This window comes from Flavobacterium sp. FlaQc-52 (assembly GCF_044007495.1).
In the GTDB taxonomy this organism is placed as follows: domain Bacteria; phylum Bacteroidota; class Bacteroidia; order Flavobacteriales; family Flavobacteriaceae; genus Flavobacterium; species Flavobacterium cupriresistens.
The window spans coordinates 1-41936 of sequence record NZ_JBIPCV010000019.1; the positions used below are offsets into that span (position 1 = coordinate 1).

Here is a 41936-nt window from a genome sequence, read left to right on the forward strand (position 1 = left end):
AGTTGTGACTAATTTTTTAACACATAGAGACATAGCTTTAAAAGCTTAAAAAGAGGGGTTTCACTTATTGATAAATCATATAGAAATCTATGTGAAGAAATGTATTTCTTTTTTGTATTCTTCATTAATGTTAAAGAAAATCTATGTCTCTATGTGTTAAATAAAAACTAACCGGTTACTATTACCTTATAACTAATGCTAAAGAAAACTTTTTTTTGTGTAGATGCACATACCTGCGGGAATCCTGTAAGAGTGGTTGCCGGTGGAGGACCAAATTTAGTGGGACAATCCATGAGCGAAAAACGCCAACATTTCTTAAAAGAATTTGACTGGATTCGCAAAGGACTTATGTTTGAACCCCGAGGCCATGACATGATGAGCGGTAGTATTTTATACCCGCCAAGTGATCCCGCCAATGATTTCGGAATCCTGTTTATAGAAACATCAGGTTGTTTGCCTATGTGCGGTCATGGAACTATCGGAACCATCACCATTGCAATCGAAGAAGGTTTGGTGATCCCAAAAGTGCCCGGTAAAATCAGAATGGAAGCACCGGCCGGTTTAGTACAAATCGAATACCAGCAAACAGGAGCTAAAGTAGACTGGGTACGTCTAACCAACGTCAAATCGTATCTTGCTGCTGAGGGATTAACCATTAATTGTCCTGAACTAGGTGAACTTGTTTTTGATGTGGCTTATGGTGGAAATTATTATGCAATTGTAGACCCACAGGAGAATTTTTCGGGTGTTCAGGATTTCACCGCAAGTAAAATTATTCAGTACAGTCAGGAATTGCGCAATAGGATAAACGAAGAATACCCGCATTATTTTATTCATCCCGAAAACAATACTATTAGAGACGTAACCCATATGTTATGGACGGGACAGCCAATTGATTCCAGTTCGTCAGGAAGGAATGCTGTTTTTTATGGAGATAAAGCCATAGATCGCTCTCCTTGTGGTACCGGAACTTCAGCGAGAATGGCGCAATTGCATGCAAAAGGAAAACTAAAAGTTGGCGAAGAGTTCATTCACGAAAGTTATATCGGAAGCAAATTTATTGGAAAAGTAGTTGAAGAAACAGCTATTGGAGACATTCTTGCGATTGTTCCAAGTATTCAGGGCTGGGCAAAAGTATACGGTTATAACAATATCATTATTGATGAAAGCGACGATCCTTACGCATTCGGATTTCAAGTGATTTAAGAATAAGATAAAATAAAGTAGCATTGGTAAAAGAATGAATTTGGTCAATGCACTTTTAATTAATTATAAAATGTATGAAAAAAGTAGGTATTGTTGGTGGTGGAATTATCGGTCTGTGTTCCGCTTATTATCTTGCTAAAGAAGGTTACGAAGTAGCTGTTTTTGATGAATCAGCGATGGAAGACGGTTGCTCGTACGGAAACGCGGGAATGATTGTGCCTTCTCATATCATCCCTCTGGCGCAACCCGGTATGATCGCACAGGGTATGAAATGGATGTTTGACAGTCAGAGTCCATTTTATGTAAAACCACGTTTAAATACCGATTTATTGAAATGGGGTTTACAGTTTTATAAACACGCGAATAAAAGTCATGTAGAAAGAGCCATGCCGGCTTTACGAGATCTGTCTCTGTTAAGTAAAGAGTTGTATCAGGATTTCGCAAAAGAAAACAATTCTTTTTTTTACGAAGAAAAAGGACTTTTGATGCTTTATAGAACTGATAAAGTAGAAGAAGAAATGTATCACGAAGGCAAAGAAGCAGAGCGTTTGGGGTTGGAGGTGAATTACCTTTCGAGAAGAGAGGTAGAAGCTTTAGAAACCGGAACCAAAACAGATGTAATTGGTGGCGTTCATTACAAAAGTGATGCACATTTGTATCCGCAGAAATTCATGAAGTTTATTAAAGAGGAATTAGTTCGTTTAAAAGTAGAAGTACACCAACATACGACCGTTAAAGATTTTGTTTTTGAAGGAAATAAGATCGCTAAAATAGGAACAAGCAAAGGTACTTTCGCAGTAGATGAAGTGGTATTGGCGGCAGGATCGTGGAGTCCTTCGTTGGCTAAAAAACTAAATATCGGGATCTCAATTTTACCCGGAAAAGGATATAGTTTTACATTGAAAGACAAAAGTCAAAAACCAAGTATTCCGTCGATTTTATGTGAAGGAAAAGTGGCTGTGACCCCTATGAATAACGATATTCGTTTTGGTGGAACTATGGAAATTACACATACAGGAGATACTAAAATAAATGAAAACCGATTACGTGGAATTGTAACTAGTATCAACGATTTTTATCCCGACATGCAGATCGAAATGCCAAAAGCAGAAGAGACCTGGTTTGGATTTCGTCCTTGCACACCATCCGGAATGCCGATCATTACAAAAGATAAAAAAATTGTAAATTTGACACTAGCTACCGGACATGCCATGATGGGATTAAGTCTGGCACCGGCAACCGGAAAAATTGTAACCGAAATTATAGCCGGTAAAACGACTTCGGTAGATACTAAGATGTTTCAAATTTAAAATATGAGATACGACTCAATTCCAGTTTCCTTATTCGAAAAGAATCGAAAAAGGTTTGCTGATAAAATGCAAAAGAATAGTTTGGCTATTCTGACTTCAAATGACGTGATGCCCAACAATGCAGACGATGTAATGGGTTTTGCACAAAACAATGATTTGTTTTACTTGTCCGGAATAGAACAGGATGAAACAGTATTAGTACTTTTTTCCGATGCTTTCAAAGAAGAGAATCGGGCTGTTTTGTTTGTGAAAGAAAGCAACGAAAACACCGTGCTTTGGGATGGTAATTTTTTAACAAAAGCAGAGGCCACCACTATTTCAGGCATCAAAAATGTAAAATGGATTGCAGAATTTGAAAAAACCTTGCAACTTTTTGCTTTTGAAGCTGATACCTTTTATTTAGGACACAACGAGCATATCAAAAGAATTACTGCAGGGATGCAAACCAGACAAGATCGAATGATTCAATGGTGCAAAGAAAAATATCCATTGCATCATTACGAACGTGCTGCAAAAATCACCCGTGATTTGCGACCAATAAAATCCGATGAAGAAATTGATTTGATTAAAAAAGCAATTGCCATAAGTGTCAAAGGATTTCATGGAATTTTAAATGCCATTCAACCTAATATAAAAGAATACGAATTAGAAGCGGAATTGGCCTACGCCTCTGTAAAAAACGGAGGAACACGACCGGCATTTAAACCTATTGTTGCTTCCGGTAAAAATGCCTGTTCGCTTCATTACAATACAAACGATGAGGTTTGTGGTGAAGGCGAAATGGTTTTGATTGATTTTGGAGTTTGTTATGCCAATTACAATTCAGATACCACACGCTGTGTTCCCGTAAATGGGGTTTTTAGTCCAAGGCAAAAAGCAGTTTATGAAGCGGTTTTACATTGTTTGAAAGAAGGATCTAAACTTTTGAAACCCGGAATATTGTCTAAGTATTATGAGCTCGAAATGGCAAAATTAATCGAGGCAGAATTGCTTAAACTGGGTTTGATAACACAGGATGAAATTGCAAATCAGAATCCGGACAACCCCGCTTATAAAAAATATTTCATGCACGGTACTGCACACCACCTTGGTTTAGATGTGCATGATGTAGGCTTGTACTCCAGACCTTTTGAAAAAGGAATGGTACTGACTTGTGAACCCGGAATTTACATACCGGAAGAAGGAATTGGCTGTCGTTTAGAGAATGACTATCTGTTAACTGAAAACGGAAATATTAATTTGAGTGAAGCATTGCCAATTGAAATCGCAGACATCGAAGGTTTAATAAAAAATAATAAACAATAATATGAAAAAGTACTTGATTCTTGTATTCTTTATCTGCACATCTGCTTTTGCTCAGAGCGATATTGATATAAATGATCTGAATTGGTTGCCCGATTCCCATTCGTTTTGGGTAAACGAAAACAATAATCTGAAAATTTATGATGTTGATCAATTAGACAAACACACGACTATCTTAACTCAGAAACAGTTGTCTGAATCGGGTTTTAGCGGAGAAATTGAAGGTATAGTGTGGAATGCTGCAAAAACGAAAGTATTGCTGTATACCAATTCAAAAAAGGTATGGAGAGCCAATACAAGAGGTGATTATTGGTTTTTTGATCTGGCCACAGGAAAAGGAAGAAAGCTAGGTAAAAATCTGGAGGAGTCGTCTTTGATGTTTGCTAAATTTTCACCTGATAATGAAAATGTAGCCTACGTTTCAAAACACAATATTTATCTTGAAAATCTACAAACCGAAAAAGTAACGTCACTAACAACCGACGGAACAGATAAAATTATCAACGGAACATTTGATTGGGTGTATGAAGAAGAATTATCGGCAAGAGACGGATTCAGATGGAGCCCTGATGGCAAAAGTATTGCTTTTTGGCGCGTGGATGCATCGGCGACCAAATTTCATTTGATGATTAATAATACCGATTCGTTGTATCCGGTGGTAGTTCCTGTAGAATACCCAAAAGCAGGAGAGCGACCTTCTTCTGTTAAAATCGGAACTATTGATATTACCTCCTTACAAACCAATTGGTTAAATATTCCCGGTGAACCGGATAATAATTATTTGGCTCGTATGCAATGGCTTACCAACCAATCGGTAATGGTAGTGCAATTAAACCGCAATCAAAATCAGGCTACTATTTACAACTGTGATACAAAATCAGGTACAGCAAAGGTGGTTTACCAAGAAGAAGCAGCAGGATGGATTGATGTTTTTGATGTTTCTTCGGGTGTATACGATGGTTTTCCTTGTCATTTTGTTGATAATGGGAAAGCCTTTTTATGGAGTTCTGACGCAGACGGCTGGATGCATATCTATAAAATTAGTATGGATGGCAAGAAAAAAGAGCTTATCACAACAGCTAATTTTGATGCCTATTTTATGGCATATAATGATAAAACAAAAACGATCTATTATGAGTCAAGTCCGAAAGATGCCACGCAGCGTTATTTGTATGAAACGAATCTAAATTCAAAAAAGACAAAAAGAGTTACTCCGGATGCGTTTGACGGAACAAATAAGTACCGTTTCTCTACAGATGCGATGTATGCAAGACATCTCAATTCAAGCATAAACCGAGACTATAATATACGATTAGTAGCCTTGTCGGGACATAAAAAAATACTGCCAAAAGAAGCCGACACTTTTCAAGCTCCAAGAAGGAACTATTCGTTAGAAAAATTCAAAGTAACCACCGTTGATGGAATAGAAATGGATGGTATAATGGCAAAACCTCTGGATTTTGATCCTTCAAAAAAATACCCTGTGTTTTTCTATGTTTATGGAGAGCCAATGGGAGCGGTTGCCAACGACACGCCGTATTTTTATTCGCTTATAGCACCATTAATTCCAAAAGGATATATCGGTATAGCAATGGACAATAGAGGAACACCTGTAATGAAAGGAACCCAATGGAGGAAATCTATTTATAAAAACATCGGAATCATCAATACCCACGATCAGGCAATGGCAGCAAAAGAAGTTATAAAGTGGAATTTTATTGATGCCGACAGAGTAGCGATTCACGGTTGGAGTGGTGGTGGTGCTGTAACCTTAAATCTGATGTTTCAATATCCGGAAATTTACAAAACGGGTATTGCAATTTCGGCAGTTGTAGATCAGCGCTTTTATGATAATATTTACACAGAGCGCTACATGGGACTTCCTGAGGGTAATGAAGCAACCTATAAAAAAGCATCTCCTGTAACGTACGCTAAGAACCTAAAAGGAAATTTATTGTACATTCACGGAACAGGTGATGACAATGTGCATTACAAAAATGCTGAGGTTCTAATAAACGAATTGATCAAATACGATAAAATGTTTGATTTAATGATTTACCCAAACCGTTCGCATGACATCGATGAAGGAGAAGGAACTACTAAACACTTAATGGATACTTTTGTGAGGTATATAGAAAAAAACTGCCCTCCCGGAGCAAAGTAAGCTAAGATAGAATTAAAAAAGGCCCTCTTATAATTGGTAAGAGGGTCTTTTTTTTTTACCTGAACGTGTTAAGGTTTCATGTTTCAGGTTTCATGTTTCAGGTTTCTGATCTGGATGTGAGGGGGCAATGAGTAGGATCAAGTCCAGAAGTTGTGTAGCGGTAAATTTTGCCACGAATTGCACTAATTTCCACTAATTGTTTTTTTGCCAATTGCGTGAATTAATTTGTGGAAATTTGTGTAATTCGTGTTTGTTTTTTTTGCCTGAACGTGTTAAATGTTTCAAGTTTCATGTTTCAAGTTTCAGGTTTTCTTTGGGGGTAATTACGAGAAGTGCAATGATGACCAATTGATGGTCTCGCAAAGACGCCAAGCCGCTAAGTTTTTTCTACTTTATCATTAAGACTTTGCGATTTTGCGTCTTTGCGAGATTTTAAAACATTGAAACCAAAAAAGTCTCAGTCATAGTTTAAACCTGAAACCTGAAACCTGAAACATGAAACATGAAACATGAAACATGAAACATGAAACATGAAACCTGAAACAAAAGACCCCCCAAAAACACTCCCCCAAATAAAAAACCGCAACTCTTTATCGGAATTGCGGTTTCTAGGTATAAAAAATGGTTGGTTAATAGCGATATTTTTTTTTTACAATGATATATCTTTAATTTGAAACTAAAAAACACCCCTGTAACAAAATCAGGTTTTGATGTTAACTATTTAACATTACAGGCATTACCAACATGGTAACAGTTTCTCCTTCTTCTAAACCATCAACAGGAGTTAGAATACCGGCTCTGTTTGGTAATGACATCTCCAACATAATCATATCAGATTGTAAGTTGGTTAACATTTCTGTTAAGAAACGAGAGTTAAAACCAATTTGTAAGTCATCACCTTGATAATCACAAGTTAATCTCTCTTCTGCTTTGTTTGAGTAATCAATATCCTCGGCAGAAACATTCAATTCAGCTCCTGCGATTTTTAAACGAATTTGGTGTGTAGTTTTGTTAGAGAAAATAGCCACACGACGAACAGAACTTAAAAATAAAGAACGATCGATCATCAATTTGTTTGGATTTTCTTTTGGAATTACCGCTTCGTAATTAGGGTATTTTCCATCAATTAAACGACACATTAAGATATAGTTGTCAAATGAGAAAGTCGCATTTGAATCGTTGTATTCAATTTTTACTTCTGCATCAGAAGAACCTAAGATACTCTTTAAGATGTTTAAAGGTTTCTTTGGCATAATAAAATCAGCCACCTGAGACGCTTTTACATCTGTACGGGCATATTTTACTAATTTGTGCGCATCAGTAGCGACAAAGATTAAACCTTCCGGTGAGAATTGAAAGAAAACCCCCGACATTACCGGACGTAAATCATCATTACCGGCTGCAAAAATAGTTTTACTTACCGCAGTTGCCAAAACTTCTGCAGGTACTAAAGTTACGGATGGTTCTTCCAGACTTACCGCTTTTGGAAATTCGTCTCCCGAAGCGTATGCTAAAGCATACTTTCCTGAATTTGAACTAATTTCTACTGTATTGTTATCTTCAACAGTAAAAGTTAAAGGTTGTTCCGGAAACGTTTTTAAAATTTCAAGCAAAAGCTTAGCAGGCACAGCCACACTACCTTTACTTGTAGAATCGATAGATAAAGTAGCCGACATTGTAGTTTCAAGATCCGAAGCTGAAACGGTCAATTCGTTATTGTCTAGTTCAAATAAAAAGTTGTCTAAAATAGGCAACGTATTGTTACTGTTGATTACACTACCTAAAACTTGTAATTGTTTTAATAAGTACGAACTCGATACTATAAATTTCATCTGTTATATTTTATTTTTTGAGGTGTATTTTAGCTAATAAAGGCTAAATATACGGATTACAAATATATCGTAAACTATCTAAAGTAGTACAATTTTTTTATTAACATCTATTTGCTGTATTTTCTTTTACGGATGTAAGTAAATGCAAGTCCGAAAATCAATAAAATAAGAATTGGAAGCCCGATAGTTATGAATTGTGCACGACTGTAATTGTCGCTAACTTTATCTTTATCGAGTAAAGGCAGATCAAGATCTTTACTTCTAATGTTAATAAGTCCGGTGTCATCCAACAAATAATTGATGCAATTCATCATAAAATCTTTGTTGTCGTAAAGTTTTCCCGTGCGCTGATCGTATCCCAATTCTACAGGCATCCTGTTTTTATCTAATTGATTTTTGGCTAAATCTCCATCAGAAATCACAATCATTTTAGTTGGTTTTCCTTTGGCTAAAAAAGAACCTTCTTTAAAGGGTAAAACACGGTTTTCAAATGCCGAATGGAACGAGCCTTCCAATAAAACAGAAAGTGGTAAATCACCTTTATCAACATATTCCTGAGGAGTCGTTTTTTCGTTTACAATATCCAAATTAATCTCAGCCGGAGTCCCAATTATTTTTGAATATTGAGAAGATTGTAATAAAACCGTTTTTTTGATTCCGTTTTTCAAAGTATCAATCGGACTGGCAAAATCAAATTTAATACCGCCTAAGTTTTTTACGATCGGATGGGAACTTGTCGGATAAACTTCTGGCGCATATTTCCATTTAAATTCCTGATATTGGGTCGCACTTCCTTGTTCACCCGTAGCTAATTTTATCGGAGTCCCGTATTCGTCCTTTACTAAATCAGGGTTGATTCTAAATCCGTATTTGAAGAACATATCGTTTAGATTTAAATCTCTCGGATACGCCAGAGTAGCACCCGACTGATTGTACAGACTGTCCATGTCTGCTGCAACCTGATCGATCAACCAAAGTGTTTTTCCACCATTCATAATAAATTGATCCAAAACCTGCTTCTCTTCATCAGAAAAAGTTTCGGTTGGCTTCGATATAATGGCTAAATCGTATTTTTTTAAGGCTTCTAAAGTCCCTGTTGGACTTTTAGACACAGAATCTAATGTAAAAGGACCGATATAATAACTCTCACGGATCTGCATGAGCATTTTCGCAATATGAATTTCATTGATCTCGCCATTTCCTTTAATAATAGCGACTTTCTTTTGTTTGTCTTTGGTAATTTTATTGATAGCATCCGCAATCGAATATTCTAAATGTTGAATAGATCCCATCACTTTTTGCTCCGTTGAAGCACCCATTCTGTTTTTCAACAAAGGAATATTGACTTCTTTATTGTTGTAAACCGCAACTGCCCACGGAAAAACCATTGCTTGAGATTGTTTTCCTTTGTCGTCAACGGTGATGTTTATTGGCGTAAGACCTTTTTGATAAAGAGATTTTATCAGATCCATGCTTTCGTCTTTGTTTTCCAACGGATCCACAAATTCAAAAACAATATGGTTGTTATAAGCTTGAAATTCTTCTAATAATTGTTTGGTTTCTTGCTGTAAGCGTCTGAAATCTGCAGGAAGATCACCCTGCATATAAATTTTAATCGATAGCGGATTCTGAACCTGTTTTACAATGTTTAAGGAAGTTTCAGATAGCGTATATCGTTTGTCTTTGGTTAAATCAAATCGGTGGAAATATAAGTTACCAAGTACATTTAAAACAATTAAAATGAAAACAGTAATCCCTAATGTTTTGATATTTTGTTGAGTGAATGCTTTCATTAGGCTTTCAATGATTTTAATTTATAAACGGTAAAAGACAGAAATAGAACCGTAACGCTCAGAAAATAAATAACGTCACGTGTATCGATTACGCCACGGCTCATACTTTTAAAATGATCCTGCATACCCAATGCTGAAATAATAGGAAAAGAACCCGGAATCAATGTTGCTAAACCTTGAAAACCAAAGTAAAAGATAAAACACAGAAAAACCGAAATAATAAAAGCGACAATCTGATTTTCGGACAAGGTAGAGGTGAAGATTCCGATTGCGGAATAAGAAGCGATTAAAAACAACAATCCGAAGTAAGAACCAATCGTGCTTCCCATATCGATATTTCCTTCTGGAGCACCCAAAGATGAAATGACTTCAACGTAAATAAAGGTGGGAATTATAGCCAAAATGATTAGGAGTAGGGAACCTAAAAACTTTCCGTTTACAATTTCCCAAATCGATAAAGGTTTGGTTAAAAGCAATTCTAAAGTGCCTTGTTTTTTCTCATCCGAAAAACTTCGCATGGTAACCGCCGGAATCAGGAAAATCAAAATCCACGGTGCTAAAGTAAAAAACGGAGTCAGATCGGCATAACCGGTATTGAGAATATTGTAATCTCCTTCAAAAACCCATAAAAAGAGCCCATTGCTAATTAAGAAAATAGCAATGACCAAATAGCCAATAGGAGAACCAAAAAAGGATTTTATTTCTCGTAAAATGATTGATTTCATATATAACGTTGTATTCGTGTTTTTTTTAAATTTTGTTTGAAGTTTGAAGTTTCAGGTTTCAGGTTTCACGTTCTGTGCGTCAACTTGAAACCTGAAACCTGAAACTTGAAACTTGAAACTTCAAACCTGAAACTTGAAACTTCAAACTAGTCCAGACTCACCAGCTTATCCACACTCCAGGCTTCGGGTTTTGCGTTGAATAGTTTTTTTGTGAAACTCCAAACGGAGTCAAAAAGCGCTGATTGTCGGTAATTTTCTAAGTCTTCTTCGGTTTCCCAATAACTGTAGGTGAAAAAGATGCATTTATCGTTTTTATCCTGATACAATTCTAAAAAACGATTTCCGGGCGCATTTCGTATTTTGTCTTTTATGCTTTCAAAATTTTCCAGAAAATCAGGGATCTTGTCTTCATGAAAACTCATTTTTACTATTCGAACAAACATCTTTTTTTATTATTTTAGATTTTAGAGTGCTGATTTTAGATTTTAAACCGGCAACGCGCGCGCAAAAATACCAAAATTGATTGTTCTTTTTTAGTAAAAAATTAATTATTCTAAAAGTATCATTTTGAATAGCCTCCTGCTTTAGCTCAATGTCATTAAGTTAAGGAAATTTTTCACGCAGATTCTGCAGATTGTGCAGATTTTTTTTCTGCTAAAGTCAACAATCTAAAATCTACAATCTAAAGTCTAAAATCTAAAGTCTAAAATCTTAAATAAACTTTATCGTGATCACATCTCTGTAGTTCAATCCTAAAAGACTATTTGCAGAGCCTACTTTGGAAGGATTGCTTCTGAAAATTGCGATTTCCAGATAACCGGCTTCATTAAAAATGGCCAGTTTTTCGCCCTCATACGTTTTAATGGGGTATTTGTCTGAGCTTGCTATGGCTGAATAGTTTGGCAGAATGGTTTTGATGCTTTTAGGTTTCATCACGATCTCATACGAGCGACCTTTTGCCACCTCTTTAAATTGCTGTTTAGAGATATTGGTTACCACGTTACCGAAATGATCAATATAAATGACATATCCTTTTATAGAATTACCGTCGTTTGCTACTACAGCCTGAAGTTCTGTAACTTCTTTAACGGCTGCTATTTCTTTACCAATTACATTCAGTAAACCTCCTTTTGCAATATGGCAGGCAACTTTTATGAAGATATCCATATCGGTAGACTCAGGCGGAAATCGGTCATGAATGTTGATAGCGACAATTTTTTGTGGCACAATTTTCTGCGTCAGCATGCTTAAGATCCCGTTATCAGCGCAAATGAAGTAATGATCGTTCCATTGCATGGCGATATGCACGTTCTCTTTATTGCGTTCAATATCGACACCAATTAAGTGTACCGTTCCTTTTGGAAAACTTAAATAAGAAGCACCAACAACGTAACTGGCTTCGGCGGTGTTGAAGGGATCAATGTCATGTGAAATATCAATAATTGTAGTCTCCGGAGCCTCAGATAATATTTTACCCTTTATCGAACCAACAAAGTGGTCTTTTAAGCCGTAATCGGTAGTGAGGGTAATTATTGACATCATTTTGTTTATAACTATTGGTAGTTTTTGAATCTAATTTTCATTAAATTTGAGAAATGCAAAGCTAAGAATACTTAGATACAAATTGAAAGAAAGAAAAGACAATTTACAATTTTTAAAGTAAGTAAGCGTTACGATCGTCTCAGTCAATTAGTTTCAGTTTTGAGTCTGTAGAAAAAAAGTACATTAGGAGTAAACAGTAAATGATTCTTTGGAAGTATTTTTTTACACATTAAAAAGCGTAACTGTCATTGAAAGCCTGACTCGTAAAAAAAAAGAAACACCCGACAGCAACTGATATAAAAACAAATTTTATTTTAATTTAAAACTATCTCATTTGAACGAAAGAATAATCGAGCTAATAGACATTGCACCAAAAGAGTTTTGGGGCGCTCAGGACAGCCATCTGGAAATCATTAAAAAGTACTATCCAAAGCTTAAAATAGTAGCTAGAGGAACGACTTTGAAAGCATTTGGCGAAAAAGAAGTTTTAGATGAATTCGAAAAAAGATTTCAAAGATTAATGTTGCATTTTACCCGATACAACAACATTGATGACAACGTAATTGAACGTGTAATTATGAGTGATGGTCAGGATGAAAAAAGAGCCTACGATCATGATAAAATACTGGTTCATGGTGTGGGAGGTAAGATTATAAAAGCAATGACGCCTAACCAGCAATTACTGGTAGATACCATTAAAAAGAATGATATGGTATTTGCAGTAGGACCAGCCGGAACAGGAAAAACGTACACAGGTGTAGCTATGGCTGTAAAAGCACTTAAAGACAAGGAAGTAAAAAGGATCATTCTAACGCGACCGGCAGTAGAAGCAGGAGAAAATCTTGGTTTTTTACCCGGCGATATGAAAGAAAAACTGGATCCTTACATGCAACCGCTTTACGATGCATTACGTGATATGCTTCCGAACGAAAAGCTCGAGGATTATATTTTAAAAGGAATTATTCAGATTGCACCACTGGCATTTATGCGTGGGCGAACACTGGATAACGCCTTCGTAATTCTGGATGAAGCACAAAACACCACACACTCACAAATGAAAATGTTTCTGACCCGTATGGGAAAAAACGCTAAATTTATGATTACGGGTGATCCGGGACAAGTCGATTTGCCACGCCGAACTATTTCTGGTCTTAAAGAAGCCATTTTGGTTCTGAAAGACGTAGACGGAATCGGAATCATTTATCTTGACGATAAAGATATCGTACGCCACAGATTAGTCAAAAAGGTAATTGATGCTTATAAACAAATAGAAAATCACGATTAATTTTGTGAAATGTTTTTTGTGAAAGGTGAATTGTTTTCACGTTTTACAATTTTAGGGAATATTCGTTTTATACTGCTTCTTTTTTGAAATGTATAAAACGAATATTTTTTTTGATTAATTTTAAAAAAATGTATTGAAAGGTGTTTTTAGATTTGTCTTTGCGTCCTTTGCGAAACCCTTGCGTTCATTGCGGTTAAATTCACAGTATAGATAAGTAATTATTCGAACAGAAAAATAAATAAGCAATGAAAGAAGTTGATAATTTTTACGAAAGACAAGAAGAACCCCTGAGAGAAGTTTTATTAGCGTTAAAAGAAATTATCTTAAAGCAGGACGAAGACATTACAAATGTCCTTAAGTATGGCATGCCTTTTTTTTGTTATAAAGGAAAAATGTTCTGTTACCTGTGGATACACAAGAAAAACAAACAACCTTATATCGGAATTGTGGAAGGCAAACACTTCGATGAATCGTTTCTAATTCAGGAAAGCCGCTCCCGAATGAAAATAATGATGTTAAGTTCCAATGAAGATCTGCCCATTGATAGAATTGAAAAAATCGTGCAAAAAGCAATAAACTTATATAAGACAGGAATTGTAAAGATTAAAAACAAATGAAGTGATTTGTTTAATGAAATAGTTAAATAAATAATAAACTTGTTTGTTTTTAGGCTGTAGAGCCGTTTTAACTTTGTACTTCTGCGCTTAAAGCTGTAAATTTGCCTATCAAAATTATACGCGATTTTTACTATGAACTCAGAACTTAAGAATATAAAAGTTATCGTTACCGACTTAGACGGAACTTTACTCAACCCTCAGCATAAAATTTCAGATTACACTAAAAGCATTTTTCAGGAACTTCACAATCAAAACTATCTTATTGTGGTTGCCACAGGACGTCATCATCTCGATGCAATGGCCATTATCAGCACACTCGATGTTCCGGTTTATCTGGTAAGTTCAAATGGAGCCAGAATACATTCACCGGAAAAAGAAGAGCTTTTTGCCTTCGATTTAAATAGTGAAGTGGTAAAAGCGGCTTTAAATGTAGAAATTGATCCGGAAATCACAGTGGTGTTATTCAAAGAAAATGTTTGGCAGACCAACAAATTGAACGAGAAGTTAAACAGCTTTCAAACCGAATTGAAATACCTTCCAGAATTGGTAGATTTTAAAACACTTGAAGATTTTGGTGCGATAAAAATATTCTTTGCACATGACAATCACGAAAAATTAGTAGCCTTAAAAGAAGCCATTCTAGCAAACGGTTCAAGTGCGTTGCATCACGCCTTTAGTCTTCCAACCTGTCTGGAATTTATGGATAAATCGGTAGACAAAGCGGTTGCAATAGCCAGAGTTTTAGAAAAAGAAGGATTTACAATGCAAGAAGCGGTTTCGTTTGGAGATGGTTTTAACGATGTTCAAATGTTGTCTGCAACCGGAAAAGGGTTGATTATGGGCAATGCTCCGGTATTGTTAAAAGAAACGTTACCCAACTTAGAAATAATCAAAACCAACGCAGAAGACGGAGTAGCACACTATATTGCTTCAAGAATTTTAGATGAAAAACTTGCTGAATGTTAATCAGCTTTGAATAATTTTATCGATTGATTAACAGTGATGTAGAATTGTGTTTTGCAATGAAACGTTAATAAAGTTTGAGATTTTTACTATATTTAGTACATCTAAAATTGTATTAATTATGAAAAAATTTTTACGTCAGGTGGAAAGAAACTGTGTTTCCGGTGCTGTAGTTTTATTGCCACTGCTGGTATTTGGGGTTGTACTTCAGAAAGTATGGGGCTTTTTTCAGAAATATGGGGAGAAGTTTGCAAAACTTTTACATCTCGATGAAGTTTTCGGAACGATTGCAACCGATATTCTGGGTGGAGTAATTTTATTGGTATTACTTTATTTTAGCGGTTACATGATGCGATTGACTTATTTGAAAAAATTCACAGAATGGATTGATGATAAGTTAATGATCTTCCTTCCAGGCTATGAAAAAAATAAAAAAGAAGCGGAAGAAAAATTGAGTACAAAAGTAAAAAAGCCAAGTACTGATATTCCCGTTTTGCTTAAAAATGGAGATTATTGGCAGCCCGCCCGCCTTATAGAAGAAGACTCGTCCGGCAGTGCCGTTGTTTTTGTTCCGACCGCACCATTTAAAGATCAGGGACAAATTTTTGTAGTGGACAGTATTCACATAAAAAAAATGAACGAAACTACGCTGGGTAATTTAAATGCTTCCGTAAAATCATTAGGAAAAGGAATCCTGGATTTTAAATAAACTTTTTAGACTTAAAAACAATCCCTGATGCGCTTTCATCAGGGATTGTTTTTTTATAGAACTATTTAGGATCAAATCTCAAAGTAGCCGAGTAATAAAGTAATTCAGTTAATAACCTGAGTTCAACTATTAAGTTGCTAATTTTTAAGCATTGTGTTTTTCCTGCAAGGTCTTTTTTTGAACTTGTAGGTATTTTTACTAGGCAGAAAAAAGATGTCTCTTGATGTTTAGTTCCCTATTCTTGACTTTTTAAACCATATAAGTCATCTCAGTTCATATTAAATAGGTGTCTTTTCGTCTCTTGTGAAATCTTTGAAGACTTAAACGTTAGAATAAACTATACAAGTTTTAGACGTAATTCCATATTAGAAATTGGATTTTAGAAGCAAAGAGGAAAAAGTTTTTTTAATAGCCCACAAAGTGTATTTTTGCTCTACTAAAAAACAACTATCATGACCAAAAACATCTTTATCCTTGCCTTTTTAATTTTTTCAATAACGGGTACCAGCCAGAATTTAAAGTTAGAAGAAATTATGAAAGGAGACTCTTTCATTGGCAATCAGCCAACAAACGGAAGATGGTCGCTGGATGGAAAAAAAGTTTATTTTGAATGGAATCCGAAAAACGAATTAGGCACAAGCACGTACTCTTGGCAAAAGGGAGCTTCTAATCCGGTACTTGTAGAGCCGAAGGAAGCCGTTTTTTCTAAATTCGATTTTAAAAGAAAACCGACATCAGATATTGTTTTTTATACGAATAAAGGAGGTTTGTACTCGTACACTATTAGTACAAAAGCAACAAAAAAATTGTACCAGCAAAATACTCCGATTTCTAATCTTGCATTAGGAAGTCAGCTTGGAGTTGTGTTCTTTGAGCAAAACGAAAACATTTTTAAATACAATAGTAAAGAGGGCACGCTACTGCAAATCACTAATTTCAGTAAAGGCAATAAGAAAGAGAAAACACCCGAAAAAGATACTTTCTTGAAAGAACAACAGAAAGAATTATTTCAATTTATCAATGATAAAGAGGCAAAAAAACAATGGAACATGGCTAAAAGCAAAGCCGTAAAGTCAGATTTTGTCAAAGAGTATTTTTATGGAAAAGATAATTTGACAGACCTCAAAGCAAATCCAAATGGAAACTACGCTACTTTTAGTTTAGTAGAAAATGTTGAAATTAAAATGGAAAAAATGGAAGTTTTTATAACAGATGACGGTTATAATCAATCTCCTGATACCAAAGAAAAAGTATCGACGGCCAATTTGGTAAAAACACGTTTTGGTATTTACTCCGTTGCAAAAGATTCTGTTTATTTTGTTAATTTCTCAAAATTGAGCCATATTCAGGACGTTCCGAAATACTATGAGGCTTACGATAATTTAAAAAACAAAGAGAAAGAAGACAAACTAATTGTCGCGTTGGCACCTGTATATAACGAAGACGGTTCGTTTGCGATTACAGAAATTAGAAGTCAGGACAATAAAGACAGATGGATTGTAAGTCTGAATCTTGAAAACGGAACTTTTACCGAAATAGAACACCAGCACGATGAAGCGTGGATTGGCGGACCCGGAATTCCATCTTATGCTTTTGAAACCGGAAATCTAGGTTTTCTGGCAGACAATGAAACGGTTTATTTTCAATCGGAAGCTACCGGATACTCACACTTATACACGTACAACTTAAAATCGAATGTAAAAAAACAACTGACCAAAGGAAACTGGGAAGTTCGCGACTTGATTCTATCTAAAGACAAAAAGGCATTTTATTTAACAACGAATACAACACATCCGGGAAATAGAGATTTTTACAAGTTAAATGTTGCAGATGGAATTATGCAACCTATTTTAACAAAAGACGGAGCACACGAAGTAGTGGTATCTCCTGATGAATCGACACTTTTGGTACGTTACTCATTTAAAAATAAACCTTGGGATTTTTATATTGCCGAGAACAAAAAGAATACTGCTTTACAGCAAATTTCATCTTCAACTTCAGAAGAATTTAAAAAATACCAATGGAGAGAACCAGAGGTGATTACTTTCAAAGCACAAGACGGAACTCCGGTATATGCAAGATTGTATACGCCAAAAGCAGAGAACACCAATAAAGCAGCCGTAATTTTTGTACACGGTGCAGGGTATTTGCAAAACGCACACAACCATTGGAGTGCGTATTACAGAGAATATATGTTTCATAACTTGTTAACCGATTTGGGTTATACAGTTTTGGATATTGACTACAGAGGAAGTGACGGTTACGGAAGGGATTTTAGAACCGGAATCTATCGTTTTATGGGAGGTAAAGATTTAACCGATCATCTTGATGGCAAAAAATACTTAGTTGATAATTTGGGTATTGATGCTAACAGAGTTGGTATCTACGGAGGTTCTTACGGTGGATTCATAACTTTAATGGGAATGCTGACAACTCCGGGAGAATTTGTTTCGGGCGCTGCTTTGCGTTCGGTTACAGATTGGGCACACTACAATCACGGATATACGGGGAATATTTTAAACTTTCCTGAAACAGATCCTGAGGCATTCAAAAAAAGCTCTCCTATTTATTATGCTGGTAACCTGAAAGGAAATTTACTAATGTTACACGGTATGGTGGACGATAATGTAGAATACAAAGACATTGTACGTTTATCACAGCGTTTTATAGAATTAGAGAAAAAGAACTGGACACTTGCTTCTTTCCCGATAGAAGCGCATACTTTTAAAGAAACGTATTCCTTAATTGATGAATACAGCAGAATTTTGAATTTGTTTAATACGACTCTTTTGAAGAAATAGTTTTCAGTCTCGGTCTTTGTCTCAGTTTTCAGTCTTTAATATTACGTTAAGACTAAGGTTGAGAAAAGATTTAGACAAAAGCAAAGACTGCGACTGCAACTGAAAACTGCGACTGAGAGTGAAGACTGCGACTGAAAGCTGAAAACTGAATACTTTTTTTGCTTCCTCTTTTAATTAGTTTTAAATTTGCATCCATAAAACAAAACACAACTAAAGGATAATGAGCAATACAATCACAACTACAGATTTTAATTTCCCGAATCAGAAATCAGTTTATCGCGGAAAAGTTAGAGAAGTTTACAATATCAATGAGGAACTTTTGGTAATGGTGGCGACCGACAGACTTTCGGCTTTTGATGTAGTTTTACCAAAGGGAATTCCATACAAAGGGCAAATTTTAAATCAGATTGCTACAAAGTTCATGGAATTAACGCAAGATATTGTGCCTAATTGGTTGATTGCAACTCCGGATCCAAACGTGGCTGTGGGGCATTTGTGTGATCCTTTTAAAGTTGAAATGGTTATTCGTGGTTATGTTTCAGGACATGCTGCACGTGAGTATGCTGCAGGAAGAAGACAAATTTGCGGTGTAACAATGGCGGAAGGTTTAAAGGAGAATGATAAATTTCCGGAACCAATTATCACACCAACTACAAAAGCAGATAACGGTTCTCACGATGAAGACATTTCGCGTGAAGCTATTTTATCAAAAGGAATAGTTTCAGAAGAAGATTATATTGTTTTAGAAAAATATACCCGTGCTTTATTTCAAAGAGGGACTGAAATTGCCGCAAGTCGTGGTTTAATTTTAGTAGATACAAAATACGAATTCGGAAAAACAAAAGACGGTGTAATCGTTTTGATTGACGAAATTCATACTCCGGATTCTTCCCGTTATTTTTATGCTGACGGATATGAGGAAAGACAGGAAAAAGGAGAAGAGCAAAAACAATTATCAAAAGAATTTGTACGTCGTTGGTTGATCGAAAATGGTTTTCAAGGTCAGGACGGACAACAGATTCCTGAAATGACAGAAGCTTACATCGAATCTGTTTCAGAAAGATATATTGAGTTATACGAGAATATTTTAGGAGAGAAATTTGTAAAAGCTGATATTGCCAATATTGATGCACGTATTGATAAAAACGTAAAGGAATATCTTGCTGATAAAGCTTAATTTTAAGTTTTAAGAGTTTATTTTAATAGAAAAAGCGCAATCCAATTTGTTTGGATTGCGCTTTTTTATTGAGGTTCTTTACTTGTTTTTTGATTTTTTTGATTTTTTTTTTGATTTAAATGTAACGTTTTAGGTTTTTTAAGCGTCTATATAGATAGTAACTGTTATTTAGAAGACAACATTTTTGATGCAACCCTGCTAAATTACAGTTTACAATTAAATCAATCAATCAATCAATCAATCAATCAATCAATCAATCAATCAATCAATCAATCAATCAATCAATCATGAAAAAATCAGTAATCATTCTAGGGACAGCTTTTGTTTTATTTGCAAATGTATCAGTAGCTTCAAATCACAAGCCGTTGGTAAAAGATCAAATCGAGTTTTCTGCTTATGAATCTTCGCCATTACATATTGCAGTGTGCAACGGGGATCTTGATAGCGTTAAAAAAAGTATCGAATACGGGGCAGATGTCAATAAATTATCAAGAGACATGTCTCCTCTGATGTTGGCAGCACGATTTAACAGAGTAGATATTATTAAAGTTTTATTAGAAAATGGAGCCAAGCCTTCACTTGAAAATGATAAAGGCTTAAAAGCGTTAGATTATGCCAAATATTCGAAAGCTACAGAGTCTATTGCAATTCTGAAAGGTTTGTAATAAAGGAAACCATTAAAAAAGAGAAAACCGTCATTAACAAACTAATGACGGTTTTCTTTTTTTTACAAAGATTCGTTTTTATTCTGTTCCTTTGAATCTGAAAATTATTCCTCGCAAAGACGCAGCGTCGCAAAGTTTTTATTTCCTAGCAATTTTTGAACCTGATCTTTTATTCTTCCATCTTTGCTTTTAAATTATCCAAGCCTTTTTGTAAATCATTTCCAATCATCTGGTCCATTTTCATAAAAGGCAACATGATATTCATAGGGTAGGGGATAACACCGTTTATGCCCCATTTTACTTTGGTCTGATCCGCTGCTAAACTTTCGGTCGACATAAATCCGACAGCAGTATCGTTCATCGGCTCCTTAAACCTGAGAGCAAAATCCAATCGTTTTCCTTCTGTAATTTTGGTGATTTCCTGTTCACCCACACCAACCTCTTTTACTTTACTCTCCCAGGCCGATAATGCACCAACACTACCGTCTGTTCCTTTGTAAGTCAATTTCATTTTGGGATCGATATTGGCCCAGACGCTAAATTCATTTTGATTTTTTAAATATCTGACATAAGTAAAAATACTATCGACCGGTTTATGGATGATAATTTCTCTTTCAACGGCATAATTTCGAGGCATAAAGTAAGCCGTAATTAATACGATTGCTGCAACTAAGATTAAAGCGGCCAGAATTTTTTTGATTGCTCCCATTTTTTTTGGTTTAAAGGTTATTTAAATGATTTGGTAATGGTGAAAATGATTGGTCAATTATTTTATTAGCCGTTTTCTTTATAAAAAAACGACAAAACGTAAAGCTATATACTTAAGTTTTATCCTACTTTTTTATTTTTTTTGAAAATAAGTAATTTAGATCATTAATGTATGAATTATTGGCCGAAAATTTATTTTTCATTAAAAAAACAGCCCTTTTTTGAGTATTACTTCAAAGTAAAGTTAAAAAAGTAATGTTTTGGTTTTACATTTTTGGGAAAATTTGATAAATATTTTTTAGAAATATTCGTTTTTGTGTAACATTTCTACCTTTGCAGCGTCTTTTATACAGAATTAAATAACGATTGGGTGGTATTATTTAGGAATCATTAACAAAACGTTAAGAATTAGTTAAAACATAGTACCTTGTAATGCAAAATACCAAAATATTATTTACATTTGTATAGAATTTAAAAGATCATCAATCATATTTTATCAATCAATTTAACAAACAAAACCATTATGAAAAATTCAGTTATTTATTTAGGATTAGCTTTAGTAACATTTGCAAATGTATCAATGGCTGCAAATCACAAAACAGTTGTGAAAGATCAAATTGTACTATCTATAGACGAAGATGCAACACCATTAAACGTTGCTATTAGTAAGGGTGATATTGACGGAGTTAAGAAATTTATTGAATACGGAGCTAATGTAAACGAACAGTCAGGTGATATGTCTCCTTTAATGACTGCAGCACGTTACAACAAAGTTGAAATTATTAAAGTTTTATTGGCTAGTGGAGCACGTCCATCTGATAAAAACGAAAGAGGATATACAGCTTTGAAATATGCACAATTATCAAACGCTACAGATGCTGTTGCCCTTTTGAAAGATTTAAAATAAGATTTTAGATTAGTTTAAAAGAGTTTAAGTTAGTTAAAAACGATCTTCATGAGCAGAGGGTCGTTTTTTTTGTTTAAAAATGTTTCAGTTGATGCTTAGAATAGGTCAGTTTTAGATTTGGATTAGCTTTCGCGAGCCACCAGTTAATCATCTTGACGAAATAAAGAATCAATACGAAAATCTGTGGAGTAGTAAAAATCTCGCGGAGTCGCAAAATCGCAAAGTTTTAATTAGAAAGTAGAAAAAAAGCTTTGAGACTCCATGACATTTCGAGAAACCCAAATTGAAAAGTGGAAAACAGAAGGGTAAAACTTAAAAATAAGAAGAGAAAACTTAGCGGCTTGGCGTTTTTGCGAGACTGTTAAAGCGAGAAGTTAGGAAATTGGTACTTTATGACCATTTTTTACACGCAGATTTAGCAGATAGCAATGATAAAAAAATCCGCCAAAATCCGCTAAATCTGCGTGCTATTTTATTTTAGCATTTCCCGCCCCGTAAAGACATTCTGTAAAAGTCAACAACTCTTTATTATCTGCCACAGATTAAAAAGATTGGAAGGATTTAGATAAAAAAAAACCACTCCGGAAGAGTGGTTTTTTTGAAGTTGTTTATTCAATCGGTACGTGTTTTTTGCGGTTGAAGACCCAGAAGATAATCGGAAACACTAATAAGGTTAAAATCGTGGCGGTAATCAATCCTCCAATAATTACGATGGCCAATGGTTTTTGCGATTCAGAACCAATTCCTGTTGAAATGGCTGCAGGCATTAGACCTATAGATGCCATGAGGGCTGTCATTACAACGGCTCTTGTTCGTGCCTTTACCCCCATAAAAATAGATTCCTCGAGGCTAAACTTCGCCTTTAGATTATGATGGAATTCCGAGATCAGAATAACGCCATTCTGAATACAAATCCCAAGTAAAGCAATAAAACCAACACCAGCCGAGATTCCGAAATTCATACGGGTAAGATGCAAAGCAATAATACCACCGATAATAGCAAATGGAACATTAGCTAAAACAAGTAAGGAATCTTTAATATTTCCAAAAAGGATAAATAACAAGACAAATATCCCGATTAAACTTATGGGAACAACTTGTGCTAAACGTGCACTGGCACGCACTTGATTTTCAAATTCTCCCGTCCATCCGGTAGTATAACCTTGTGGTAGTTTCATTTTGTCTACTTTTTGCTGTGCTTCGGCAATGGTACTTCCTAAATCACGATCACGAACAGAGAATTTAACCCCGATAAAACGTTTGGTATTGTCTCTATATATGAAAGCCGGACCTGTAATGGTCTTGATGTCTGAGATTTCTTTTAAAGGAATTTTTATACCACTAATCGTTGGTACTTTTATTTCTTCCAAATCTTTTTCGTCTTTTCTGTATTCTTGAGAAAAACGAACTCTCACATCAAATTTTTTCTCGTCTTCGTATTTTTCTGTGGCTGTTTTTCCTCCAAAAGCAAGTTCAAGTACCGCTTGGGCATCGCTCAATGTAACACCGTAGGCAGCCATTTTTTCTCTGTCCAGAATAACACTGATCTCCGGTTGTCCCACATTGCGAAGTATTCCGGCATCTTTTATACCGGGAATGTTTTTAATTTGGGCCAATACCTCATTGGCCAGTTCATCGAGTTTGTTAAGATCATCACCGTATATTTTTACGGCATTAGAAGCTTTAAATCCTGCTACAGATTCGGCTACATTATCAATAACGGGTTGTGAATAATTATAGGTAATGCCCTGATGGACTTTTAATTTTTGATCCATTTGATTGATCAGGTCGTCCATCGTAATTTTTCGCGTCCATTCTGCTTTTGGTTTTAGATCAACCTGAAGCTGAATAAACCCAAAACCGTTTGGATCGGTTCCGTCATTACTTCTTCCGGTTTGTGACAGCACTTTTTTTACTTCGGGAAAACTTTCAAGGTCTTTTCGGATCATAGCAGCTGTTTTTACACTTTCAGGAAGAGAAGTACTCATTGGTAATTCTGCGGTTACCCATAAGGCACCTTCATTTAATTGGGGCAAGAATTCAGTTCCAAGAAAGGTTGCAGAAAAGAAAACGGTTGCCAATAAAACGATTGAAGCGATTAGTGTTTTGGTTTTGTGTTTGAAAGTCCAGGCAAAACCTTTACCTACTATTCGGTCCCAAAAGTTGACAAACGGATTGTGCTTCTCTTTTACATTTTTATTTAAAAGGATATGGGATAAGACCGGTACCAGTGTCAAAGTAAAAATTAAGGCTCCCATTAAAGCAAATCCTAAGGTATAGGCGAGGGGAGAGAACATTTTTCCTTCTACTTTCTGAAAGGAGAAAATAGGTAGTAAAGCGGTAATAATGATTAGTTTAGAAAAGAAAATCGCTTTCCCCATTTCTGTTCCGGTTCTTTTAATCAGACTGCCTTTTGCTATTTTATTAAAAGCAGGCATTCCTAATTGATGTGCCCGACGGTCTAATACAACAAATAATCCCTCAACCATTACCACGGCGCCATCAATGATAATTCCAAAATCGACGGCTCCTAAACTCAATAAGTTGGCACTCATTCCCATCATTTTGAGACATAAAAACGCAAACAACAGCGACAGCGGAATAACGATAGAAACGGTAAAGGTAGTTCTCCAATCGGCCATAAAAAGAAAGACGACACAAGTAACCAGAATAATACCTTCAAATAAGTTGTGCATTACCGTTTCGGTGGTGAAATTCATCAGATTATCACGATCATAAAACGTTTCTAATGTAATGTCTTTTGGAAGGATATTGTCGTTAAGATCCTTTATTTTGGCTTTGATGAGTGCCAGAGTTTCCTGAGGATTCTCCCCTTTACGCATTACAATAATTCCTTCAACCGCATCATCATTATCCCCGATTCCGGTTTGTCCGACTCTTGGCATCGAACTTTCATTTACTGCCGCTAAGTTTTTAACCAAAATTGGATTTCCTCCTGCATCGTCAACAATAATATTTTCAATATCCGGAATAGATTTTAATAACCCTACACCACGAACTACAAACGCCTGTCCATTTTTTTCGATTACATCACCACCAACATTTAGATTTCCTGCATTGACTGCATTATAAACCTGAAGAGGAGTAATGTTGTATTTGGCTAATTTTATCGGATCAACGGCTACTTCATAAGTTTTAGTCTGCCCTCCAAATACATTTAGATCGGCAACACCGGGAAGGGAGCGCAGTTGTTTGTCGATCACCCAGTTTTGATAGGTTAATAATTCCCTGCTGTCTCTGCTTTTACTTTTTATAATATATCTGAAAATTTCTCCTGTTGGACCGTATGGAGGCTGAACGTCCGGTTCGACATCATCGGGTAATGACACATTTTTAAGGAGATTGTTAACCTGAAAACGGGCAAAAGTATCATCTACACCATCATCAAAAATAATTTTGATAACCGATAAACCAAACATGGTAATACTGCGAACGCTGGTCTTTTTTTGCACCGAGTTCATCGAAATTTCGATAGGAGAAGTAACAAAACGTTCCACTTCCTCAGCACTTTTCCCGTTCCATTGTGTGATGATAATGATCTGTGTATTAGTTACATCAGGAAAAGCATCAATAGGCATGGTTTTGAAAGAAATAAATCCTGCAACGGCCAGTAATCCCACCCAAAAGAAGGTAAATGCTTTGTTCTTTAGCGAGAAAGCAATAATGTTTTTTATGAATTTGTTCATTTTAAAAAGTATTTTTAATGATGAATTTTATGTTTTAATTCGTTTTATAATTGGCCTTAGAATTCGGTATGAAAACGCAATGCGAAAAATTGTGCAGGCCCTCTATCTCTATTATAAGCCGGATTTAATGCAAATTGATAATCGGGCGAAAGCGTAAAATGGGTTTTGGGAATTAAAAAGGAGTAAAAAACTTCTACGATTTTTTCTGTTCCATAATTTAAAGTACCATCACCAATCATAAAACCATTTCCTCCTAATCTTTGGTATTCTTCATGAGACTTGGATAGTCCGTTAACCACTATTGCGATTCCGCCAAAATCCTCTTTACGGTTCCACATTTTTCCTTTTAGATTCATTCCCAAGGATGCTGATCGGTCAATTTCGGTAAAGGCCCAGGTTTCATTTTTACCATCATTATAACTCATTCGGGCAAATAATCCCCAGTTGTCTCCATGTGTGTAATCGGCATTGAGACCGATGCCATATTTTGTGCGACCATTTTTACGGACACTTTTAATATCCGGTATTGTTATAAAATTAGCGTTGGCCTCATCGTAATTTCCCATTCCGGCTACATTGCGAAATCCTAATAATTTAATAACGCTGGTATCAGAATTGGCAAACGTTATTTTTTTCTCAATCTCCAGATTAAAAGCATTCGAATCATCAAAGCTAAAGGCTACATTTGGACCGTTGGCATAGGTGGGTACCGCTACCATGGCGGTTCTGATTTGCCAGGTATCAAATTGATAATTGGCATAAAGTCCAACGGTATATCCTCTGGTATTTGCTGCATAATCCCAAGCTCCATTGGCCATTAATGACCAATTTAAAAACTGGGTTCTGGGATCATGAGAGTACGCATTTCCATCAAAATAATCAGACAATCCAAATTTTCCAAAAACGAATTGCAGTGATTGATTGTTTTTTAATTGAAACTGCTGCTCCAAAAGCATTCTTGCCACATATACGACCGGTTTTGTATCTCCGATTCTGAAGGTTTCTCCGTTAGGAAAGCCCCCTAAACCTCTTGCCTGAGACAGCCCTTCACCTCCTGACATTTCGGGATTAAAGGTGACTGTTGCTCCTTTCCACAACGGGACATTTAAATATAGAGTTGATGTTAAGGACAAGGCTTTTTCTTCTTTTGGACTTAAACTGTTTGTTCCTTGATAAGGAGAATGAAAAGCCGGTTGGTATTGGTATATTGATGTCATTTGAAATTTCAGACTATAACTGCGTATCGAATCTCTTTCCTGCGAAAAAGATAACGCAGAAAACAGGAAGAGTCCGAAACTTGTTATAGTGACTAGTTTTACCATTTGGCTAATTGTTTAAGGCACCGTATATAAACAATTGATTGTTGGTGATTACCTTCTCATTTTCTTTTAGTCCGCTCGAAATATAGGTTACGTCACCAACTACTCTGTACACGTCCACTTTTCTGGTTTCAATATTGTTACGGTCTTTAAAAATCACGACAAAGTTTTTACTCTTATCAAAAACGATTGCTTTACTTGGTACGGCTATCATAGACTCATTTTCGTCGAAGGATAATTTTATGCTGGCATTCATATCCGGTTTTAATAAGTACCCCGGATTGCTTAATTTTATACGTGCCTGCATGGCTTTGGTTTCAGGATCGATCACATTATAGATCTTGTCTACTTTTCCTTTAAAAACCTGATCGGGATAACTTAGCGTAGTTACAGCAGCTGCAGTGCCCAGTTTGACTTTATTGATGTCAATTTCGTTAATGTTAGCCATGGCCCATACTTCGCTAATTTCGGCGATATCAAAAATGTTTTCAGTACGATCATTTCTCAAAAGCATGTCCTGATTGATGCTTTTTTGAATGATAAAACCGCTTATTGGTGCTGTTACTTCATAGATAGAACCGGCTTTGATATTGTAAATTTTATAGGTTTCCTGAATTTTACTGACCTGTGATTGCGCTTTATTTACTTCCGATTTTGCCTGTAAGACATCACTCTCCGAGTTTAATTTGCCGTCATATAATTCCTGAGCTACTTTCAGGCCGTTTTTTGCTACCAATAAATCATTTTTGGCATCTATAGCCTGTTTTTCGAAGTCGGCAACATCAGTACTTTTTATCGAGGCTAGGACTTGTCCCTTTTTTACATAGTCTCCAAGTTCAACATTCACTTTTAATACACTTCCGCCAACAAGCGGGTAAACGTCAATCATTTTGTTGTTGTCGGCCGTAATTTTACCATAAAAACTCAGTACATTTTTTACGGGCTGTTTTTCTGCCGGTGCAGTAGTGGTTGTTTTTAGCATGGCATCGCTTAGTACAAAAGAGGTATTGGTATCGGGATTTTCAACTTCTTTTTTGCAGCCGGTTATCGATAAACTTACAATCGCAATTCCTATAATTAGTTTATGTTTCATCTTTAGTTTGTTTTAGAATAAGTCTTTATTGATTGTGCTATTTAATTCTTCACCGGAAAGGGCTACTTTTTTCTTTATTTCGTTTACCTGAATGGTGGCCTGATTGTAACTTTCCATAAAATCGGTAAATTCTAAAATACTGATGTTTCGTTTTTGAAAATTGGTCAGGATTCCATTGTAAACCGCTTCAAAGTCAGCATTCACCGTTGGTTTTATCACGCTGTAATTTTTTCGTGATTCGTCCCACTTGGTCCAGGCCGATGTGATTTCGGTTTGCAATTGCAATTCAAAATTTTGTTTGTCAATTTTAGATTGTTCGAGAATCGTCTGTGCGTATTTGATATTTCCTTTGTTTTTGTTCCAAAGTGGGAGTGGAATCCCAATGGTCAAGTTACTTTCTTTGTTAAAAGCACCACTGCGCTGATCGTAGTTGGCTCCCAGAGTAAGGTCAGGAATCGATAGTGATTTTTGCCATTTTACATTTATTTCGTTGGCATCAATTTCTTTTTGTTTGGCCTGATAGTCCGGTCGATTGGCAATGGCATCGGTTTCGAATTTCTTTAAATCGAAGTCAATCGTTTTAAGATACTTATCAAATTCTTCTTTGGAAACTACAGGAATTACATTTTCAGTTTCATTTAATAATAATTTTAAGTTGGCCTGTTCGTCAATGTTATCATTTACAGTTTCCATTCTTGCATTTTTAAAATTTAGAAAAAGAGATTGCAAGCGAACAACATCTTTTAAAGGAACATTGCCTTTTTGAGCCTGAATAGTATAAGAATTGATCAAATCTTCCAGATGAACGACTTGTTTGTCTGTGGTTTCCAGATTCTTGATGTTGAAATAAACAGTATAAAAACTTTTGCGTAATTGAAGTTTTAATGTTCGCAGAAGATCGTTAAATTGAAGTTCTGCCAGTTGTTCATTGGTTTTGGCCAATTTTACTTCATTGCGTTTTTTTCCGCCTAAATAGATGAGTTGTTCGATTCCAAAAGCCTTTTGCCCTTCTTTTCCAATATCAAAATACTGATTCCGTTCCGGGTTATAAGCATTCAATTCAGCTGTAAGAGTGGGGTTATCCCAAATTCGGGCTTGAATGGTCATGGCTTTTGATGCATCAATATTGTATTGAGAAGCCAGTAACAAGAGATTCTTTTTTAAAAATTGAGCCTCACAGTCTTGAAGGGTGACCGTTTTTTGAGCCATTGCAGCCTGATTAAGCATTGCGAATAGGAGTAATGCAAATAACTTTTTCATTGTATCATTTTTAGTTTGTACAAATATGCTATCGACAGACTTTAAGACACCTTAAAATCTACCTTAAAAATAGCTTAAAATTACTTACAAATGAAAAGTTAACCGAAATAAATTCGTGTTAATATTTGATAATGAGTAGCTTATGGTTGCTTTGTGTAGCGTGAGGATTCGTTGAACAATTCGCAATCCAAGGCCAAATCCGGTTGTTCCTTTTGAATTTTCTCCACGCATAAAAGGCTGAAAAAGGTTTTTTTGCTCTTCTTCACTTAAGGTAATTCCGGTATTAGAAACAGAGAGAATTAAATGGTGGTCGTCTGAACTAATTTTAACTGTTGCCTGTTTGTTGTCTGAGTATACACAGGCATTTTTGAGAACATTGCTCAAGGCAATTTCCAGTAGGTTTTTATTCCCTTTTATTTCTAAAGCGGTATCGAGATTTTCATTTTCTTCAATTTCAAATAGAATTACAAAATCAGGAAAACTTTTATTCAGATTTTCAATAGCAGAAAAGAGGATTTCATCCATGCGATGTATTTCTGTATTTTCGCCTCTGTTGGTATCTACTTTAGACAAAATCAATAAGGAGTTAATCAGTTCTGTTAATTGATTTACGTCTGCTAATATATTGGTTAAAAAGGACTTATTTTCAGGACTCGTTTTAGGGTCTGCAACAGCATTTTCGATTTGCGAAGTGATTCTGGACAGTGGAGTTCTGAGTTCATGCGAAGCGTTTGCCGTGAATTCTTTCTGTTTTTGATAGGAGACTTCAATCCGGTCCATCATGAAATTGAATTCGTTGGCAATCAGATCAATTTCGTTTTTATTGCTTTTAGACTCAATACGGGTATCGAGATTGTTCTCGTTTATATTTTTTATTTTTTGATGAAAGGAATTCAGAGGATTCATCAGTTTTTTTACGGTAAAAGAAGTGATAATCCAACACAGACAGGTAAAGAAAAGATAAGATACAATTAAGGTATAGCGCAGAAAAAGCAATTTCTTTTTACCAAAATTGTCCGTCGCCGAGATCAGCGCATAAAAATCACGGTCGTTGGTATCGTAAAAAACGCCGTATACTTCATAATCACCTTGTTGTTTAAAAAAGGTTTTGTTCTTTTTTAAATACTTCAGATCATCAACAGACCACTTTATTTTGGCGTCATCAATACTGCTATAGATTAATTTGTAGTTAGAATCAAAAACCAGCGTTTTTTCGTCGTATAACTTATTGATGGAGTTCTGATCGATAATTTTAAGCAACTGATTGTCGATTTGCTTGACATTTACCAGAAGTTTTATGTTTGATAAAGCCTTAATCTCTAACCGGTCACGGAATTCTTCTTTTCTGTAATTGGAATATAAAATGAATATCACAGTCGAAGCCAAACCAAAAAGGATGGTAAACAGCAAACTGACTAATAGCGATATTCGATTTTTTAATGTCATTCCTGATCACTTAAATAATATCCGTAGCCAATTTTGGTACGAATGAGTTTTGTTTCGTGGTCTTTATCAATTTTTTTTCTTAAAAAATTAATGTAAACTTCAATAGTATTCTGATTGGTTTCGATGTGATAATCCCAAAGTTTTTCGGCAATAAATTGTTTAGACAGTACTTTTCCTTTAGCATGAGCCAAAATTAAAATGAGTTTAAACTCTTTTGGGGTTAGTTTTATTTCTTCGCCGGAGCGAAAGACTTTCATTTCTTCTTCCTGAATTTCTAAATCCTTAATAAGAATTTTTTTTTCGGTTTGTTGTGGAATGTCCTTTCGTCTTAAAAGCGAAGTTATTCGGGCATATAGTTCTTCAAAATGAAACGGTTTTACCAGATAATCATCGGCGCCATTGTCAAAAGAAGCGAGTTTATCTTCAATTTCGCTAAAAGCAGTCAGCATAATTATAGGTGTTTTTTTGTCGACTTGGCGAATGCCTTTGCAAACGTCTATTCCGGTTGTTCCGGGTACATTGATGTCCAGAATTATTAAGTCGTATTCGTTAGGAAGATACTTTTTTAATAATAAGGAGCCGTCGTAATAGGGAAAACACTCGAATTCTTTTGAGGTAAAGAATGTTGAGATTTCTTTTGATAAAGTAAAATCATCTTCGAGTAGTAAAATTTTCATGTTCTTTTTATATTGGTTAATTCGGTTATCCAATGTTTGTATCGAATAACCGAACCAATGTTTTATGAATCTCAAATAGAAGTTTAAAACGATGTGTTTTCATCTATTTATGATTGAGTTCTAAAAATATTTTTTGCCACGAATTTCGCCAATTGGCACGAACTAATTAGTGTAATTTGTGCAATTCGTGTTTAATTTTTTTGCCACAGATTAATAAGATTGAAATGATTTGATCTGTGGGGATTAATTTAATTCTATCTTTTTTTTCACGCAGATTTAGCAGATTTAGCGGATTTTTTATCATTGCTTTGGCGAAAATCTGCCTAATCTGCTAAATCTGCGTGCTATTTTTATCTTGCGTCTTTGAATTGCTTTAACTTTTATCACGCTGAATTAGCAGATTCTAACAAAAGAACTGATAAAAAATCCGTCAAATCCGCTTAATCCGCCAAATCCGCGTGCCATTTTTTTTACATCCCTTATTTGAAATACGAAAACGTTTCGTTGTTTTCGATTTTTAATATAGATTCATAAATCAACTGAATCACATTTTCAACATCTTCTCTGTGTACCATTTCTACAGTAGTATGCATATAACGTAAAGGTAATGAAATCAAAGCAGATGCTACACCACCGTTGCTATACGCAAAAGCATCTGTATCGGTTCCTGTAGCGCGCGAAGAGGCATGACGCTGGAATGGGATTTTGTTTTCCTCAGCAGTATCCACAATTAAATCGCGTAATTTATTTTGTACTGCAGGAGCATAAGCAATTACAGGACCTTTACCCATTTTTAGATCACCTTCTACTTTTTTGTCAATCATAGGAGTTGTCGTATCATGGCACACATCAGTAACTATGGCTACATTGGGTTTAATTGTTTGTGCAATCATTTCAGCACCACGAAGACCAATTTCTTCCTGAACGGAGTTTACGATATACAAACCAAAAGGAAGTTCTTTTTTGTTTTCATGAAGCAAACGGGCTACTTCAGCGATCATAAAACCACCCATTCTGTTGTCGATGGCGCGACACACAAATTTGTTTTCGTTCAGAATCATAAATTCATCAGGATACGTAATTACACAGCCCACATGAACGCCCATTGCTTCGACCTGTTCTTTGGTCTCACAACCTAAATCGATAAAAATATTGCTGATTTTTGGTGTCTCTTCTTTATCACGTAATCGGGTATGAATGGCCGGCCATCCGAAAACCCCTTTTACAATTCCTTTTTTAGTGTGAATATGCACTCTTTTTGAGGGAGCGATTTGGTGATCAGAACCACCATTTCTGATCACATATAGTAATCCGTCATCAGTAATATAGTTTACATACCATGAAATTTCATCTGCATGTCCTTCAATAACCACTTTAAAAGGAGCATCAGGATTGATAACTCCAACGGCTGTACCATAGGTATCAGTAATAAAGGTGTCTACATAAGGTTTCAGATAATCCATCCAAAGTTTTTGGCCTTCGCTTTCGTAACCGGTAGGTGAGGCATTATTAAGGTAGCTTTCAAGAAAAGCTATAGAGGTATCTTTTAAGATAGATTTTGTGCTCATAGAAAATTTTTTGCGCTAATTTATAAATTTGGTATTAGAGTTGTATATAAATATATAATTTTACATTTAAATTATGACTCCATGAGATTTACCTACTTTATTTTATTTTTTATATTGATTAGTTTTAAAAGTCAAGCCCAGGTTACCCCCAAAGAGAATCAGGAAATGGGCTATATATTGACTGAACAGGATACCATCTTAAATGATACTATCGAATTGCCGGAGATTATAATTTCTAAAGAGAAGCTGGATCCCGAGGCACAGAAGCAATTTCTTATTCTGCAGAATCGTGTTTATAAAACCTATCCTTATGCCAAAACAACCGCAGACAGGCTTACGGCCTTAAATCAGGGAATGGCACGTTTAAAAACAAATCGCGAAAAGAAAAAGTATTTCAAAATCGTTGAGGATTACCTTAACAATGAATTTGAAGACCGTCTTAAAAAACTTTCCAGAAAACAAGGACAAATACTCGTAAAACTGGTTCATCGCCAAACCGGAACTACGACCTTTGACCTTATCAAGAATTTAAAAAGCGGTTTCAAAGCATTTGTATCCAATACGACAGCTAATTTATTCGATATCAGCCTAAAAAGAGAGTACAAACCCTATGAAGTAAACGAAGATTATTTGATCGAAACCATACTCGTCAGAGCCTTCGAATCGGGCAGATTAATCAATCAAAAGCCCGCACATCCCGTTGATTACGATGATTTGAGTAATCATTGGCAGGAAAAAGCAAAAGAGCTGAAAGCAGCAAAATAAATAAACACATCTATTTAAAAAGACTTACCGGATTAATTTTTGGTAGGTCTTTTTTTATGTAGGATTAAACGTATTTTTTGAATTACAAATCGAGGAGTATTCTTTCTGCAGGATTTTAATGATTGTGTTTTGATTTTCCCAAGTAGCCCTTGCATTGGAGATCCTATTTAGGTTGTTTTTTTAGAATTTATTGATGCTTTTTGTTCTTTATTTAAGAATTTTCTCATTGTTATTGTTTGTTTTTAGGTGTATAGTTTGTTATGTTTACTTTTTTTTAACTATTAATTAACCAAAAAATACGCATATGATAAAAAAAATACTTAGCTTAATTGTGATGTTTTTTGCGACTACAATATGGTCGCAGGAGGGAATTCAGAAGGATTATTCTGTTTTTATAAACGGAAATAAAATACCGACCTCTGCCAATTTTAAAGAACAGGCCAGAGAATTTAAGAAGAATACAAACAAGCAAAAGCCTGTCGCAACTTACAGTTTGGTGCAATTTACCCAAATGCCATCTGTAAACGAGCAGCAAAAGTTAAAAGAGCAAGGCATTACATTGCTTAGTTATTTATCGAATAATGCTTATTATGCTTTAATTAATTCGAACTATTACAATAAAGGGGTTATTTCTTCTACTATCAGGACTGTTGTTACGGTAGATTCAAAGTATAAAATAGATCCAATGATTGCCACTGGAGCAATTCCGGATTATGCCTTAGAAGGAAGTAATAACGTTAAGGTTGTAGTAAGTTACTTTAAGGGAGTTGACAGTAAAGTTATTTCACAAAATCTGGCAGGTTTATTTGTGAAAAGCAGTAAGATCGACGAATCTTTTAATGAAGTTTATTTGGAAGCTTCCAGAGATAAATTGGAGGAAATAGCAAAACTAAACTGGGTTCAAAATATTGAACTGGTTGCTGCTCCTGTTGAAAGTGATAATAAGCCTGGTGTAACTTCTCATAAAGTAAATGTTTTAAGTTCAGCTATTCCCGGTTTAGGATACGGATTGACAGGAAAAGGGGTTAAAGTGGGTGTTTGGGATGGAAATCTGGAAAAACATAAAGATCATACCGGTAGAGTTACAATTAGAGAATATGAGTATAATTCTTCTCACGGAGCACACGTTTCCGGAACAATTGGCGGTGCCGGTTTGTTAGATCCAAGAGCCAGAGGTATGGCACCGGAGGTACAAATGTTTGGTTGGAATTTTAATACACAATCAAATGGTTTAAGTGTGCAACAAGAAAGAGTAAAAGCGGTAACAGAAGATGGGATCGAAATCACCTCTAATTCTTACGGATCCAGTCTTACTTCCGGATACAATGTGAGGAGATACGATAATGAAGATCGTGGAGACGATAATGTTACGGTTCTATATCCTTATCTTTTAAATGTGTATTCTAATGGAAATTCACAATCAGCATACCCGGGCGGTTTTAATACCTCTACTAAAAATTCAAAAAACTCATTGCACGTAGCAGCTAATAATCCTGATGATTTGATTAGTAATTACAGTAGTTTCGGACCAACGATTGATGGTCGCTTGGTACCACAAATTGCGGCAGTTGGCACAGATGTATATTCATTAGATTATAGTAATGGGTATTCAGTTAAGAGCGGAACTTCAATGGCAACACCCGGAACCAGTGGTACAATAGCTTTGCTCTACGAAAGATATAAAAATATTTATGGAGAAAAACCATTAGCCTCTTTAATGAAAGCGTTGGTTACAAATACGGCAATAGATGCCGGTAACCCGGGTCCGGATTATAAATATGGTTTTGGAAATTTGAATGGTCTAAGAGCGATTAAAGCTTTAGATAAAAGAATGTTTTATACGGCTACTGTAGCAGGCGGAGCAGTTTATGAAAAAGAAATTGTGGTGCCTGTGGGTTTAGTTTCTTTAAAAGTTATGCTTGCTTATTCGGATGTAGCAGGAACACCCGGGTCGACTTCTGTTCAGGTAAATGATTTGGATATTAAAATCGTAAAAGACGGTACTACGACCTTACCGTGGATTTTAAATCCAACAACTCCAAATGCAAATGCGACAAGGGGAGTAGATACGTTGAACAATATCGAACAAGTAACTTTAGATAATCCTGCTCCCGGAACCTATAAAATTGTGGTTACCGGTACAAGAGTTCCTCTTAACAGTCAGGAATTCTCGGTAGTATACGATTATGTGGCACCGGAATTAAGCCTGACTTATCCGATTGGTAGAGAAAAATTCAATCCGGAGACTACAGAATACATCCGTTGGGATTATGAAGGAGAAGCAAAAACGTTCACGATCGAATATTCACTTGATGGAGGAATAAATTATACAACACTAGCAAAAGAAGTTCCTGCTGCCGCAAGAAGTTTTGCCTGGAAAGTACCTGCAGCTGTGGTTGCAAACGCTAAGATAAGAATTAGTACAGGTGCAAAAGTAGATACTTCAAAAGAGGTATTTAATATTATTGCAGAGCCTAAAAATTTAGTGATTGCGCCAGCTGTCTGCGGTACTTCTTCCTATAAAATGGATTGGGATCCTATTGCAGGAGCAAAATATGAAGTTTTAAAAATGAACGGATACAAGTTTGATGTTGTCGCGACAGTTACAGAACCTACTTATACGTTTAATAATCTTACAGCAGGGGAAGACAATTGGTTCTCTGTTCGCACAATAGATGTCGCTACAGGAATTACTTCTGAAAGAGCTAAAGCAATAAACGTGGATCCGGTTTCACAGCCGGTTTTGACAGTTGCCAGTTTACCGTTTTTAGAAAACTTTAATGAAAGAAAAGCAACGAATTATGTTCTTTCCAAAGGAACTGCAGGTATTATAAAATATGAATATGTAAACGCAACACTACTGGACGGTGTAAAAATGGCAGGGTCCGGAAATGTATCTTTGACGCCATGGGTTGCAAGTACAACTGCGAATGCCTTTGCCAATAACCCGAATTTCATAAAAAAAATGTCTTTTTGCGATATTGATGCTACAGTACTGACAGGAAAAGTGATTCGTATGAAATTTAATTTAATTTGGAATAGTGTTGGCGCCGTTAATAAAAACTTTTTTAGAGTTTTGGTAAATGGAATCCCGCTAAGCAGTCATGAAAACATAGACGTTTATGCAGGAGCCACGCTATCAGGAAATACAGAAGTAATCTATGATTTGTCGGCATTCGCAGGAACAACATTTAGTATTGCTTTTGAAGCTGTTATGGATAATGATGCGAGTGTGGTTGGTAATGATACGGTGTACACTACTGTTTTTGTAGATAATGTTAGTCTTTTCGAAGCCACAACTACCGATTTGGCACTATCTTCATTAGTAGCCAATACTGCTTTAACAGCTACTGAGACCGTGACAATGAAAGTGTTTAACAATTCTCCTGTTGCAATAAGTACTATTCCTGTTTCTTATAAAATTAATGAAGAAACAGAAGTTAGTGAAGTTATTCCGGGACCCATTGCTCCTTTGAGCAGCGTGTCTTATGATTTTGTTCAGAAAGTCAATTATGCTACTCCGGGTGTTTACAAAGTTGTTGGCAATGTAAATTATACCGGTGACGCTGTTGTTGAAAATAATACAATTACAAAAACTGTTTATAATAATGGGACAGATGTTTTAATGGGGTCAGCTACCCCAAATACTACTTGTTCGGCGGTATTTACAGATAACGGAACACGTTTCACCAATTATAGTGATAATGTAACCCAGACCCTAACTTTTAAACCCGCTACAGCAGGCAGCAGTATAAAAGTAGATTTTACAACTTTTGATACGGAACAAGATTTTGATTATTTGTATGTTTATAATGGCCCTTCGGTTTCTGCAGCTTCATTGGTCGGCACTTTTACAGGCAATGCTTTGCCTTCATCAATAACATCTAAAGCAGCAGCAGGAGAGCTAACTTTTAGGTTTACTTCAGATTCAAACACAAATGGAGCAGGGTGGACCGCTGACATCAGTTGTGTTGCAAAACCAACCGTACTTGATGCTAGTGTCGCTGCTATAGTTACGCCGGAGATTCTTGGAAAAAAAACAAGTACAAATGATGTAACGATTAGAGTTAGTAATTTAGGCGCAACTGCTTTAACAAACCACCCGGTATATTATCAGGTAAACGGAGGAGCAAAAGTTGCAGAGACAGTTCCTGCTATAGCTGCTTATGCTACAGTAAGTTTTACTTTTGCAGCCAAAGCAGATTTGTCTGATGTTGGAGCAACTTACCTAATAAAAAGTGGTGTTGATATAACAGACGATAATAATAGTAATGATGCAAAAGAAAAGACAGTATATAACAAAAATGAACTACCTGTTCATGAGAATACCAGTGGATATGCCATTTCTAAATTGAAATGGAATGATGTTGTGAATACTTCAGGAACGACTGCCTATTCTGATTTTAAGAATATAAAAATTCCGGTATATCCGGGATTCACCTATCAGCCTGAGGTTTCAATCACCAAAACAGAAATACCAATCACAAGAGATCTGTCAGCAACTGCTGTTGGTGTGTTTACTATGATGGTTATTGATTTGAATGGAGATGGCAATCTAACCGATGAATTTTATGCAGGTAATTTTTGGGTAAACACAACACCTACTTCAGCTGCACCGGCAATTCCATCTACAACAAGTACCCATTATTTTAGAAATAATTTTTCATTGACAGGAGGTTTAACGATTCCTGCGAGTACGACAGCAGGTGAAAAATTGATGCGTGTTATCCATATGTTTCGTTCGCCGAATGAGTATTTTAACGTAAACCTTGGACCAACTATTGATGGATTAACAAGTTCAAGAGGAGATTTCGAGGTAGAAGAATATACCGTTAATGTATTGCCATTTACCGCTGCTGATGCAAGTGTAGAAAGAATTACAGCGCCTTTTAAATCTGCTAATAAACCTGTAACCGTAACAGCAGTTATACGCAATTTTTCGAACGCTGCAATCGCTAATTTCCCAATAGCATACAAAATTAATGGTGGAACCGAAGTGGTTCAAAATGTCAGTACCTCTATTGCAGCAATGGGAACAGCTACTTTTTCATTCATTACTAAAGCAGACTTAAGTGCGCCAAGAGATTATACAATTGAAGTATATACTAAATTGGCAAGTGATACAGATGTAACAAACGACAGTAAATCAATTTCACTTACACATGCGGCAAATTATGCTTCAAACGTAGTAGGGACTTTCGATGGTGTTGATGATTTTATAAAGACAGATGTTACACCAGCTCTGGATCTTACCAACAACTACACATTCGAAGCATGGGTTAACCAGAAGAAACCTTCTACTTTTGGTAGAGTTTTAGACAAAAGCAGGGCGTTAGTTTTTATTCACAACAGTAATAATGTAACGCTTTACAAAGAAAATAGTCTGGTAATTTCCATTACAACCGCTTCAGGTTCTTATGTAATCAATACTGGGGTAAACTCGATTAAACAAAACATTTGGCAGCATATTGCCTACACAGTGAGTTCAACTAATGTGTATACTGTTTATATAGATGGAGTTTCTGTTCCTTTTACTAGTACCGGTATTGCCGGGGCAGCTACTACAAATGCAACACTGCCGGCTTATATTGGTAACAATGCCACTTTAACACGTGGTTTAAATGGTAATATAGATGAAGTTCGTATTTGGTCAGGTGTTCGTGATCAGGCAACAATTTCCGGCAATGCAACGGTAAGATATACGGGTAATGAAGCTGGGTTAACAGGTTATTATTCTTTTTCCGAAGGTGATAAACAATTTGTTCATGATTCTTCTGCAAATGATAATACAGCTGTAGTAACAAATGCCGATTCTAATGGTTTAGGTGAAGGGAAATTCTGGAATATTCCTGTTCTGTTGCAAAAGGTAGATTTTGTAAATCAGCTTTCGTCCACTTACGATGCAGCAACCAAAACTTATACTGTATTGTTGAATAATGGATCCGATATAACGACAGCAGTTGCCAACTGGGGATTAGGAATGAATAGTATTGCAAAAATAAACGGAATAACACAAGTAAATGGTATTACAGCAAATGACTATACTAATCCACTTACGCTAACAGTTGAGGGAGTTGGTTTTAATACAGGAATTTCAGAAACGTATACTATTAAAGTGATTACCGATTTAAAAACGGAAAGCAAATTAATTTCGTATAATTTTACAACCGCATCAAATCCGGTGCTAACATCAGATATTAATACAGATATAACAGGAAACAATGTTACAAAAACAGTAGTCTTTGGAACTAATATTTCAAGTTTAAAAGCAGATTTTGCTGTCTCTCCGGGAGCAGAACTTTATATAGACGGTGTGAAGCAGTTAAATTCGAAAACAATTATATCAGATTATTCGAATAGTTTTCTGGTTACTGTTGTTTCAGAAAACAAACTTTCACAGACCAATTATACGGTTACATTAAATGCGAGAAATTCAGAAGCCAATATTTTGGCATATACGGTTTCAAATCAAGTAGGAACAAGTGTTATTGATCCGGTTTCCAAAACAGCTAAGGTTTTGGTTGATAATAATGCTGATTTAGCTACAGTAGTTCCGGTTTTCCAAATATCTGATTTTGCTACATTGCGTATCGGTACCTATTTTCAAGATAGTGGCGTTACGAGATTAAACTATACTTCGCCAGTTGTTTATAATGTATTGGCGCAAAATGGAGATATTGTAGATTGGACCATAACAATTGAAAGAGCCGCACCAACCATAACGCTTTTAGGAGATGCTATAGTTTCTATTAATAAAGGTTGTGTTTTTACCGATGCAGGTTATAGTGCAAAAGACAATTTAGGGGTTGATATTGGAGCAGGAGTTGTAGTTTCTGGTTCTGTCGATGTAAATACGCCGGGTCAATACATTCGTACTTATACCGTCAAAGACGCCTTGCAAAATCAAACTTCAGTAACTCGTATAATAAATGTATCAAGCACAGCATGTAGTTTAGGAGTAGATTCCAATACAATTGAAGGGTTTGTTATTTATCCAAATCCGGTAAAAGATGGGAAAGTGCACATACAAACAAGTTCTGGCAGTTCTAAAAACATCAGAATATCTGATATGTCCGGAAAAAAGGTGTTTACGATACGATCTGCTGACAAAGAAATAAATGTTTCTAGTTTGCCATCGGGAGTTTATATAATTAAAGTAGAGCAAGATGGTAAAACCGCAACGCAAAAATTAATTATCAAATAAGTTTCGTCTAGTATATTAAAAAAAAACAAGCCATCACAATAGCATTCAAAGTCGGTCTTGTTCTAATATACACCAAATCCACAACCCGACAGGTTTTTAAAACCTGTCGGGTTTGTTTGTTAAAGAGAGTAAGGTAGAGAATAACAGTTGTCCTTATATATATAGGTGTAACTAGATCCTTAATTATACGCCCTCAACCCGACAGGTTTTTAAAACCTGTCGGGTTTATTATTCTAAATCCACAAGCCCCAACATCAAAAAAAAGAAGAAACTTAGCGCCTTTGCGTCTTTGCGCGACTATCCAGAGTAAAGAGAGAGCCCGAGAAGCAAGAATAACTCCGAGAGTCTAACCCCTCAAAAGAGCAAAACCCCAGTAAAATCAGCCCTTCCAAAAGAACAGTAATAAGGCAAAATTATAAAAGAAAGAAAATTCCTAAAAACAACAAAAACCTAAGTTTTATAAAAACACCATTACCAGTAAGTTAAGAAAAAGATTGAAAAAAAGGTAAAAAAAGCAAAGTAAAAAGCTTGTAAAAGCGAATAAAGGGGCTACTTTTGCACCCGCAACGACGTAGACGTTCCCTGATAGACTGACAAGAAAAGAGGATTAATTTTTTAGAAAAGTTTGAGAAAACAAAATAAAAAAAAGATTCAAAAAAGCTTGTGAGATTTGAAAACGCTGCTTACCTTTGCACCCCGCAAAACACGCAAGTTCATTGAGAGATTGGTTAAGAAAAGAAGAAAATTGGAAACGAAAAGTTTCTAAAAAAAACTTCAAAAAAGTCTTGCCAGTTAAAAATAAAGATGTAGTTTTGCAGCCGCTTTGAGAAACAAGCGAAACACAGAAACACACGTTCGTAGACATATTGAATTGACAGCCGTTTTAACAGAGATGTTAAAACAAAAGAATAAGAGTAATAGAATCGAGAGATTCGAAAAGAACCGATAGAGAACGCATCGCAATATAATATAAAAAATATACGATGAAGAGTTTGATCCTGGCTCAGGATGAACGCTAGCGGCAGGCTTAACACATGCAAGTCGAGGGGTAGAGTTCTTCGGAGCTTGAGACCGGCGCACGGGTGCGTAACGCGTATGCAATCTACCTTTTACAGAGGGATAGCCCAGAGAAATTTGGATTAATACCTCATAGTATAATTGAATGGCATCATTTAATTATTAAAGTCACAA

General features: G+C 35.7%; 27 protein-coding genes and 1 rRNA gene. 15 read left to right on the forward strand and 13 right to left on the reverse strand.

Going from position 1 to position 41936, the window contains the following annotated elements:
- The first annotated feature begins 195 nt into the window (after positions 1 to 195).
- From ACHRV5_RS21710 to ACHRV5_RS21725, 4 genes are all read left to right on the forward strand, one after another.
- Positions 196 to 1206 (forward strand): 4-hydroxyproline epimerase, encoded by a 1011-nt coding sequence (locus ACHRV5_RS21710; RefSeq protein WP_395428182.1) that lies wholly within the window; start codon positions 196 to 198, stop codon positions 1204 to 1206.
- A gap of 74 nt (positions 1207 to 1280) precedes the next feature.
- Positions 1281 to 2516 carry an NAD(P)/FAD-dependent oxidoreductase gene (locus ACHRV5_RS21715; protein ID WP_395428184.1) on the forward strand — a complete coding sequence of 412 codons (1236 nt, stop codon included), beginning with the start codon at positions 1281 to 1283 and terminating at the stop codon, positions 2514 to 2516.
- A 3-nt stretch (positions 2517 to 2519) separates the two neighbouring features.
- The gene (locus ACHRV5_RS21720) at positions 2520 to 3821 is read left to right on the forward strand and encodes an aminopeptidase P N-terminal domain-containing protein (RefSeq protein WP_395428186.1); all 1302 of its coding nucleotides are present in this window, start codon (positions 2520 to 2522) and stop codon (positions 3819 to 3821) included.
- Between the two features lies 1 nt (position 3822).
- Positions 3823 to 5982, forward strand: a complete 2160-nt coding sequence (locus tag ACHRV5_RS21725) for a DPP IV N-terminal domain-containing protein (RefSeq protein WP_395428188.1) — start codon at positions 3823 to 3825, stop codon at positions 5980 to 5982.
- A gap of 713 nt (positions 5983 to 6695) precedes the next feature.
- On the opposite strand, the gene dnaN is transcribed toward ACHRV5_RS21725, so the two are convergent.
- The 5 genes from dnaN to ACHRV5_RS21750 form a co-directional block, all read right to left on the reverse strand.
- Complete coding sequence (gene dnaN / locus ACHRV5_RS21730) at positions 6696 to 7814, reverse strand: DNA polymerase III subunit beta (protein WP_047776545.1); 1119 nt, start codon at positions 7812 to 7814, stop codon at positions 6696 to 6698.
- A gap of 107 nt (positions 7815 to 7921) precedes the next feature.
- Complete coding sequence (gldG, locus tag ACHRV5_RS21735; RefSeq protein WP_395428190.1) at positions 7922 to 9607, reverse strand: gliding motility-associated ABC transporter substrate-binding protein GldG; 1686 nt, start codon at positions 9605 to 9607, stop codon at positions 7922 to 7924.
- Positions 9607 to 10332 carry a gliding motility-associated ABC transporter permease subunit GldF gene (gene gldF / locus ACHRV5_RS21740; RefSeq protein ID WP_395428192.1) on the reverse strand — a complete coding sequence of 242 codons (726 nt, stop codon included), beginning with the start codon at positions 10330 to 10332 and terminating at the stop codon, positions 9607 to 9609. Before gldF ends, gldG begins: the two co-directional genes overlap by 1 nt.
- A gap of 146 nt (positions 10333 to 10478) precedes the next feature.
- Positions 10479 to 10775: a putative quinol monooxygenase gene (locus tag ACHRV5_RS21745; protein WP_230001827.1), complete on the reverse strand. Its 297-nt coding sequence runs from the start codon at positions 10773 to 10775 to the stop codon at positions 10479 to 10481.
- Positions 10776 to 11043: 268 nt separating this feature from the next.
- Positions 11044 to 11871, reverse strand: coding sequence for an S-adenosyl-l-methionine hydroxide adenosyltransferase family protein (locus tag ACHRV5_RS21750; protein WP_047776551.1), 828 nt, complete (start codon positions 11869 to 11871; stop codon positions 11044 to 11046).
- 337 nt (positions 11872 to 12208) lie between these two features.
- Between ACHRV5_RS21750 and ACHRV5_RS21755 the strand changes: the two genes are divergently transcribed.
- The 7 genes from ACHRV5_RS21755 to ACHRV5_RS21785 all read left to right on the forward strand — a co-directional run bounded on the left by ACHRV5_RS21755 (position 12209) and on the right by ACHRV5_RS21785 (position 20091).
- The gene (locus tag ACHRV5_RS21755; RefSeq protein WP_047776553.1) at positions 12209 to 13159 is read left to right on the forward strand and encodes a PhoH family protein; all 951 of its coding nucleotides are present in this window, start codon (positions 12209 to 12211) and stop codon (positions 13157 to 13159) included.
- Positions 13160 to 13404: 245 nt separating this feature from the next.
- Positions 13405 to 13776: a DUF1801 domain-containing protein gene (locus tag ACHRV5_RS21760; protein ID WP_395428195.1), complete on the forward strand. Its 372-nt coding sequence runs from the start codon at positions 13405 to 13407 to the stop codon at positions 13774 to 13776.
- A 132-nt stretch (positions 13777 to 13908) separates the two neighbouring features.
- Positions 13909 to 14742, forward strand: coding sequence for a Cof-type HAD-IIB family hydrolase (locus ACHRV5_RS21765; protein ID WP_395428197.1), 834 nt, complete (start codon positions 13909 to 13911; stop codon positions 14740 to 14742).
- Positions 14743 to 14860: 118 nt separating this feature from the next.
- Positions 14861 to 15448 carry a hypothetical protein gene (locus tag ACHRV5_RS21770; RefSeq protein ID WP_230001831.1) on the forward strand — a complete coding sequence of 196 codons (588 nt, stop codon included), beginning with the start codon at positions 14861 to 14863 and terminating at the stop codon, positions 15446 to 15448.
- Positions 15449 to 15900: 452 nt separating this feature from the next.
- Positions 15901 to 18249 (forward strand): prolyl oligopeptidase family serine peptidase, encoded by a 2349-nt coding sequence (locus ACHRV5_RS21775; RefSeq protein ID WP_395428199.1) that lies wholly within the window; start codon positions 15901 to 15903, stop codon positions 18247 to 18249.
- A gap of 220 nt (positions 18250 to 18469) precedes the next feature.
- Positions 18470 to 19426: a phosphoribosylaminoimidazolesuccinocarboxamide synthase gene (locus tag ACHRV5_RS21780; protein ID WP_047776560.1), complete on the forward strand. Its 957-nt coding sequence runs from the start codon at positions 18470 to 18472 to the stop codon at positions 19424 to 19426.
- Between the two features lie 287 nt (positions 19427 to 19713).
- Positions 19714 to 20091, forward strand: coding sequence for an ankyrin repeat domain-containing protein (locus tag ACHRV5_RS21785; protein WP_395428202.1), 378 nt, complete (start codon positions 19714 to 19716; stop codon positions 20089 to 20091).
- Positions 20092 to 20260: 169 nt separating this feature from the next.
- On the opposite strand, the gene ACHRV5_RS21790 is transcribed toward ACHRV5_RS21785, so the two are convergent.
- Positions 20261 to 20800 (reverse strand): SRPBCC family protein, encoded by a 540-nt coding sequence (locus ACHRV5_RS21790; RefSeq protein ID WP_395428204.1) that lies wholly within the window; start codon positions 20798 to 20800, stop codon positions 20261 to 20263.
- A 522-nt stretch (positions 20801 to 21322) separates the two neighbouring features.
- Between ACHRV5_RS21790 and ACHRV5_RS21795 the strand changes: the two genes are divergently transcribed.
- Entirely contained in the window at positions 21323 to 21706 is a 384-nt protein-coding gene (locus tag ACHRV5_RS21795; RefSeq protein ID WP_047776564.1) for an ankyrin repeat domain-containing protein, read from the forward strand.
- Positions 21707 to 22314: 608 nt separating this feature from the next.
- On the opposite strand, the gene ACHRV5_RS21800 is transcribed toward ACHRV5_RS21795, so the two are convergent.
- The 7 genes from ACHRV5_RS21800 to ACHRV5_RS21830 form a co-directional block, all read right to left on the reverse strand.
- Positions 22315 to 25413, reverse strand: a complete 3099-nt coding sequence (locus ACHRV5_RS21800) for an efflux RND transporter permease subunit (protein WP_395428206.1) — start codon at positions 25411 to 25413, stop codon at positions 22315 to 22317.
- Between the two features lie 56 nt (positions 25414 to 25469).
- Positions 25470 to 26735 carry a carbohydrate porin gene (locus ACHRV5_RS21805; RefSeq protein WP_395428208.1) on the reverse strand — a complete coding sequence of 422 codons (1266 nt, stop codon included), beginning with the start codon at positions 26733 to 26735 and terminating at the stop codon, positions 25470 to 25472.
- Between the two features lie 4 nt (positions 26736 to 26739).
- Entirely contained in the window at positions 26740 to 27825 is a 1086-nt protein-coding gene (locus tag ACHRV5_RS21810) for an efflux RND transporter periplasmic adaptor subunit (RefSeq protein WP_395428210.1), read from the reverse strand.
- A 12-nt stretch (positions 27826 to 27837) separates the two neighbouring features.
- Complete coding sequence (locus ACHRV5_RS21815; RefSeq protein ID WP_395428212.1) at positions 27838 to 29085, reverse strand: TolC family protein; 1248 nt, start codon at positions 29083 to 29085, stop codon at positions 27838 to 27840.
- A gap of 84 nt (positions 29086 to 29169) precedes the next feature.
- Positions 29170 to 30531: an ATP-binding protein gene (locus ACHRV5_RS21820; RefSeq protein ID WP_395428214.1), complete on the reverse strand. Its 1362-nt coding sequence runs from the start codon at positions 30529 to 30531 to the stop codon at positions 29170 to 29172.
- Positions 30528 to 31208 (reverse strand): response regulator transcription factor, encoded by a 681-nt coding sequence (locus ACHRV5_RS21825; protein ID WP_047776571.1) that lies wholly within the window; start codon positions 31206 to 31208, stop codon positions 30528 to 30530. The genes ACHRV5_RS21820 and ACHRV5_RS21825 overlap by 4 nt, the downstream gene beginning before the upstream one ends.
- 479 nt (positions 31209 to 31687) lie before the next feature.
- Positions 31688 to 32776: a M42 family metallopeptidase gene (locus tag ACHRV5_RS21830; RefSeq protein WP_047776573.1), complete on the reverse strand. Its 1089-nt coding sequence runs from the start codon at positions 32774 to 32776 to the stop codon at positions 31688 to 31690.
- An 81-nt stretch (positions 32777 to 32857) separates the two neighbouring features.
- Between ACHRV5_RS21830 and ACHRV5_RS21835 the strand changes: the two genes are divergently transcribed.
- From ACHRV5_RS21835 to ACHRV5_RS21845, 3 genes are all read left to right on the forward strand, one after another.
- Positions 32858 to 33541, forward strand: a complete 684-nt coding sequence (locus ACHRV5_RS21835; RefSeq protein WP_047776575.1) for a DUF4294 domain-containing protein — start codon at positions 32858 to 32860, stop codon at positions 33539 to 33541.
- A 304-nt stretch (positions 33542 to 33845) separates the two neighbouring features.
- On the forward strand, positions 33846 to 40745 hold the full coding sequence (locus tag ACHRV5_RS21840) for a S8 family serine peptidase (protein WP_395428217.1): 6900 nt from the start codon (positions 33846 to 33848) through the stop codon (positions 40743 to 40745).
- A 980-nt stretch (positions 40746 to 41725) separates the two neighbouring features.
- Positions 41726 to 41936, forward strand: a 16S ribosomal RNA gene (locus tag ACHRV5_RS21845); the annotation flags it as partial.

What these genes read in the sequence shown, in the direction of transcription:
- ACHRV5_RS21715 (WP_395428184.1), top strand. Translation starts at nt 1,281, where the DNA reads ATGAAAAAAGTAGGTATTGTTGGTGGTGGAATTATCGGTCTGTGTTCC.
- ACHRV5_RS21795 (WP_047776564.1), top strand. Translation starts at nt 21,323, where the DNA reads ATGAAAAATTCAGTTATTTATTTAGGATTAGCTTTAGTAACATTTGCA.
- ACHRV5_RS21840 (WP_395428217.1), top strand. Translation starts at nt 33,846, where the DNA reads ATGATAAAAAAAATACTTAGCTTAATTGTGATGTTTTTTGCGACTACA.
- ACHRV5_RS21725 (WP_395428188.1), top strand. Translation starts at nt 3,823, where the DNA reads ATGAAAAAGTACTTGATTCTTGTATTCTTTATCTGCACATCTGCTTTT.
- ACHRV5_RS21760 (WP_395428195.1), top strand. Translation starts at nt 13,405, where the DNA reads ATGAAAGAAGTTGATAATTTTTACGAAAGACAAGAAGAACCCCTGAGA.
- ACHRV5_RS21800 (WP_395428206.1), bottom strand. Translation starts at nt 25,413, where the DNA reads ATGAACAAATTCATAAAAAACATTATTGCTTTCTCGCTAAAGAACAAA.
- ACHRV5_RS21710 (WP_395428182.1), top strand. Translation starts at nt 196, where the DNA reads ATGCTAAAGAAAACTTTTTTTTGTGTAGATGCACATACCTGCGGGAAT.
- dnaN (WP_047776545.1), bottom strand. Translation starts at nt 7,814, where the DNA reads ATGAAATTTATAGTATCGAGTTCGTACTTATTAAAACAATTACAAGTT.
- ACHRV5_RS21720 (WP_395428186.1), top strand. Translation starts at nt 2,520, where the DNA reads ATGAGATACGACTCAATTCCAGTTTCCTTATTCGAAAAGAATCGAAAA.
- ACHRV5_RS21780 (WP_047776560.1), top strand. Translation starts at nt 18,470, where the DNA reads ATGAGCAATACAATCACAACTACAGATTTTAATTTCCCGAATCAGAAA.
- ACHRV5_RS21815 (WP_395428212.1), bottom strand. Translation starts at nt 29,085, where the DNA reads ATGAAAAAGTTATTTGCATTACTCCTATTCGCAATGCTTAATCAGGCT.
- ACHRV5_RS21790 (WP_395428204.1), bottom strand. Translation starts at nt 20,800, where the DNA reads ATGGGAGCAATCAAAAAAATTCTGGCCGCTTTAATCTTAGTTGCAGCA.
- ACHRV5_RS21765 (WP_395428197.1), top strand. Translation starts at nt 13,909, where the DNA reads ATGAACTCAGAACTTAAGAATATAAAAGTTATCGTTACCGACTTAGAC.
- gldG (WP_395428190.1), bottom strand. Translation starts at nt 9,607, where the DNA reads ATGAAAGCATTCACTCAACAAAATATCAAAACATTAGGGATTACTGTT.
- ACHRV5_RS21785 (WP_395428202.1), top strand. Translation starts at nt 19,714, where the DNA reads ATGAAAAAATCAGTAATCATTCTAGGGACAGCTTTTGTTTTATTTGCA.
- ACHRV5_RS21770 (WP_230001831.1), top strand. Translation starts at nt 14,861, where the DNA reads ATGAAAAAATTTTTACGTCAGGTGGAAAGAAACTGTGTTTCCGGTGCT.
- ACHRV5_RS21750 (WP_047776551.1), bottom strand. Translation starts at nt 11,871, where the DNA reads ATGTCAATAATTACCCTCACTACCGATTACGGCTTAAAAGACCACTTT.
- ACHRV5_RS21825 (WP_047776571.1), bottom strand. Translation starts at nt 31,208, where the DNA reads ATGAAAATTTTACTACTCGAAGATGATTTTACTTTATCAAAAGAAATC.
- ACHRV5_RS21810 (WP_395428210.1), bottom strand. Translation starts at nt 27,825, where the DNA reads ATGAAACATAAACTAATTATAGGAATTGCGATTGTAAGTTTATCGATA.
- ACHRV5_RS21745 (WP_230001827.1), bottom strand. Translation starts at nt 10,775, where the DNA reads ATGTTTGTTCGAATAGTAAAAATGAGTTTTCATGAAGACAAGATCCCT.
- gldF (WP_395428192.1), bottom strand. Translation starts at nt 10,332, where the DNA reads ATGAAATCAATCATTTTACGAGAAATAAAATCCTTTTTTGGTTCTCCT.
- ACHRV5_RS21830 (WP_047776573.1), bottom strand. Translation starts at nt 32,776, where the DNA reads ATGAGCACAAAATCTATCTTAAAAGATACCTCTATAGCTTTTCTTGAA.
- ACHRV5_RS21835 (WP_047776575.1), top strand. Translation starts at nt 32,858, where the DNA reads ATGAGATTTACCTACTTTATTTTATTTTTTATATTGATTAGTTTTAAA.
- ACHRV5_RS21820 (WP_395428214.1), bottom strand. Translation starts at nt 30,531, where the DNA reads ATGACATTAAAAAATCGAATATCGCTATTAGTCAGTTTGCTGTTTACC.
- ACHRV5_RS21775 (WP_395428199.1), top strand. Translation starts at nt 15,901, where the DNA reads ATGACCAAAAACATCTTTATCCTTGCCTTTTTAATTTTTTCAATAACG.
- ACHRV5_RS21805 (WP_395428208.1), bottom strand. Translation starts at nt 26,735, where the DNA reads ATGGTAAAACTAGTCACTATAACAAGTTTCGGACTCTTCCTGTTTTCT.